This is a genomic window from Nocardia sp. MH4 (assembly GCF_019266065.1).
Taxonomy (GTDB): Bacteria; Actinomycetota; Actinomycetes; order Mycobacteriales; family Mycobacteriaceae; genus Nocardia; species Nocardia canadensis.
Window position 1 is genome coordinate 1 of sequence record NZ_LPNR01000103.1, and the last position, 56601, is coordinate 56601.

Below are 56601 nucleotides of genomic sequence, written 5' to 3' on the forward strand. Positions count from 1 at the left end.
TCAACTCGTCCGGATATTTCTTCGGTGCTGCCACTGATCGACTCCTTCCGGTCCTATCGGACCACGGGTTGGAGCTCTCCGTGAAAACGGGGGAACCTCACATTGTGTTCCGCGATTGAACGGGGCGAGGTGCGGCCAGATATCGACATGGATTTCGTCCTCGATGCGTTGGCCGCACCGCTCTACTACCGCGTGCTGTTCGGTCACCGGCCCCTCAGTGACCAGGTGGCCGAACAGTCCGTCGACAGCGTGCTGGCCTCGATCCGCTGCTGAGCACCTAGTGGGCGTGGCGGAGCTTGCCTGGCGGACCGTTCTCATGGCACCTACGAAGCTTGCCGTGAGTACGACGGTGTCGTGGCGAGGAAGGGCGCCGAGACTTCGGCCGAGGACCGGCCGCGGCGGTTGTGCCATGATCACCGGTCCGGCCGGGGCCCGGGGATGTCATTGCTCCCGGTGCCGACGGGGTGGGCCGGATGCAGGACGTAGCCGGCGTATCGGTAGTCGGCTCCGTATTCGCGGCGCAGGGCGATCTCTTCTCGCTGGGTGGAGATGGCCTCGGCCATGCCCGGTCGGGTCGGGTCGGCGGTGTCGAGGCGTTCGCTCAGCAGCGTGTAGTACTCGTCCCACCAGTCGCTTTCGGGTAGCGGATAGTGGGCGCTCACCCGATACCCGGCGGACTGTGCCGCGGCCCTGTTTTCCTCGGTTGTTCGCAGCGGGTAAGAGCCCGCCCAGAAGGTTTTCGTCGGTGGCGCTGGAGTGGCGGTCGACCACTCGATCTCGGTAACGACCAGAACCCCGTTGGGGGCCAGTAGCCGACGCCATGCCTGCAGGGCAGTGCCGAAACCGATGTTGTAGACCGCGCCTTCTGCCCAGATGATGTCGAAGCTGTGGTCGGGGAACGGGAGCCGGTCCATCGAGCAGTTGACGGTTGAGATTCGTTCGCTCAGGTCTTGCTCGGCCGCGGTGCCTGCGAGCTCGTCGAGAAACGGCTGATGCAGATCCACGGCGACAACATGCGCATCGGCTTCGGCGGCGAGTAGCAGCGCGGCCCGCCCTGGCCCGCAACCAACGTCGAGCACCCGCGGGCGGGGCCGGCCGTGGTTTGCCAGCGAAGCAGGTGGCGGGTGGTCTCGTCGGATCCGGGACCTTGCCGGGGCAGGTTGTGGTGCAGCGCGAAAATGGCGTCGATGACGGGTTGGGATGGGGGATGTGTCATGCGGGAATCTCTCGGAGGCAGGGGACGCGCCCTGGGCTGGCGGCTGCCCGTACGTCTGCAGGCCAACCCAGGGCAACGAGATGGGCGGAGCGGAGTGTCTCTGCTCGGGTTAGATGCCGAAGGGTGCTGCGTAGCGGACGGTGCCGCTGGGCAGCTGTTCGGAGTCGAAGCCCAGTGCCATCAATGCCTCGTCGGGGACATCGATACTGATCCGGATGCCGTACTCCGAGGCGCGGGTGAACCCGAACCGCGGGTAGTAGGTCGGATGCCCGAGAACGACCACGAAGTGCTCGCCCGCCTGCTCAGCGGCCTCGAGCGCGGCACGGATCGCGGCGGATCCTGCCCCGGTCTTCTGGTATTCGGGCAGAACAGCGCACGGTCCCAGGCATAGCGCCGGGGTGTCATCGACGTGACAGCGCGTCAGCAGTGCGTAGCCGACGGGCTGGCCGTCGGGGCTTGCGCTGAGGATGGAAAGGCCGTCGATCCACGCCGGGTCGGAGCGCAGAGCGTCGACGAGGTCGGCCTCCTCGGCGGTGTCGAACGCGGCGAGGTTGATCTCGCGGATCACGGGGATATCGCCGTCGGTCTCGGCGCGAGTGATCCAGTTGGTGTGGGTGCGCAAAACAGTTTTCTCCGTTTCGGGGGGTGAGTTACTCGACGAGCAGTGCTGCAGATCTGCGGGCTGAAGTGCCAGCCGCGGCCAGACGGCGCAGCCGGGCGGTCCCCGGATGCGTGCTGCCACAATCGGCGTCAGCGTTCGCGCTGGCGGTCGCGGAATCGATAGGTCGCGCGCAGATCCCGCGTGATCGCCTTCTTGGTTCTAGTGCGCTTGCTCGACTCGCGGGCGCTGCCGCGGGCCGCGGCCCGTTCGCTTTCGCGTAGCAGCTTGCGGTACCGGTCGAGCCTGTCCACATCCAACATGCCGGCGACTACGGCTTCTTGTACGGCGCAGCTTGGTTCACTGCGATGTTCGCAATCGCCGAAGGCACAGTCGCGGGCGTAGGCCTCGATTTCGGCGAAGACCCGCTCCACGCCGTCCGTGGCATCCTGCAAACCGATACCCCGCAGGCCCGGAGTGTCGATGAGCACCCCGCCGCCGGGTAACGGCAGCAACTCGCGATGCACGGTGGTGTGCCGGCCTTTGCCGTCGCCAGCCCGAACTGCGTTGGTGCCCATGTGTTCTCGACCGAGCAGGGCGTTTGCCAGGGTGGACTTTCCCGCACCCGAGGGGCCGAGCAGGACCGTGGTCCCCGTGACCGCCTCCGACAGTAGGGCCAGACCCGTACCTGTCGTGGCGCTGGTGGTGACGATGTCCACGCCGGGTGCCAGCGAGGTGAGAGCGAGCAAGGCTGCGTCGGGCTCGTTGGTGCGGTCGGCTTTGGTGAGAACGACGACCGGTTGCGCGCCGCTGTCCCAGGCCAGCGCCAGTAGCCGCTCGACCCGCCCCGCGTTCAGCGGTACTGCGAGCGAGACAGCGATGGCGACGGTGTCGACGTTGGCCGCCAAGACCTGCTGGTGGGATGTTCGATCCGCCGAGGCCCGGGTGATCGCGCTGCGCCGCGGCAGCAGTGCCACCAGTTCCGGCTCCGGCTCCATGCGCAGCGCCGCCCAGTCGCCTGTGCACACGGCGTGGGCGGGGTCGAGGGAGGTCACGGCCGTGCTGACCGCGCGGACGGGACCCGATGCGGTCAATGTGTCACAGCGGCCGCGGTCGACCCGCACGATGCGAGCCGGAACCAGACCATCGACGGCATGGGCTGCGAACAGCGCGGCGAACGAGTCGTCCCAACCGAGCGCGGATAAATCGAATGAGGACAGAGAAGAGGAATACATAGTGAGACCCTTGGAAAAAGGGAGCTCCGGCTCGAACGCCGAATCCATCGCGGCTACGAGCCGCACGGCTCGCGCTATCAGCGATGGAAATCGGTCAGACCGGAACCCGGGACGTGAGGATGGTCCGGGCGCTGCACAGGGCAGCGGTCATCACCGCGATCATCAACTCACCTCCCAATCTCTCGCACCACGTCGAACTCGGACGCATCACACTAACATCAGACCGGCAATACACGCAATTGATTGTGCGACCATTCTCCTCCACGCCACCCAATCGAGCAGCCGGCGATTGCAGGAGCGTATTCACGTGCCAGAACTGGGCTAAATCCTTGCTGCAGCGAGGATTTGCGGCAGCCGGGGCATTGCCCCGGTGAAGCTGCGACTCGGCTGGCGCCGGTGATGCCAAGACCGCGAAGTCGGTTTCGGGCTGCACGTGCGTGCTTCACGTGGCACGCACCGGCGAGAATCGGCTACTCGCCTGGCGTTTCGGGGTGTAACAGATGCTGCGGGCCTGGGCCGCTCTCGGCGAGACCGTCACTCGGGTCCAGGACGTAGCAGCGGCGCAGTGACAGGCAGCCGCAGCCGATGCAGTCGGTGAGTTCGCGTTGCACCTGCTCGATTTCGCGGCGGCGCGATTCGCGGTGGTCGTGCCCCCGCCTGGAGATGCGATTCCAGTCGCGCTTGCTGGGCATGTGGTCCTCGGGCAGGCTCTCGAACACCTATGCGGTGAGCGCGGCGATCGCCGGCACGCTGATCCGGATCGGCGAGGACTCGATGGTCGATTCGGCGCGCTGGATGGCCCTGGGCATCGCGGTACTCACCGCGGTGGGCGTGGCGACCGCCGTCGTGGCGACGCGAAAGCGAAGTTGACCGGGCCAGTCCCGTCGTGTCGTCAGAGGCTTGGAGCTGCGTTGGTTGAAGACCGTCGCGGCGACGGTGACACCGAGCCCGATCATGGTGAGCCCACCGATCCCACCGACCACCGAAAGCCTGTGCGGTGAGCGCACGAACCAGTCCCGGGCAGTGGCCGCGAGCAGCCCCCACACCATGTCAGAGGCAACAGCAATGATACCGAAGACCAAGCCCAACAGCAGCATCTGCACCGCGACTTGACCCTGACCGCGGTCGACGAACTGCGGCGACACGGCGGCGAAGAACACGATGGTCTTGGGATTGGTCACGCCGACCGCGAACCCTTCCCGAAACGTCCGCAGACCACCCTGCGCGCCACCGATTCCGGTGACCGCCGCGTGCAGCGACTTACGCTCCCGCCATGCCTTGACGCCGAGAAACACCAGGTAAGCGGCGCCCGCCAGCTGGAGCGCCGTGAAGATGAGAACCGAGCGCTCCACGACCGTCCCGACCCCGAATGCCACAACCAGCACACAGGCGCCGAGCGTGTTCCCCGCAACCGTGGTCAACGCGCCGCGGCGTCCATGCGCCAGTGCCCGCCCGACCATGAATAGCACGCAGGGACCGGGAATCACGATCAGCAAGAACGACATGGCCGTGAAGGCGAGTAAATGGTCAGCAGACACCATGAAGCTCATGTATGGACGGGAGAGCCCGCCTTTCCAGCCGTCTCCCCGTCAAGGCCCTGGCCGCCGACGGCCGGGATCAAAGAGTTGCGTCGACTGGCGTCATGTGCCGTCTCTGTGTGCGTATCGGCACCGTGACGGCCAGGATGACCGACTCGATCGGCGATGATGAGGCCCGTGAACGGATCGCCGCATTCGTGATAAGCGCGCCGCCGACCAAATGACGCTGCGATCCCCAGACCGACTGCATGATTGGAGAGGCCATGACCGTCGAATTCCCGCATCTCGACCTGTCTGCCGACGAGGTACTGACCACGACCAGGTCAGTGCGCAAACGGCTCGACCTGGAACGGCCGGTGCCGCTGGAGGTGATCACCGACGCTTTGGAGGTGGCGCTGCAGGCGCCGTCGGGCAGCAACATGCAGGGCTGGCATTGGATCGTGCTGACCGATCCCGAGCCCAAGAAGATCGTCGCGGAGTACTACCGCAAGTCCTACACCGCCTACGCCGCGGCGGGTGCGGCAGCACGGGCAGCGAAGCCGCCAAAGGATCTCGAGACCGCGGAGAAGGTGGCCTCGAGTGCGACGTATCTGGCGGAGGTGATGGAGCAGGTGCCGGTGCTGGTCATCGGTGCGATCCACGTGCCGGGTGGGCAGCTGCCGGAGGGTAACCAGGCCGGTCTGTGGGGCTCGCTGCTTCCCGCTGCCTGGAGCCTCGCGCTCGCGCTGCGCGAACGGGGCCTCGGATCAGCGTGGACGTCACTGCATCTGGAGTACGAACGGGAGGTTGCCGAGGCACTGGGAATTCCCGGGAGTGTCCGGCAGGGCGTGCTGTTGCCTGTCGCGTACACGAAGGGCACCGATTTCAAGCTCGCCAAACGCGCCCCGCTCGAGACCGTACTCCACGTCAACAAGTGGTAATGCGTCTCGACAGGCCGATTCGCGACCGTATCGACCAGGGCTGGCGATCGAGAGGTTCTACGTACGTTTCTGCCTGCCTGTGTAGTGCGTCCCAGCTCGTCTGACGTGCCGGTGGGCTTGCGAGTAGACGGTGTAATAGCAACCCCCGCCGGGCGGCGACCGGCATGTGAGCCGGGAGCCGCCCGCGGCATTGCGTTGCACGATCTGCACTACACGGGGCCTGCAGGCGATGACCATGCTGACTGTCGACACCGATCCTTCGCGCGAGCGAACTACCCGAGCCCTTTGTGCCGCTTCCGCGGCCACGAGAACCGACCAGGTCGGCTTTCACGGAGGGAGCACATCAGTGCGATCGTGATGGTCGAGGTCGCCATGCGGCGATCCTCGGCTCGGCCATTGCATGTCCGCAATTCTTCCGGCGCACATCATGTCCCGCGTGTGGTTGCCGAATTCGCCCGCAGTTCCAGGGGTGCGAGAATTGAGCGATGGATGACTACACCACTCACAAGGAGCGCGCCGAGGCGCTGCTCGGTGGCCTTGCCGCCGGCGACGCGGTGAGCGGCGCGGAGCGGCGGAACGTGATCGCTCAGGCACAGGCGCATGCTGCCCTCGCGCAGGCGGAAGCCCAGTGGGCGACCGCGGAGGCCATGCGCGCGCTCGGGACGTTGCTGGCGCGAAGCGCGGTCTGACCGACGCGGGCCGCACGCCAGGCTGGCGGGCCGAGGCGGTCTCGTGCCCGTCGGGCCGGCGGTTGTTGTACGGTCGGCTGCGGGATCAGCTCGTCGGCCACGCAGTTTCGTCGATCGCGAGCCACGGTGCGCCGGCGACGCGGGGCGGGGTCATATCGGCGATCGCCTTGGTGCGATGGTGAAGGTGGGATTGGTCGGTATAGCCTGCCTCGACCGCGGCATCTGCGGGCGAGCGACCTGCCGCCAGCAGGTGGGCGGCATGGTCGAAGCGGACGAGTTCGGACATCCGCTTGGGCGAGACTCCGATCCGGTTCCGGAAGTGGGACCAGAGTCGCTGGCGGGTCCAGCCGGTCTCGGTGGCGATTGTCTCGATGCGCAGCTGCCCTCTGCTCCGGACCGTCTGGTCCCAGGCGTAGACGAATTCGGGTGCTACCGCGAATTCGCCGGGCGCCCGGCTTCGAAGGAAGGCGCGTGTGAGGGCGAAACGGTCGTCCCACGACGGTGTCGAACGGAGCCGCTCGGTCAAGATGGTGGCGCTGCTGCCCCACAGTTGCGGCAACGATGTCACGGTACCGCCGATCATCTCGGTGTCTCGGAGAATCGCTGCGGCGGCGACGGGGGACAGGCGGATCTGCAAGACTTCGCCCGCCCCCGCGCTGGTCATTCGTAAGGCGCCGGCACGGAGTCCGATGACCGCGCTCCCCGCGACCGAACCTCCGGGGCTGGTGTAGGCGACTCCGTGCTCGGTGAGATCCAGCAGGATCGTGACCGAGGGATGCGGGATCATCGTGAGGTCCACGGGGCCGATGTCGTAGTAACGGAAACCCGCCATCCGGACTCCTGGAGTCGGGCGACCGGCCGGGACAGCGACCTCGACCCGGCTCCAGTCCAGTAGGCCAGTTGCGCTCATGCATCCCAGGCTAGCCGGATCGGGACAACGTGACATTCGTACAAGACGGTGCGACGAGCCCGCGACGAAGCTGTCGGCATGAACGAATCGAGCCCCACCCGGACACGCAATGAAACGACAGTCCACGGGTTGCACATTGTCATCGACGGAGACCCGGCGGCACCGCCCTTGTTGCTCATCCACGGTTCGGGCGCAACCGGTTCGACGTGGTCGCCGGTGGTGCCAATGCTCACCACGGCGTATCGGGTGATCACGATCGACCTTCCGGGATGCGGCCGATCGGAGCCGGCGTCCACGTATGCCGTTCCACAGCAGGCGGATCGGACGGCGGCAGTGTTGGACGAACTCGGGTTCCGGAATCTGAAGGTGGTCGGTCACTCCAGCGGGGGATACGTCGCTACCGCCCTCGTGGAGCGTCGCCCGGACCTGGTCGGCGAGCTGGTCCTGGTCAGCACAGGGCCGAGCCTCACAGCGCTCTTGCCCGAGCCGGCGATCATCAAGGCGCTCGCCTCGCCACCTTTCGGCCCGCTCGTGTGGGCGATTCGTACCGATTCGATGATCCGCCGCGGACTGGCAGCGACTGCGGCGGCCCCGATCACGGTGCCCGACACAGCTGTAGCCGATCTGCGAAGGACGACCTATCGAACGTTCCGCGCGATTCTCGCCGCCAACATGGACTACATCGCCGCGGGGACTGTGCCCGAGCGCCTCATCGCCACCCGGAAGCCCCTCCTCGTGATCTTCGGGGATTCCGACCCCCGGTGGGACCCGGCCTCGGCACACCAGTACGAGGCGGTGCCGGGTGCCGAGCTCCGATACCTTCGCGGAGTCGGGCATATGGCGATGCTCGAGGACAGCGATGCCCTCGCCCGCGCGATACTCGACTACACACTCTAGAGGACCTAAGGGTTTCCCGTATGTCCGGAATAGTCGCGTCGGTGTGCTCGTTTGCGTTAGTGGGTGTGGGCGAGCTTGGCCAGAGTGTCCGTCGCCGCGTAGGCGGTAGTCCCGCAGGATCTTCCAGGTCTTCATCCGGGCGAAGACGTGTTCGACACGGGCACGGACTCTGCGGTGGGACTTGTTGTCGGCCTGTTTCCACTCCGACAGCTCGGCACCGGGTGCCCGGCGGTGCGCAATGATCAGCCCGGTGCCCTGGTAACCGCCGTCGGCGATCACCACCACGTTGCGGCACGCTCCCACGGCCTACCCGCAACGGCCGATCAGCGCCGTCACACCGCAACCGGGTGATCAGACGAGCGAACCCGCGTGGCCGCAGCCCGGAGGACAACTCCACCATCACCGGATCAGCCGCCGATCACCATCGTTGGCACGATACCTGCTGCTGCTCAACGGCTTACGGGACAACCCTTAGGCATGCGGTTACGTGGATATACCGTTGTTTCGCCACTCTGCATTGATAGCTTCGGAGGATGGTCAGATCCTCGCGTGCCCTTCTCTGGCAGCCCGCAGCCTTCCCGCTTTCGGCACAGCAGGTCAAGGACGCGTACGCCCGCGTCAGGGCATCACTCATCGATGACGCACTGTTCATCCAGGACGCAGCCCAGTATGGCGTCACGGTCGACGAGCTCGACCAGCGAATGCAGCAGCCGCCCGCCCGGCTGGACAGCGGAACGTCGTGGGACTGGCTCGACGGTCCGGAGCACTATCGATGGGCTGTGTTGCGGGTTCTGGTAGAGGCGTATCCGTCAGCCGACCGGCACGAACTCGCAGGACCTGTCCTGGTGCAGGGGAACGCGGTCCATGTTGTCGCAGGCGACGTTCAGGTCGATGGGGACCTCGTACTGGAGGAAGGGGCAGTGCTGTTCGTCCTGGGCGGACTGTCGGTGAGTGGGGCGCTGGTGTGCAGGCCGTGCTACTCCGTGGTCGCCGCGAGGGAGATCGAGTGTGCCGATGGTGCCACCGGAGGCGAGGTCTTGGCGCTGGGCGGCATCCGGTGTCCGGGCACCTTCTTTTTCGGTCACAACGATTACTCCGCACGTGCAGCGTCGTACGACGGCGACGTCCTCGTCGACTTCGAGCGCTACAACGCGTTCGGCCGTGTCGCCGTCCGGGAACGGGTAACCGACTGGGACTTCCCAGCCGCGGCCCGCGTCCTGGGGCTCCCCGACGACGAGGACGATTTGCTGGACGCGTACGCAGAAAAGCTGCTGAGCGGACAAAGTACGGCATAGCTGGATGCGCACGGATCGGCAGCCACCAACCGCGGTCATCTGGGAGAAGGAGTTCCTGAGCGACCAGCGAAGGGGTATAGACGATGATCTGTCCGAGATGCGTGGCGCCGATTCCCCAAACGTTCGGTGAAAGACTGCCCAGGAGCGGGGCGAGGTAGAGTCCGCCGAATATGGTTCCTTCCAGCAGAGCGCCGGATGATCGAAACGCCAGTGCGTCCGGGTCGTCCATCGAATTCCGGACGATCTCGGCCACGGTGTTGTGCTCGAGCCGCAGGAAGATTCGCGGGAGCTTCGACCACCGGTAGGCGATGTCTGAGACTCGAATGTCGTGGACCGAGTGACTCGGGAACAACGGCTCGTGGGTGCCGTCCGGACGTACATCTGCAACGGAACCTGAATCTTCCCCTGTGCATCGTCTCGCCGGGATCGACCTGTGTCGGTTTTCCAGGGACGCGCGGCGGGGCAAGCCGGTGGCTGTCGGATCAGTTGCCTGGCGGCGCGATGACGAAGCCGACGATGGCATCCAGACCCGGCTGGTATCCCTCGGTGGTGTCGACCGTCATCTGCGCGACGTCCAAATTCACCGCGACGAAAGAGTCGGCGGTGCGGGTTCCGGTGGCGATCTCGGCGAGGATGTCGGCGTCGTTGTGTGCGCGTCGGTGAACATCGCGGTTGGCGCGATGGGCGATGCGGTCGCGACGGACATGCTGTGGCGAGGTGCAGTGGATGATGCGGACCTGCGCGAGCGCTGTAAGCGGTATGAGGTTGGGGCGCCAGAGTTTGTCCTGGAATGCCGCTTCGGCGACGACGGTGACGCCTGCGCGAGCGAGTACGGTGAGGGTGTCGAAGAAGGCGTGCAGGGCGGGGATGTCGAGGTCTCCGTAACCTGTGTCGCGCGGACCGGTGGCGGCGACCATGCCCTGCTTGATCTCGTCGCGGATGATCGCCGGAACGCCGATCTTGTCGGCCAGGGCGTGGGCGAGCGTGGATTTCCCCGATCCCGGGGGACCGGAGACGACGGCGAGCGTGGGCGCCCCAGGTGACATGGCCATGGTGCACTCTCGCATGTCAGGCCTTGGCAGCGGTCTGTCGTCCCCCGTGGTCGGCTTGGTGAGTCGGAAGCCGATGAACCGGGCGAGAAGTGGGTTCCGTACTGGGCGGGGTGAGTGCAGGCCATCTCGGCGCGATCGGCAGTGTCGGAATGATCGCCGCAGCGGTGGCCGACAATCCGGCTTTGTTGTTCGTCGCGTTGTTCGTCTACGGCGCGGGCACAGCCACCAATTCGCAGGCCCGGTATGCCGGAGCGGATCTGGCCGCCGCGCACCATGGTCGGGCGGTGTCGACGGTGCTGGTCGCGACCATCTTGGTGCTCTCCTGTATACATGCTCGCCCACGGTCACGGCACAGCGGCTGCGGGCATGGTGATCGCGGTCCATGTCGGTGCGATGTATCCGCCCTCGCCGCTGACCGGGTGGCTCGTTGACCGTTTTGGTCGGCTGCTGGTCGCGGGCGCGTCCGGGATCGCGTTGCTCGCCGCCGGGTTGCTGGCCGCGCTCGCGCCCTCGGATTCGGTGGTGTTGCCGGCGGCGGCGTTGGCCGGGGGTCGAAACCCCTGATTTGGTCAGGAGTTTCGGACGAGTGTCAGGACGGTGATTGCGCGGTATCGGCGAACAGTTCGAGCAGGGTGCTCCAGCCGCCGCCGCGTTCGACGATGGTGTCCTGGATGGCTTTGCCGTCGACGAGCCGGTCGAGGTGGCGGTGTTCGAGGGTGACGGTGGTCTGCTCCGGCCCGTCGGCGGTGAAGCGGACCTCGATCTCGCTGGCCCGCGCAGGGTCGGGGTCGTATTCCCAGCGGCCGTTGATCTGCCAGGTCACCACGAGCCGGTGCGGTGGCTCCCACGCCAGTACCCGGCCCCAGTCGCATTCGGTGCCGTCGACACCGCGTTCGTACCAGCGTCCGCCCTCGCCGGGTTCGAGGATCGCGTCGGCCATCTCGGACGTGCCGATGTGATAGGCCGCAGGCCACCAGCGGCCGAAGGATTCGGTGAAGAACGCGAACGCGCGTTCCGGTGTCATCGCGACGGTGGCTGTGCCTTCCAGGACGTTCAGTTGTCCGGTGCTGGTCATGGTCGATTCTCCTGTTCGGGGTCGGTCGCCGTCTGCTCGGCGGCCTTCTGAAAAGCGGTCAACGCCTCGTCCCAGATGTTCTGGAAATAGGCCTGGATCGCGGCGAGGCCTGCGGGATTGATGCGGTAGATGCGCTTGGTGCCCTCCGGCGTCGCCACGACGAGACCGCCTTCCTTCAGGACACGCAGATGCTGCGACACCGCTTGGCGGGTGACCGGTAGCGACTCGGCCAGTTCGCCCACCGACGACGGTCGCCGGGCGAGTCGTTCGAAGATCGCCTTGCGGGTCGGATCGCCGAGAATCGCGAGATCCACATCTTTGAAAGCCTTCACTTGCGTAAGTGTGCGCTTTCAAAAGTGGACGCGCAAGACCTGGGATACGGCGCTGCCCTCGGTCGCCTGATGGCGCGAACGAGGGCAGCGGTACCGGTAGGTGTCAGGAGGGTTGTCGATGGGCCGGGGGATGGGTTTCATACATGCGGACCCCGACGATCAGCGCGGTGGCGGCGCTGATGGCGGCGGCGGCCCAGACGGCGGCGTGCAGGCCGAGCAGGTCGGCGACGATGCCGCCCAGGATCGCGCCGACCGCGTAGCCGAGGTCGCGCCAGACCCGGTACACCCCGACCGCGCGCCCCCGCCACAGCGGATGCGCGACATCGCCGATCACCGCCAGCAGTGTCGGGTAGACCATCGCGGTTCCGGCGCCGAGCAAGACGGCGCCGAGAGCCCATCCTGTGAACCCGTCGCTGGTGGCGATGATCGCCAGCGCGGCGGCTTGCAGGGTCATGCCGCCGGTGATGAGGTGCTTGCGGCCCCACCGGTCCGACAGCGCTCCGGTGAGGAGTTGTCCGGCGCCCCACACCCCGGGGTAGAGAGCGAACAACAGCCCGATCTGGCCCACGGACAAGTCCGCGGTGGCGAACAGTAGTGGGAACAGTCCCCACGACAACCCGAAGTTGAGATTGTTGACCAGTCCGGCGTGGCTGGCCGAGGACAGCGCGGGTTCGGTTACGCTGGTCGCGATCGCGATCTGGCGGTCGGTCAGGTCGGCGTGGAGGTGGTCGTGCAGGCCGTCGGCTCGCGGAGTGTGCGCGGCGGCTTCCAGGCGGGCGTAGTCGCGGGTTTCGCGGATGAAGAAGCCCGAGATGGCCAGGGCCAGTGCGGTGTAGGCCAGGCCGAGCAGGAACGGGGCAGGGCGTAACCCGAAGTGTTCGGCGAGATATCCGGCGAGCAGGGAGCTGATCGCGACCGCACCGTATCCGGCGGCTTCGTTGAGGCCCATCGCCAGTCCGCGCCGGCTCGGGCCGACGAGGTCGATCTTCATGACGACGGTGGTGGACCAGGTGAGGCCCTGGTTGATGCCGAGGAGCACGTTCGCGGCCACGACCCACCCCCAGCTGGGGGCGGTGATGAGCATCAGCGGCACCGGGATCGCGAACAGCCAGCCGATCAGCAGAACGGGTTTGCGGCCGTAGCGGTCGGAGAAGGTGCCCGCGAAGTAGTTCGCGATCGCTTTGGTGATCCCGAACGCGGCGACGTAGGTGAAGATGAATGTGTAACCGGTGAGCCCGAATTCGGACTCCGCCAGCAGCGGCAGCACGGTCTGCTGCTGGCCGACCATGCCACCGACGAGCGCGTTGACCGCGACCAGCAGCGTGAACTGGGCGGCGTTCTCCCGCAGGCCGAGAACAGGGGTCCGCACGCTCGGGCGCAGGCTCATGCTCCGGCCGCCAGATCCTGGCCGAGTGCGGCGGCGTAGTCGGCGGGTGAGCCTTCCAGGATGCGGATGTCGGTGCGGCCACTGCGTTCCAGGATGCTGGCTGCGGTCATGGCCCGTTCGCCGTGCCCACACATCACCGCCAGCGGCCCGGCCGGAACATCGACCAGATGGGCAGCGAGAGTGCCGAGTTCGAGGTTTCGGGCGGCGGGCACGTGGCCGGCGAGGTACTCGCCGCGCTGGCGGATATCGAGCACGGTCGGAGCGGGGTGTGCGGCGAGCTGGTCGGCGCTGACCAGCTGCGCCTTCTCGACCGGACCGCTCCAGGCGCTCATCCCGTCGGCGAGTTCACCCGCAAGGGTGTCGAATCCGACTTTGGCTGCCTCCCAAGCGATGTCGATGCTGTCCTGCGCGCGGTCGCGGACGATGATCACGGGCCGGTCGGGGTCGGCGAGCCAGCCCAGCCAGGTCGCGAACACCGGCCGCAGGGTGATCGACAGTGCTCCCGGGATGTGGCCTGCGGCGAAATCGGCGGCCGGGCGGGCGTCGACGATCTGCGCGCCGTCGGCGATCAGTTCGCTGACCTGGTCGCTGGTCAGCGGGGTCAGGGTGGGGGAGTCGGTGAGGACGGCGGGGCCTTGGTGGTTGATTTCGCCGAGGCGCAGGAAGTAGTCGGGGAAGGTTCCGAGCGAGGTGAGCAGGGCCTCGACGAAGGCGTCCTCGCCGTCGACCTGCAACAGCGGATTGGTCGCGCGCTCGTGGCCGATGGTGGTGGTGCGGTCGGTGCCGGTGGCTGCCGAGCAGAACGAGCCTGCGCCGTGGGTGGGCCAGACCTGGGTGTCGTCGGGCAGTTCCATCAATCGCTGCAGCGAGTGGTACTGCGCTCGGGCGAGGGGGACGGTTTGCTCAGGGCTGACCAGGTCGGTGCGCCCGGCGGTGCCGACCATCAGCGAGCCACCGGTGAACACACCCTGCAACTGTTGATCCGCATCGCGCAGCAGGTAGGACAGGTGCTCGGGCGAGTGCCCCGGTGTCGCGAGCGCTTCGAGGACGAACGCGCCGACGGCGACGGTCTCGCCGTCGGCGAGCGCGGTCACGGCGAACCCGCGAGCCCCGACTTCCGGGGCGATGACGATGGCACCCTCGGTCTCGGCGAGTTCCCGTACGCCGGAGATGAAGTCCGCGTGCAGATGGGTCTCCACGGCATAGGCGATTTGCAGGCCGTGACGGCGAGCTTCGGCCCGCACCCGCCGCACGTCGCGTTCCGGGTCGATGACCAGAGCGCGCCCGTCGCCGAGGTCGAGCAGATAGGTCGAGTTGCCCAGTCCTTCATCGATGACAGGGATCAGGGTGAAGTCGGTGGGCATCGCGTACTCCTCGGTCGCTGCTCGTCTCCGTGCTGATATTCCAATCAACCATGGAATATAGTAGAGACTATTCCATGGTTTCATGGAAGACAACTCTCCGTGGCAATCGGTACGCCCGCGATGCAGGCACGTACCATATTCCACAGATGATTGGAGGAACCGTGAGTGTTGATCGCACCGCCGCGAAGGCGGCGCTGTACGAGTCGTTCGCTGCCAGCGGTAAGGCTCTGGGCAGCGGCAAACGACTCGAGCTGCTCGATCTGCTGGCCCAGGGGGAGCGCAGTGTCGAATCGCTCGCCGCCGCTGCCGGGCTGAACCTCACGACCGCGTCGGCGCACTTGCAGACTCTCAAGCAGGCCGGATTCGTCGCGACCCGCCGTGAAGGGGTGCGCATCCACTACCGCCTCGCCGGTGAGGACGTGGCGCAACTGTTCGCGTTGCTGCGCAAGGTCGCCGAAGCTCACCAGCCTGCTGTGGCGCCGGCCCGCGAGAGCTACCTAGGTCCCGCGGACAGCCCGGAGATGACCCGCGAGGAACTGCTGGCCCGCGCCGAATCCGGAGACATCATCGTCCTGGACGTGCGCCCCGCGCCGGAATATCAGGCAGGCCACATCCCCGCTGCGGTCAACATCCCCGTCGACCAGCTGGCCGACCGCATCGCCGAGCTCCCCGGCGACACCGACATCGTCGTCTACTGCCGCGGCGAGTACTGCGTACTGGCCCACGATGCCGTGCGCCTGCTCACCGACCATGGTCGCCGAGCGATCCGCCTCCACGACGGAATGCTCGAATGGCGCCTGGCCGAACTCCCCCTCGCCTTCGCATCCGCCTGACGGGCGCACGGCCCGGCATCGACACGGGCCCGCAGCGGCGTCGCGTCCTGCGCAGTCGAAGGGCTGCGCGAAACAACCTCGGGGCGCCCAATCCGGCGGCGATCGCGGCTAGCGGGACCACGACATCGACCCACGGGTCGCGAATCGGACGATAGCGAGCGACGCCGTCGCGCATTTCGATGAAGCCCAACGGCCGCACGTCCATCCCGCCGCCTTCAGCGACCTTGTCGGCACCGGATTCGCGCCCGAGACCTCCGCCGAAGCCGAACCCTGCCCGCGCGACCGGTATCACCGTGACCGCGTCGACGGTGACCGGGGCACCGAAAACCGTTGCCGCCTGCGCGTTTTCTCCCAGTCTGTCGAGCATTCGTTCCAGCAGTTGGACCGACATTTCGGCAGCGCCAGATACTCCGGGCGAGGCTTCGGGCATCACGGGGCCGGTCACGACGGACGCCGATCGCGCAACACGGCGGTGCCGAGGACGTGTTCGGCCGCCGGGAACGGAAAACTGTTGTCGGGGAACCGGACTCGCTCGCATTCGGTGACAGTGAAGCGTGCGTCGGCGAGGGCGCGCAGGGTGTCGCGGCCGGTGTGGCAGCCGCCGTTGAGCGGGGGCCAGATCGTGGCATCGAGGACGTGCTGCGCTCGCCGCATCCGCGCCGACTCGGATCGGACGTGCTCGAAGAACCGCAGCGTCCCGCCCGGCTCGAGGACTCGGGCGATCTCGCTCAGGGCGGCCGACTGGTCGGGCACCGAACACAGCACCAGACTGGTCATGCAGCGACCCGTGTGAAGGCCGTGCGGCTGGTTCTCGATCACCGTGAGGACTACGCCACCGAGCGGGCGGCGATCAAGGCCGTGTCGTCCCGGTGGGGGATGACCGCGGAGACGCCGCGGAAGTGGTTCCGCCAAACCGAGGTCGATGAGGGTTAGTCCGACGGCGTTTCGACGAACCCGACGAGCATGGTCATCGCAAACCCGAATCGCTCTATGGCGCGGAGAAGATATGGGGCGGCCATCTGCGACGCGAGGGCATCCCGGTCGCCCGGAGCGGGGCGGAGCGGTTGATCCGTGTCGACGGATGGCGGGGTGTGTCGCGGCGCAGGGCAATTCGCACTACCGAGGCCGAACCGGGCGGGACGCGGGCGGCGGATCTGGTGGACCGGAATTTCCGGGTTCCGGCTCCGAATCTGCTGGTCGTCGCCGATTTCACCTACGTGCGATTGGTCAGCGGCGGGTTCTTCTACACCGCGTTCGTCGCCGACGCCTACGCCGGGCAGATCGCGGGCTGGAAATGCTCGCCCAGCAAACAGGCCGCGTTCGTGGAGTCGGCGATCCGGCAATCTGCCGCGCGGCGGGTGCGTCAGGGACGGCCGTGGACCGGGTCCACGATTCACCACAGCGACGCCGGATCTCAACACGCGTCAGTGAAAGGCATTGAGACACTGATGCGTTCGGGCATCCTCCCGTCGATCGGCTCGGTTGGGGACGCCTTCGACAATGCGCTCGCCGAGACCACGATCGGGCTCTGCAAGACCGAGGCGGTGCGTGGTGATTACTCATCGAGCCGTTCGAGAGCCAGACGCACGGCCTTCTCGCGAACCTCGGGTGGGTACACGCTTCGACATGAGACGAAACCATCTTCCTCAAAGACGGAAGCGGTCCCAAATCGGTTCAGTTCTTCTCATACCCGAAGATTTGACGTGGTTTTGGTCAAACTCCACAGAAACTCGACAATGTCGATTCTGGTCGGGCTCCAGTGGGTCGTCGCCCGTGCCGGCAAGGTCGCCGTTCGGGTGTGGTGGGGCGATCGATCTGGCGTCCCCGATGGCGCTGCTGCTGATCACAGTCCTAGTCGGATGCGATTACACAGCTCAGCGTTATCGGCGGGCGGCGGTTTCGAATTGTTCGAGGGCTTCGAACGCCTCGCAGCCATAGACGACTGCGGGGCCGCCGCCCATCATGATCGCCACGCCGATGGTTTCGACGACCTCGGCGTGGGTGGCGCCCGCGGCGATGGCGTCGTGGACGTGGTAGGCGATGCAGCCGTCGCAGTGCACGGCGATGCCGATGGACAGGGCCATCAATTCCTTTGTCGCACCGGTGAGCGCTCCCGCACCGATTGCGGCAGCGTGTAGTCCGCCGAAAGACCGCATGGTCGAGGGGATTTCGCGACCGAGTTGGTTCATGACCGCGCGCAGGTGGTCGTTGATCTCCGGATAGTCCTTGCTTGTCATCTCGGCTCCCTTCCACGTGGTGCGTGGCGTGTCTCGTCGTCGATGGGGTGATCGTATGGCCCTGTCCAGGTGCGGCGACACGGCCGAAGCGCCCCTGGACTGGTGACGTCGGACCCTGGCCGGTCTGCACGGCCGTGCGACAAGCTCGGGGCATGCAAAACGCCGATACTACGACGTCGTCGGCCGCGCCGACGATCTACACCGTCACTGCCGCCTCGATTGCCGGGGCCGGGCCCGCTCAGGTGCACGCCGGCCAGGAAACTATCGATCTGGACACCAGCTGGGGAAAGGCGCCGTCAGGGCTGCCGGGTCCGGCGCACCTGCTGGCTGCGGCACTGGCGGCTTGCCTCTTGAAGAACCTGGCGCGTGCGGAGGATCTGCTGTCGTTCAGCTACCAACGCGCCGAGGTACAAGTGACCGCCCGTCGTCAGGACGTCCCGCCGAAGTTCACCGAGTTCACCTACCAGCTGCGACTGGTCACCGACGAGCCCCAACGACGTCTGGACCTGTTGCAGCGCAATCTGGCCGGGTACGGCACCGTGTACAACACCCTCGCGGCTACCTGCGAGGTCCACGGCTCCGTTGTCGCCGTACCGAGCGGCTCCTGACACCGTCGGAATCGGTCAATCCAGCACGGTGGCAGTACGAAGCAGCCGGACAGCAGACCTGGCCGGGGTCCCGGCGTTCATCGGCGTCGCCGAATCAGGCACAAAGTCGCGATCGCATGAGCCGGGCAATCCCACCTTCGGCATTACGACGCAGGTATCGCGCGACGACCAGCGCGGCCGCGGCTGGTGACTCGCCCAGGTCGGTCGTGTTCGCAGTCGGACATACTCGCCCTCGGCCGGATGGCGTGGGCGATGCCCTCGTGGACGTCATCCGTACCGCGAGCCGTGGCTACATCGGCTCCATCGGCGGGAAGACGCCCCATTCGTGCATCAGCATCATCATGGCGTGCAGGATCTGATGGATCTGGTATCCGAGCATCGCGTGTTTCCTCCTCCGGTCGCGCGGAGTGCGCGACTCACCGTTCGACTGTGCGCGTCCAGGGAACAAAGCGAACAGGGTCGGAAGACCCTCCTGGATCGCCACAGGTCACGCCCTCGTTAGCCCCGTCATCGACGCGGCGGTGACCATGACATGCCGTCGCCCGGCTGACGAGGACACGAACGACGAATGGCCCCCCGACGTGAGTCGTGTGCCCCTGTCGCCCGCCCGGCGGTGCACGCATGCTGGCAGCAGCGGAAGGGGAATCGACTATGAGCGTTGTCGCGCATCCGGGGCCGGTTGTCGTCGGCGTCGACGGTTCGGAACAAGCAGGTTGGGCATTGCGCTGGGCCGCCGAATACGCTGCCCACCATCGAGTCTCACTGGTGCTCGTCTGCGCTGTCGATGTCCCGGTCGATTCCGGTCCGGGTCTGGGTGGTCCGCACTTCGATCTCGAGGCACTACGCCGCGACGGTGAGAAGATCGTCGCGTCGGCGGCGGCCGAGGCAGTGGTGGTGACGGCGCCGATCGCCGAGGTCACGATCACCTCGGAAGTCGTCCTCGGCTCAGCGCGTGCCGCGCTCCGCCACCGCAGCGAATCTGCGCGCCTGCTCGTCGTCGGTAGCCGCGGCCTCGGCGCGTTCCGCCGGACGCTGCTCGGCTCGATCAGCTCGTCGATCGCCGGACACGCCGGGTGCGCGGTAGCGGTGATTCCCGAATCGGCGGTCCCACGGGACGGCCCGGTGGTGGTCGGAGTCGACGGGACGGCCCGCAGCATGGCGGCGCTCGCCATCGCCTTCGACGAAGCCGCCCGTCGTGGGGTCGTGCTGCGGGCGGTGCACGCTTGGTCTGAATTCGGCCGCTCGCAGTCGCCCGCCGCGTTGCGGGCCACTGCCGCGGCGAGGCTCGCCGAGAGCCTCGCCGGCTTCGCTGAGAACTATCCCGACGTGGAGGTCGATCGCATCGTCGTCGAGGATCGACCCGCCAACGCGATTCTCGCCGCAGCCTCCCGCGCTCAACTGGCGGTCGTCGGCAGTCACGGCCGCGCCAGGCTGTCCGACGCCGTTCTCGGCTCGGTGGCCCACGCGGTTCTGCACGGCATCGAGTGCCCGTTGATCATCGCGCGGCCACGCGCGTCGGTCATCCACTGATGCCTGACATGAGACAACGAACGGCACCCGAGGCAGGGTCGGCGGTCCCCGTCGACCGCCGAGGACGGGTGGTCGAATCGGAAGACAGTGTTCAACAGCGCGGAACGATTACCAGCCCTGCGGATGCGCGGAGGAAACCCGATGAGATTCGATGACGTGGTCGCAACCGTGAAAGAAGCGATGTCGGTCGAACGTGTGTACGCCCCGCCGGTGGAGCATGACGGAACGACGGTGATCGGTGTCGCCGCGATCTCCGGAGGTGCCGGTGGCGGCGGGTCAGACCCGGATCCTTGATCTTCGTGCCGCGACCGATTGGTTGCACGCGACGAACCGGTCCCGCTCGGTGAGCTCATGGTGCGGCTCCGGGGTGCCGTAGACCGGGCGCGTTCGGCACGACTCCTGTCCTCGGATGCCGCGCCGGCGAGTATCACCGTCACGAATCTCGGCAGCGACGAGAATCCGCATCGATGAATGCGACTATCCGCGTCTGGCGACCATCCACACGTGCGTCGAATTTCTCGCGACTCGGGCCTGAAGCCGGCGAGGCGTGGCATCGCCTGGGACGACATCGTCACTGGCTTCGGCGCAGCTCGATCCGGACCATGTTCTCCAATCCGTCCAGCGCCGCATCGGACGACGTCGGGTGCGAGCACGACAGATTTGGAAAGTCGACGCAGTAAGCGATGAATGCGCGTCGGGGGTGTGACCAGCACACATCCCAGCTGATGCGAAGCAGTTGGCGCTCGATGTTCTCGGCGGGGGTAATGGTGTCCATGGGTCGATTCTTTCGGAGTGTGGTGTTCGACACATGGTCGAAAAGGCTTTGAGATTAATGCCTTTCGTCATCGTTCGGCCCACGCGGAAGACCGTCACGTGGCCGAATCCACGTACTCGACTCGATCGACCTCTACCTCGACTCGCGGGCGGGGTGGTTCGCACGCTCGCGTGGTCACCCCACCGAAATACCACAGTTCGGTCAGTCACCTCAGAATTGGAACGGCTGCCGCAGTACCTACCTCGGTGTGCACTCGGGCGTGGCGACGTCGAGGGGCTTCTCCGAGAAGGCGGGGGAACTTCAGCACCGAGCAGTTCTATGATTGCGTTCCAAATCAGGTTCGAGTACTTCGATAGTTCGACCCGGTCGGCTCCTCGATCTACGGTGCGTTGGGTCTGCCATTCGGAGAACCGCGGGGCGAACCACAGCAGTCGGACGAAGTCGGGGTGAAGCCGTTCTCGTTCGGGTATCTCGATCGTCTGGAGGAGCTCCAGGTACGCGTCACCCAGCTCGGGGACGAATCTGCCGTCGCGGAGGTTGCCGAGGTATCCGCGTTCTGGGTCCCAGGCTGTGTCGAGTGCTTCCAGGACTGTGGGGGAGTCGTGTTTCATTGCCAGAATCCCATGATCGCTTCGGGTGACTGCGTGCACCACCGTCGAGCCGGGGCGCGGGACGGCCGGGTCAGCAGGCTCCTTGCAGGCCGGGAAGTCGGTGCGCCAGCAGGAATTCCATCATTCTGCGTTGCAGGGCCAGACCGCTGGTCGATTGCATCAGTAGTCCGCCGCCGATGTGATCCGGTCCGATCGGTGTGACGAATTGGGCCAGCTCGCAGCCCTGGCTCGAGTAGTGCTCGATAGTCGCGGGCACCGGATCGGCGGTGGTGGTGACGGCGGTAGGGGTGTCCGCGAGGGTGCGGATGCCCGCCCGCCGGTCGGCGCCGAGCCACTGCAGGATGTTCGCGCGTCCGATCGGGTAGAGGCTGGTCTGGTCGGCCAGATCCTGGAGGAAGAAGGCGGGCACCGGGCGGGCGCGCGGGCCCATGGCCTCGATAATGCCGGCGCCGGTGATGTCGGTGTATGGCGGCTGCGGGTTGATCCCGTACGGCCCTGCGGCCATCGGTGCGATCGCGGCGTACAGGTCCGGGTAGGTGGCGGCCATGACCGTGCTCATGCCGCCGCCCGCAGAGTAGCCGCCGACATAGACCCGGTCGCGATCGAGCCCGAACTCCTCGATCAGGGTGGTGGTGATGCCCGCGACAATCGACGGCTCACCGGTCTCGCGCTGCTGGTTGGCCGGATCGAACCAGTTCCAGCAGTGGCGCTCGTTGGCTGCTCGGGTCTGGATCGGGTACGCGAGAACGAAGCCCAATTCGTCGGCGACCCGCGTCAGCGCGAACCCGTTGCCGGCCAGCTGCGCCTCCGGATCGGTACAGCCGTGCAGGTAGATCATGAGGGGCTTGCCCGCAAGATCACCGGGCGGGACGTGTAGGTAGTAGTCGCGGGTGCCCGCTGCATTGGTGTAGCTGCGCTGGGTGACCTCGGACGCGTGTGCCTCCGGGCCGCTCAGCGCGCCCAGACCCGATACCAGCACCGCCAGGGCGACCGGGGCAGCGAGACGGCCCGGTGAGATGACGTGCCCGCCGATCCGCCGCAGCGCGGCGCGGATGGATTCGAGGGCCGGCTTTCGCGAGGAGTCCGTCCGCAGACTTGTGTCGATCGACTTCATAGATTCCCTTCCCTGGTTCGCCCTACAGTGCCGCACCTGTCGCGGCTGATCCAGCGTTCCAAGATCGGCGAGCGTTCGTGAGCCCATTGTCTTGTCCGCGGACCACGGCGTCCAGGTACGGGCGCGAGGCCCCGGCTGGGATCCGCAGGCTCTCTTCACGTTTTAGCGTGAACCGTCACGGGCCGGGGGCGGCTTCTTCCTAGTGGAAGATGGTCGTCATCATGCCGAAGCGTTATCCCCCGACGTTCGTGAGAAGGCCGTGCGCCTGGTTTTGGAGCGTCTGGATGAGTTCGAGTCCCTGTATGCCGCCGCCAGGGCGACCGGCCCGCTGGTCGATGTGTACTACGAGACGTTGCGGGTGTCGGTGAAAAAGGCCATGGCCGAGGGATCGCGGCCGGGCAAGAATTCCGCGGGCGGACTGGCCGCGGCTGAACGTGAAGAGCTGGCCAAACTCCGCAAAGAAGCGCGAGAGCTCAAGCAGGCCAACGAGATTCTGAAGCTGGCATCAGCCATTTTCGCGCGGGAACTCGACCCGCGACACCGTTGATCGTCGGTTTCATCGACGAATACCGCCAGGTCTATGGCGTCGAGTCGATCTGTAGTGCGCTCTCAGTGCACGGAATCCAGTTCGCGCCAAGGACTTACCGCAAAGCCGCCGCCGGCCCGCCTCGGCCCGCTATATCGCCGACGCGCACGTGGAGAACGCTCTGCGTGATTTGGCGGGTAGTTCAGAGCAAATGTATGGGCGCCGCAAGATGACATGCTATCTACGCCGCCGCGGCCACCAGGTCGCCTTCTGCTACTACTCTCAACAATCGCCACGCCGACCGGCGCTGGTCTAAATCAGAAGCCGGTCCTTTACCCGTGACAGTTCATGGGCCATGATCGCCCGACGGTGACGCCGCATGTCAAGCTCTCACGCGCTGAAAACCCCTCCGCCGGTTCGGGAAAAGTGGCCGACAGTCCAATGCGAGATTGCCGGTTTCCGATCGGTTTTCCGAACACCAGCGTCTGCGAGTCCTCGCGCGGGCGCCCCGGACGCGGCCGGGGCGTTACTGGAAATCATCCGATCAGGGGCGGGTCAGCGACGGTATTCGTGGGGCCTTCCGGCATTGCAGATCTGCTTGTCATTCAGCGCCTTCGAACGCTGCTCCTGCGAGGACACTATCTAGATGTGGATCGTTGCCTGCCCTTCGAGCTCAGCCACTGTTCGTTCCAGAACATCGCGCGCAAGCGTTGTCTCGCCGATATCCTCCGGCTGTCGGGCCAGCCTCGCTTCTTCCAGCTTCTCGGTCAGGTAGCGATGCCCCAGGTAACTTTCGAGTATCCGCACTTTGGCGTCTTCCCGGTCGACCCCGTCTTCTTGCCCCGTCGATGTTCGGAATACGGTCGTTTCCGAACGGCTCCTCGTGTCAATGTTCGAAGTCGCTTTCAGCAGAGCTCGAAGTCCTGTTCAGCTGCTCCGGCCCCGTTGAGACTCGCTTTGCGATCTAGCCAGCCGACCTGATGTTTCCCTCCCGTAGGGGCTGTCGGCCCGACGAGGTCGTATTGATCGGCCGGTTGTCTACCTGTCGTCCGGCGATGTCGAGGAACCCCTGGGAGCGCCGCGGCTTGCTCATAACTCCACTGCGGTGACGCCGCCGCGGCTGTAGAGATAGGCGGTTTTGTCGATGACGACGGGGCTACTGGTGGCGCGCAGGCCGATCGTGTTCCAGCGGGTGCTTCCTGTCGTCGCGTCCAGGGCGTACAGCTCGGAACCCCAGACCGCGTAGATCGTGCCGTTGGCGACCGCCGGTGCGCCGATGATCTGCTGCGGTTCCCTCGTCCAGAGGGTACGGCGGGTGCGGATGTCGTGGGCCGAGAGCGGCGCGGGGGCAGGGCCGCCTCCGCCGTAGTTGTTTCGACCGCCGCCGATATAGACGTTGTCGCCGACGGCGGCTCCGAAAGCCGCAGCGGATCTCGACGACCACAGCTGCTGTCCGGTGACCAGATCGAACACCCGCAGGTTCGGTGCGATGGGTGATTGAACTACAACCGTAGCGCCGACGACACCGACTTGCGCCAACGCGTCGTGGCCCACTTCGATGCGCCCCTTCGGAACGCCGGTGGCGGCGTCCAGGAGCGCGAATGCCGTGCCGTCTACGACCGCGACGGTGTCACCGTCGGCGCCGAAAAACCCGAAAGTTGTTCCGCGTTGGGCGTAGCGCCAACGTTGGTGGCCCGTTCGGGCGTCCAAGGCAATCACGGCGCTTTCGCGCCCGACGGCCTCCTCGGCGTAGACGTAGGCGGGCTGGTGCGTCGTAGCCATGGCGAAACTCGCGCTACCGGCGCCCTGCCAGAGCAGGGCGCCGGTAGCGGCATCGAATCCCGCCACGAGCTTGCTGCCGCCGACGATCACGGTGTCGCCGCTGAGCATCGGGCCGCTCTTGATGTCGAGCGCACCGAGCGGTGCCTGCCAGACGCTGCGGCCGGTGGACGCTTCCAGAGCGGATAGCGTGTTGGAGTTCGCGACGAACAACCGCCCGCCGTGCGCTGCGGGTGGGATTGCCGCGAGATCGCCATAGGAGTTCGGTCCGCTTTTCCAGCGCACTCTTCCGGGCACGGCCTCGATCGCGACCGCATCCGCTGCGGGATCGTCCCACAGCCGGGTCGCTGCGAACGCGCCGGCGCCTGCCAATCCCAGACCCGCCACGACTCCGGCCGCGAGCACAGTTCGTCGCTGCGTTGCCACGACGCGCGGGGCCGGGGTGGGGAGGGACGTCACCACGGCGGCCGGTGCCGGGGTGTTCGGTCGTGGTACTGCCGCGACGCCGCCCGGTGCAGAAGTGGTCGACGGTGTGGTGGCGAGCTGCCCGACTATCTGTCCGGTCGTGAGTCGGGCATCCGGGTGGACGGTGAGACAGCCGAGGAGCACCGTCCGCAGCTTGGATTCGGGGATGCCGGTGAGGTCGGGCAGCTGGGTGGTCATGCGATGCAGCAGGTTCGCGCCGCCGCTGTCACCGAAGGGCGTTCGGCCGGTGAGCGCGTAGACCAGCACACCGCCGAGGGAGAAGATGTCGGACGCGGGGCCGCTTGAGTCGTCGGTGAACTGTTCGGGTGCGCTGAAAGCCGAGGGTGGCGGTGCGGGTGACCCGACGCCGATGATCCGGGGTCCGGCGTCCGCCGGTATCACCGAGTCGGGGGTGAGCCCACCGTGGGTCAGGCCGCCGGCGCGTAGGGCCGACAGGGCGTGCGCGAGGTCGACTGTGAGGGCCTCGACCATCGGTGACGGTAGCGGGCCGCGTGCGGCAACCAGTTCGCGCAAGGTGGGGCCAGGGACGTACTCGGTCGTTATCCACGGCCTTTCGGCATCGGCATCGGCGTCGAGCACGGCGGGTATGTGAGCGCCGCGCAGGGTACGGGCAGCGGTGAAGGTACGGGCGAGTTCACCGCGGTCCATACGGTCGGGGTGAACGGTGCGGACGACGACCAAGCCGGCGTTCTCGTCACGACCCAGGTAGCTGTCGCCGAGGCCGGTGGATTCCAGGCGGCCGATGAGCGTGAATCGTCCGATCGCCGTGGGATCGCTGTCGCGCAGCGGCAGGGTGGGCGGTTCGGCCGGTGCAGCGGGCTCGGGCAGCGGTGCCGGGCAGGGCGCCACCGCGATGGTTGCGGCAGCGGTCCGTGGCTGGTGGGGTGCGGTGGTGGTACCTATCGGCGCTGTCCGCGGGTTCCCGGACAAGTCCGATTCCGGCTGGTTCGTGGCGCGAATCTCTTGCCCGCGCTGCACCCGAAGCATGATCGCGCCCAGCAGCACTGCTGCGCATGCCAGCACGCCGATCGCGATCGTCTCCACCACGATCAGGCCCGACCCGCCCAGCGGTGCGACGCCGAAAGCGATCGAGTCGTCGGTGGACTCTGTCCGTATCACGGGCAGCCGCAGCACCATCGCTACAAACGTGAGGAGCCAGCTGAGCAGCATCGCCGACCACCACGCGTTGACCAGCCCGTTACCGGGCCCCCGCTGTTTCTTGTTCGGGGAGCGCGGGTCAGCGGCCCGAACGACATCGATCATGATCGTGCGCGGGAACCACAGGTTGACGATCGGGCACACCCAAGCCCCGATCACCCACCCGATCGAGAGCCGATGCCGCCGCGCGAACAGCCTTTCGGCATTGCGGCGGGCCCGCCACAACCAGGACAGAAATACGACCGCACCCGCGAACTGCAGGACCAGCGTGAGATTTCGCAGCCAGGCTCGAGACTGCCATTCCAGTTCCGAGCCCCGTGGCCACTGACCCGTCGCCGCCATCTGATCCCACGTGCGTTCGAAGTCCGCGAGAGCGACTCCGTCGACGATCACGCTGATCAGACTCGAAATCAGCGTCGCGGTGATCAGTGAGATCGCCGCGACGGCAAGGGCTCCGAGCGGCCGAGCGCTCCCGCGATCGTGGGCGACCGACTGCCCCATCGACATGATCTGATTCCTCCGTCCGAGCACGACGCCGCGTTCTCCGGCGTCGGTGTGGTGTGTCGAGGCCGGCGCTCAGCTCGCCGAGAACGACGCCGACCCCGACAGCCCGTTCGGGTTCGGTGGTGGTGACCGCTATTTGGCGGGGGTGTAGATCTGGTTGATCACGCCGGTGCTGAACGCCTCGGCCGAGGCGAGTTTCAGCTCGACGCTGTCGTCGAGCTTGTCGAACCAGCGCGCGCCCTTGCCCAGGACGATGGGGTGGACGAACAGCTGCAGCTGGTCGAGCAGGCCTGCGCGCAGCAGGGACTGGACCAGGGTGAGGCTTCCGGTGATGGCGATGTCGCCGCCGTCGGTGGTCTTGAGTTCGCTGATCCCGGTGAGGACGTCGCCGCCGATGATCTCGGTGTTGTTCCAGGTGGCTTCGGTGAGCGTGGTGGTGGCGACGTACTTCTTCTGGTTGTTCATGAAGCCGGCGAACTCGTCGTCGCTGGTGGGCCAGTGGGCGGCGAACTCCTCGTACTGCACCCGGCCCAGCAGCATGGCATCGGAGGTACCCATACCGGCGCCGATGGCGGCGCCCATCTCGTCGTTGAAGTAGGGGAAGTGCCAGGTGTCAGGGGCTTCGGCGACGCCGTCGGCGGAGACGAAGAGGCTGGAAATGATCTTGCGCATCGGATTCTCCATCAGTGGTGGTCGTTCTCGGCCGATCGGTCGAGAGAGTGTGGGTGAACAGTGGTGCTGGGTGGTGAAGGTCAGTGCAGCGACGTCGCGACCGAACGCAGCCCGATCACGACGGCCGCGGCGACAACGAGGTGCATCAGCGCCAGGCAGACCGAGCTGGTGGTGGAGTCGAAATCGGTCACCAGCGGGCCGATCCCGGTCGCCAGGGCCGCCACCGCGCCGATGACCGAGGCGACGGTCAGGATGCGGCGCCAACGCAGCGCCAGCACCGTCGCCAGCCCGAGTCCGACCAGCAGCGGCAGCACGGTCTCGGCTGCGACCCACATCAGTGTCGCGGTGGCGGTGGTCCCGTTGCCGAGGTAGCTGAATTCCGCACCGGCGGCCGAACCGGCCAGCCACAGCGCCAGATTCGCGCCCAGCGCTGCGGCGGTGGTGGCGGCGATGACGAGCGCGGGGTGGTGGTGGTGGTGCGCTGCGGGGTCGAGGGTGGGAGCGACGGGGGTAGTGGTGGTCATGAGCAGGTCCTCGGCTCGATTCAGGGTGTGTACTGTACCGTACAGTTCTGGGTGAACTGAACAGTACGGTACACTGGTGTCGGTGTCAACAGATCCGAGAATCCGACATACCGGAGGCCTCATGCCCCAGACCGAAACTGCACCCGACCTCGTCGGGAACACCGCGGCCGAGCAGGCGCGCCGCCGGATCATGGAGGCGGCCATGGAGGTGTTCCTGCGCGACGGCTACCTCGGCGCGAAGACCGACGAGATCGCCAAAGTCGCGGGTTCGTCGAAGCAGACGATCTACAAACACTTCGGCAGCAAGGACAAGCTGTTCGAGCAGATCGTGTTCGACCGCCTCGGCGGGATCGACCAGGTGTTCCGGGAAGCCATCGGCGAGCTCGCCTCCGCCGACGACGTGGAGACCACCCTGCGCATGGTGGCGCACCGGTTCGTCCACCTGCTCACCCGGCCCGCGCAGCTACGGGTGCGTCGGCTCGTCATCGCCGAGGCCGGCCGCTTCCCGCAGCTGGGTCGGGCCTACTTCGAAGCCGGCCCCGAACGCGTCCACGCCATGCTGGCCTCCTGCTTCGCGCAACTGACCGAACGCGGCCTGCTGCGCACCGGCGAGCCCGAGCTGGCCGCGAATCATTTCACCTGGCTGGTGGTCTCGGTCCCGGTCAACAAGGTCATGTTCTGCGGTGACGACACCCGATTCACCGATGCCGAACTCGACCACTATGCCGACGCCGGAGTCGAAGTCTTCCTCGCCGCCTACCGGGCACCGACGCCGCAGGCACCCTGACCTCCTTCGTCCGCCGGAGCTGCGGATCACGATGCCGACGGGGAGGTGAGCAGGCACTTCGCCGGGTCGATGTTCCAGGGATTGGTGCAATCACTGATCTCGGGCGCTTCTGGTGTTGCCGGAGCCGGGAGCAAGTCTGCCGCGGCCATGCGGCTGACGCTCGTACCGGCATGCTTGGCTGAACGTGAATGTTGTTGAGGAAAGGGAAATCGAACATGCTCGGCACAACGTCGCCGCCACGCTCGGCGTGATGCTGATCGGCACCGTGGTTCGGTCGCGATCTTCGCCCCGATCCAGCAAGGCACAAAGCTGCCCCTCGCACCCCAGCGTTAGCGCCACGTCCACTGCCCCTTCGATCACCAGTGTCTCCTAGTCGTCTAGGGCTGACGACATTGAGATCAATAGGCCCCTCTCCAGGCAGGTCGCAGCGGCTTTCAGCCCACTCGCGGTCCTTGCCGCCTCGGCGATCCTCGACTCCGCCGAGCTGCCTGCAGGATTCCCGACCACGCAGTAGTCGGCCTGAGCGTGCACTGAAACGGCCCGAGTTCACCTCGGCTCGTTGATCCCTCTCGACGCAACCCATCAACCGGCCAGGGTGAGCACATCGGGCATGTGATTGTGTGTCGCGACATTCGGCGAGGACTTCGGCCGCCCGCGCACTCGCCGCGCTCGGGCGGCCACGATGCCGAATTGGTAATGGCGAACAGTCCCCTCGCCGCCGCAGCATAGGATGCGGTGTCGCGTGTACACGCCGGGTGGACGGCGTAGGCATGGAGGCACCACTTTCGGAAGGCAGCCAATGGGACCACTTCTCCTGCCCTGCTGACACCACGGCTCGCGCCGTGCGTGGCGCATAACCCTACTGCCCCAGCATTTTTCGGCCTTCGCGTGTCCTCGTCGGCAGCGATGGCCGCATCCGGCCTCCGTCACGAGGAGAGATCGCCATGTCCACCGAATCCCAGCACGTCGGCGCCCTGGGCCGCGAACTGATCGACACCCACCACTGGCTGCGGGGCGAACTGCGCCGCATCGCCCGCGCACTGGAGCAGTATCCGGACACCGAACCGATCGGCCCGCTGCGAGACTTGCGTACGCACTGCCTGGCCTTCTGCCAGGCCCTCACCGACCACCATACGAGCGAGGATCGGACGGCGTTTCCCCTTCTGGCCCAGCGTTTCCCCGATCTGGCACCGGTACTGGCCGAACTCGCCGCCGACCACCATCTGGTCGCAGACATCCTGACCCGGATGACCGCCGCGCTCGCCGAGCTCAGCGTCGAGAGACTCGACACGGTGCGTGGGGAGATCGCTGGGCTGTCGGCGATTCTGGAGTCCCATTTCCAGTGGGAGGAACGTCGGATCGTAGCGGCCCTGGACACCCTGCCGAGTCGCGAGTACACCGCAGCGGAGCTGTTCAGCCGCAGGCGATGACGTCATGACCGGTGCGCAGCCCGCGCCTCTGACTCTCCGCGGACGCGCTGACGTGCGCTTCCGACGGCGGCGCTCCTACTCGTTCAAGAAGTCTCCGAGCGTCTGGAACCCGGTTCGAACGACCTCGCCGATTATCTCGGTGCCACGGGAAATCATCTCTGCCCGAAATTCCTCGGCCTGGGCCATGGCTTCCTGGTGATACGGCTCCAGCATCGTGGCGAAAACGCCGGCCTGTGCGGGTTCCTGGACGACACCGGCGACGGCAGGGGATTGTTCGGCCGGTGGTCGCTGGACCGGTGGTGTTCGCGACGGTTCTATCGACCATACCTGTTGTTCCGCGGAGTTCACGAGGGCCACCGTTCCCTCGGCGTACAGGACGAGCCAGCTGACCGCCACGCCATTGGTGCCGGTAGCCCACACGGGACGGCCGCGCGCGTCGTAGCCGACGAAATTCCCGTCCCCCTGCAGGGTTGCCCGAACCGCACCGCAGCCGGCGTTTCGCACCCATCCGGTGGCGTTGTCGGCTTCGCTGGAGCGCAGTTCCAGGGCGCCGTCGGAACGAAAGGTCAGCGTGTAGTTTCCGTTGCTGAGGTAGTCGCCGCAGCGCAAGCTGGCGTCGCGCGGCAAGTAGTGCCCGACGAGATGGAACTCGCTGACGAGCCGACCATGTGCCGAAGACCAGAGAACCGAGTTCTCCGATCTGAGTTCGGCGGTGCCCGAGCTGTTGATCTCCAGTGCGTCGATTCGATATCCGACCGTATATGTCTGCCACACGTCGCCGCCGCTCGATGACAGCCTGAGATTTCCGCTGTCGTCGAGGAGCACGATATCCGCTCCGGTGCCGGCGGTTTCGGTGTTCCAGGAGATGGAGCTGCCGTGGTGCAGGGTCAGGTTTCCGTCCGGTCCGAACGTGAGTGTGGTGGTGCCGTTCTTCAGATACCGGCCATGCGTCAACCCGTCACCAACAGGCAGGAACGAGTAGCCGAGATCGTACGGGGTGAATCCCCGAATGTCGTCGCTGATCGCCGTTCCGATATCGCTGGTGGGCACGAGGCGTCCGTCCCGGTGCAGCGACAGCCGCGTCGCGGCGCTGCCCGCGGTTTCGGAGAGATCGAAGAACATGTCGTCGGCCGTGTCCAGGGATGCGCTGCCGTTGAAGTTCATGCTGAGACGTTCGAATCCGTATTCGCCGGTGAAGGATTCACGCAAGAATTGCGTACCCATCCGCCACACCAGGTTCCCGTTCTCGTGCAGGGTGACCGTGCAGACTCCTTTTCGGAGCTGCTCACCGATCTGCATCGACTCGCCTCTGTCCAGTTTCCGCCCGATATCGATCGGTGCTGTCGATCCTGTTCCGGTGCGCAGGGACCACAGTTGCCTGCCGGTGCGCGACAGGATGACGAGCTCGCCGTCATCGCGGAAAGTCAACCGGTCGATGTCGCGGCTGCCGGGGCCGAAGCTCCAGTTCTCTCCTTCCTCACCGTGCGCCGTGAATCGTCCGTTGAACTGGAGGGTTGCTCGTGTCGCAGGGACGATGTCTGGAGGGGAGACCCACAGCGCATCGATCCCCTTCCGCAGAACCAGAACCCCGTCCCGGGCGAGGGCGAACTCGAACCCCCCTCGCGTGATGGATTCGCCACGCGTCAGGCTCTCGCCGACGCGTAGTTCCGCGCCGACAGTGCGAAAGCGCCCCGAGTGCTGGGCAGTGATGACCTCGCCCCGCGCGTCGTACATGGCGATGTCCCCGTCGCCTTCGAGTTTCACATAGCTGACCGGCGCTCTCGACGGGACCTCCCACAGCACGGTTCCGGCGGCATCGTAGGCGACGAGCCCACCGGCGGTCATCTCGATGATCTGTGTGACGAGACCATCTTCGCGCTGCGCCATCGCGGTCACCTCGCGTGCGGATTCCGAGAGCGACAAGACTCCGTTCGACTGTAGAGTCAAGCGGAATCGCCCATTGCTCAGGAATTGGCCGTGGCCGATCGTGTCGCCGACATGCAGAGTGTCACCCACCTGTTCCCCCCTCGTTCTCCGCAGGTGTGGGAAGCATACGTGCGATGTGCAGTGGTGGCCCAGTACACACCTATCGAAAAGCGATGCCGACTCCGTCCCGGTTCTGGCTACGCTCCCCGAGATCGACCTCGTGCAGATCCGCCTCCGGCCCGAAGACGAGTGGCCGTTCGGCCCGCAACTCGGCTGAGGGCAGTGTCGTACTCCTTTTCGATACGGTGGACGATCGTGCTCACCGGTTCGACGGCTCGGATGGTTTGTAGACCTTGACCGGCGGCCCAGACGTCCTTCCACCTCTTGAGCGAGGCGGTGCCCGCGGTGTAGTTCTTCTCGACGGTCGGCGGTTCGAGATCGTCAGGGTCCAGGCCGCACGCGATCAGGCTCGGCTTGAGCCACGAGGCCGGGGTTCCGGTGATCGCGGCGCTGACGACGAGGTCGTCCGGTCCGTGGTCGACGACCATCTGTTTGTACGCCGCTGGGGCTGTGCTTTCGGCGGCAGCCAGGAATCTGGTACCCAGGTACACCAGGTCGGCGCCCGCGGTGATCGCACCGGCGACGCCGTACCCGTCGCTGATGCCGCCGCCGATGATGACCATCCCCTCGAAGAACTCACGCACGGCGGAGGTGAAGGCGAACGGGGAGAGGTGACCGGTGTGGCCCCCGGCGCCGGCCGAGACACAGGCCATGCCGTCGGCGCCGGCCTCCGCGGCCTTCCTCGCGAGCTTCATGTTGACCACGTCGGCGATGACGACACCGCCGTAGCTCTTGACGACATCCATGACGGGCCGGGGCGAGCCGAGGGCGGTGATGACGATCTGTGGTTTGTACTCGGCGATGAGTCGAAGGTCCTCGGCCAATCGTGCGTTGCTGCTGTGGGTGATGAGGTTCGCCGCCCAGGGTCCGGTGGGTCGCGACGCGTCGTCGTCGCGCAGGCTGTCGGTGATCGTCCCCATCCACGTGTCGAGATCTTCGACGGTTCGGCAGTTCTGGGTCGGAAAAGAACCGACGATGCCCGATCGGCACGCCGCGACCACGAGGTCCGGGCCGGAGACCAGGAACATCGGTGCGGCGACCACGGGGAGGCGTAGAGAGTCGAGAAGGGTGTTCATCATGGTGTCCTGCTCAGGAGTGGGGTGTCAGCGGTTCAGTGGGTGAATGGGGAAGAGGCGCCCTGCGTGCGGCGCTCGAGCATGCGTGCCGCGTTCGTGCGGTCCACCTTCCCCAGGTGTGTCAGGGGGATTGCCTCGACCCGGTGGACCGATTTGGGGCGTTTGAAGTCCGGCAGGCGGTCTCGGCACTCGGCGAGGAGGCTGTCGTCGTCGAGGGCGGCACCGGAGTGGACCGTGTAGGCGGCGGCGATGCGCTGTCCCCACACGGAATCCGGTAGTCCCACCACGACCACGTCGTTCACGCCGGCGATGCCGGAGATGACCTCTTCGACCTCGCGGGGGTACACGTTGTAGCCGCCGGTGATGATCATGTCCTTGCTTCGGCCGGTCAGATGGATACAGCCGGTGGCCGTCCGCAGGCCGAGGTCGCCCGAGTACAGGACGCCGTCCGCGTGGTTCTTGCCGAGATCCGTTCGCGCACCCGCATTGTGGTATCCGGGACTGACCGCCGCGCCGCTGACCACGAGCTCGCCGATCTCACCGTCGGGAACGGGGCGGTCGCCATCCCTGAATTCGATCTCGATTCCTGGGCAGGGCCGCCCGACCGAGCTGAGAAGGCGGGGATCGTCGGTCATCCCGCGGTGGTGGTCGGCGGCATCGAGCACGGTCAGCGGGGGGATCGCCTCGACCATTCCGTAGTACTGGACGAGATTCGGCGTGATCCGCTGGTACGCCTGGCGGATGTGCTCGACCGGCATCGGCGCTCCGGCGTACGCCAGCATGCGCAACCTCCGCATCGGTGTGAGCCGGGCGTCGTCGAAGTCGAGCATCCGCGCGATGACGGTGGGCACGAGCGCGGTGTGTGTCGCGGCGTGGCGTTCGACAGCGTCGATCACGTCCGCGGGACGAGCGTGATCGAGAATGACCTGGCGCGCGCCTGCCTCGAGAAGCGGGAGAACGAACAGTCCGCTCGTGTGGATGATCGGCCCGGCGTGGACGAAGACCGGGCGCTCGGCACCGTCCAGGGTGCCCGCCAGGACGTGCTCACGCATCGCGCGAAGCGACGCGAGTCGGTTGGCGTGCGATCGCTGCGCGCCCTTCGGTACTCCGGTCGTCCCGGAGGAATAGTGGAGGGCGCACAGCGACCGGGGGTCCAGGTCGGGCAGTGCGAAACTCTCCGGTGCCCGGGCGAGGACGTCGTCGAGTGATGGAAGGTCATCTCCCGCGCCGGCCGCGATCACGATCTCGGTTGGCGACCGCAGGGCGAATTCCCGCGCACCGGCGACCGCTGGATCGAAGATCAGCGCCGCGGGTGCGCAGTCCGCCATGATGCGCACCCAATCCCGCTCGCCCACCCGTGGATTGAGCGCCACGCGGACATAGCCCCCGATGGTCAACGCGAGGTCGATCTCGACGGCGGCCGTCGAGTTGGGCAACAGCACGAGGACGGTGCGCCCTGGCTCGACCCCGATCTGCGCGAGGCCTGCCGCGAGGCGGTGGACACGGTCGGACAGTTCCCTGAACGTGAGCGAGGTCGTGCCGTCTTCCACGGCGACGTCGGGACCGAAGCGCGCGGCTGCGACGCGCACCACACTGGCGATAGACATGTGAGCCCTACTCCTCCATTTCGCTACACTTATTGAAGTAGACATCAGTCGGCCCGGTTTACGCAACAACAGTTCGGCGCCGGCAGGAGAGGAGCGCGGCATGACCCGATTTGCGACTTCGGCAGGGGAAGGGCGGACACCGTGGGTGATCGACGCGGTTCGAACGCCGTTCGGTTCCGCTCGGGGTGCGCTGTCGTCCATCCGCGCGGACGATCTCGCGGCGCTGCCGATCGCGGGCTTGGTCGCCCGACACCCCGGGCTCGATCCTGCCCGCATCGATGACGTCGTCTGGGGAAACGCCAACGGCGCAGGTGAGGACAATCGCAATATCGCTCGCATGGCGCTGCTGCTCGCGGGCTTGCCCCACACGATCCCTGGTGTCTCGGTCAATCGACTGTGCGGATCCGGCGCCGAAGCGGTGCTGGCCGCGACCCGGCGGGTCGCGGTCGGTGACGCGGATATCGTGCTCGCGGGAGGCTCGGAGAGTATGAGCAGGGCACCCTATGTCCTGCCTCCGGTCGACTCGGCCTTCCCGCGCGCGCTCGACCTGGTGTCCACCACCGTCGGATGGCGCATGACGAACCCCCGATTTCCCGCACCGTGGGTCGAATCCCTGGGCCGCTCCGCCGAACTGGTGGCTGCACGTCAGGGCGTCGGTCGCGGTGAGCAGGACGAGTGGGCGCTGCGATCCCACGAACTCGCGACCCGCGGGTGGGCCGACGGTGTGCACGACGGATTCGTGGTTGGGCAAGCGGGCCTCGAACGTGACGAGCCGATCCGTGCGGCCGATCGTGCCGCGCTCGCCGCGCTGAAGCCGGCGTTCTCCCCGAACGGCAGCGTCACGGCGGGGAACTCGTCGCCGGTCAGTGACGGTGCGGTCGCCGCGCTGGTGGCGAGCGGAGCCGTCGCCGAGGAACTCGGTGTCGAGCCGCTCGGGCGGGTTCTGGCGTCGGCCGTCGTGGGGATCGAGCCGGAACTGTTCGCGCTGGCCCCGGTCGCGGCGATCGGGAAGGCGCTGGAGCGGGCGGGGCGAAAGCCCGCGGACGTCCGTGTCCTCGAATTGAACGAGGCGTTCGCGGCGGTGGTTCTGTCGTGTCTGCGTGAGCTACCCGGCATTTCGGCAGATCGGGTCAACCCCTTCGGTGGGGCGATCGCGATGGGACATCCGCTCGGTGCGTCCGCCGCTCGCGTGGTCATCGACTGCCTGCGGCACCTGCGACGGCTCGGGGGTGGAATCGGCGTCGCCTCGGCCTGCATCGGGGTGGGGCAGGGCATCGCTATTGTGTTGGAGGCCTGACGCGATCGGTGCGACGGGCGCCGGTTCGGGAAGGCGGGTGGCTGTGGTCGACGAGGCTGGGGCTGCGATGGCGCCGAGCCCGGTGGCGCAGACGATCGACCTCCTGGGCGACCGTCTGACCGTCGCAGTGCTTCGCGACGCGTTCGTCGACCACGTGCGGCGATTCAGTCAGTGGATCGACCGGACCGGGGCACCGCCCGCGGTGCTGTCGTCGCGCCTGAACGCGCTGGTCGAGGCGGGGCTGATGGTGCGGCGCCCACAGCCGGGAGGCCACGAGCGGCACGACTACATGCTCACCGACCTGGGTCTCGCGACGTGGGAGTTCCTGGTCAGTGTGTGGTCGTGGCAACGCGAATGGTCCGCCGAGGGGCTGCTCCAGCCCGAAATGGTCCATGTGGACTGCGGGCATCGAGGCCCGCCGGAATTGGTGTGCGGGCACTGCGGGGAGACCGTCAAGCCGCGAGACGCGAGGCTCGAGCTGGACCGTGACTCTCTGGTCATGGTGGCGCGTGGCAGTCGTCGGCGGTCGACCCGGAACTCGCCGGCCCTGAGCCGGGCCGATCTCCAGTTCACCGAGGTGATGGAGGCGATCGGGGATCGGTGGAGCGCGCTGGTCACCGGCCTCGCCCTGTCGGGTGTCCGGCGCTTCGGTGAGTTCCAGTCGATCCTGAAGATCTCACCCACGACCCTCACCGAACGCTTGACCCGTCTCTCCGACGTGCAGATACTCGCCCGCGGTGACGGCGGCCGCGAGTACGTGCTGACGCCCCGGGGGCGGGCGCTGTTCCCGATCTTCGCCTTTCTTCTCGCCTGGACACCGACGGCGCACCCGGGTGTACCGGCCGAGCAGCTGGGGCCGAGGCTGCGCCACGACGGCTGTGGCAACCCACTGCGGCCCGCCCTGCGCTGCCGTGGCTGCGATGTGAATCTGCAACGCACGACCGTCATCTTCGAAGCCTGACAGCGCGGTCCGGCCGCCCTGCCTGCCGCGGTTGGCGCGCGATCGGCGCAGCGCCGCCTTGCCGAGAAGTCGACCGTTGACAAACTTTGTGCGACTTGCTTCACTTCAATAATAGTAGTGACCGGCGCGTGGGACGCCGCGGCTCATCTCTCCGCAGCGGACCCGCCGATGTCGCCCAGTCGCACCCCCGTCGACAGGAACGAGCCTTCATGTTCTTCGAAACACATCGCGATCTACTGCAGGCCGCAGTAGATGCCAACCAGACACGCTCCGCGTGGACCGGATACACCGCCATCGCCCCGCCCGAATGCGGGCAGGCGGAAGACATCGTCGGTTCCTACGATGGAGCAACCCTGTGCCTTTCGGTGCAGACACCCAGCCGGATCACGGCCGACGAGGTGTCGCCCTATACCGGCAAGGCTCTGAACGTCACCTACAGCGCCCCTTCGGCGGAGGAAGCGCTCGGCGGCGCTGCGCGAGCGGCGGTGGCCCTCCGCGACGCCGACGTAGAGCTGCGAGTCGGGGTATGTCTCGAAGCTCTGCACCGAATTCATCTGCGGGGTCGGGAATTCGCCGCGATCACGTCCCACACCACCGGGCAGAGTCTCGCTATGGCCTGCAGCGGGAGCGGGACCAACGCGTTGGACCGCGGACTGGAAGCCGTCGCGATGGCGTGGGCGGCCATGAGCCGCGTGCCCCCGGAAGTGACCTGGCAGCAGACGTTCGGCACGTCGGAGGTGACGTTGCGCAAGCGGTTCCGTGCACGCCCGCTCGGTACGGCACTGGTCATCGCCTGCGCATCGTTCCCGGCCTGGAACGCCTACCCGGCGATCCTCGCCAACCTCGCCACCGGCAATCCGGTCCTGGTCAAACCACACCCGCGCTCGGTGCTGGCAACGGCAGTGGCCGTGAGCGTCATCCGTGAGGTCCTCGCCGAGGCCGGGCTGCCCACCGACGCGATCCAACTCGTCGTCGACACCGTCGATGATCCCGTCGCCGCCCGGCTGGCCACAGATCCCGCGACGCGCATCGTCGACTTCACCGGCAGCCAGTCCTTCGGGACATGGCTCGAGCGCAACGTCGACAACACTCTGGTGTTCACCGAGACCGCGGGCGTCAACACCGTCATCCTCGACTCGGTCCGGGACCTGCCCGCCGCCATGCGCACTCTGGCCGGAGGCCTGTCGCTGTTCAGCGGGCAGATGTGCACCACGCCGCAGAACATCTACATCCCCGACGCGGGAGTCCGCACGGACCACGGCCCCGTCTCCCGCGACGACGTGGTCGCCGCCCTCCGCTCGGCGATGGACGACCTCGCGGGCGCGCCGCGCCGCGCCGCCGCCGTCTGCGGTGCGCTGCAGTCGGAAGCGACCCGGCAGGCGCTCGACGCCCTCACCGACCGGGCGGCGGCGGACGGCACCCTGGTGCGTCGTCCCTCGGCCTACGTCCATCCCGAGTACCCGCAGGCGCGGGCGGTGACCCCGCTGCTGGTCCGCGTCGATCCACGGCGTGGCGACCCGCTGCCCGACGGCGAGCAATTCGGACCCGTGGCGTTCGTCATCGACTGCGCCGACCGGGAATCCGCCGTCGAGCACGCGACCGCGAGCGTCCGTCGGCACGGCGCGATCAGCTCGTACCTGTACTGCACCGATGACGCGGCCGTCGACGCCATCGCCGACGCCTACGCGGATGCGGGCGCGTCGCTGTCGGCGAATCTGGTCTCCTCGATGCCGATGCAGTACGCGGCCGCCTACAGCGACTATCACGTCACCGGTCTCAATCCGGCGGGCAATGCGACGCTGACCGACGAGTCCTTCGTGGCCGGCCGATTCCGTATGGTCCAGGATCGCCGCCAGGTGCGGGGGTGAAGTCCGTGTCCCAGTTCTCCGACGGCGTCTACATCTACGACGCCGTTCGCACTCCCAAGGCCCGGGTCCGCCGACACGGCGGTACCCTCGCCGACGTCCCCGCCTACGACCTTCTGGCCCAGTTGTTCTCGGCCGTTCAGGAGCGTGGCTTGTCGCCGGACGTGGTGGACGACGTCGTGATCGGGACGAGCACCGCGGTCGGAGACCAGGGCGGCAATGTCGCCCGCGCCGCCGTGCTCTGGGCAGGCTGGCCCGACGCCGTGAACGCCGGCGTGGTGTCGAGACTGTGCTGCTCGGGAATCGACGCGATCGAGACAGCGTCCGCCAAGATCGCCGCGGGCATCGCGGACGTCGTGGTGACCGGTGGTGTCGAATCGATGTCGCGCGTGCCGATGATGTCCGACCGGCCCGCCTTCGCGGAAGACGCCGACCTCGGCGAACGGACCGGATTCGTGACGATCGGCGTCTCGGCGGATCTTACCGCCGCGCAGTACGGATTCACCCGAGCCGAACTCGACGAGTGCGCCGTCACCTCGCACCGCCGTGCCCTCGCCGCACCCCGGTCCGGTTCGATCGTGCCGGTGCGTTCCGACACCGGAACGATCCTCACCGCGGACGAGGGACCCCGCGACGACATCAGCCTGGCCGGTCTCGCGGACTTGGCGCCGCTGTTCGGCCGGGATCCGCTCTGGGAGCGAGTGGCGGAGCGGCTACCCGGTGCGCCGCGGCCCGCCGTCGGGCTGCACACCGCGGCGACGGCTCCGCAACTCTGCGATGGCGCGGCTGCTGCCGTGCTCGGCACCGCAGCCGCGGCGACCCGCATCGGGTCCGAACCCGTGGCGGAGGTGGTCGGCGTCGCGCAGGCAGCGGTGCGCTCTCCGCTGTTGACCGCCTCGGTGGTGGCAGCGCGACGTGCCCTCGGCAACGCCGGGATCTCCGCCGACCGACTCGATGTCGTCGAAGCGAACGAATCCTTCGCGGCCTCGGTGCTCGTCATGATGCGGGAGCTGAAGCTCGACCCGGACAGGGTCAACCCCAACGGCGGATCGATGGCGACCGGCCATCCGCTCGGCGCCGCCGGCGGCGCACTGCTGGTCAACGCACTCGATCAGCTGCGTCGCGTCGACGGCGAGTACGCGTTGATCACCATTCCGGCGGCGCTGGGACTCGGCGGCGCCGCAGTTGTCCGGCGACTCGGATGAGCGCCCGCCCCCGTCGAGCGTCCAAGGAAGTGGACCCCATGAACGTCATTGCGGACAACCTGTCCTCCAACCGCTTACGCGCGTGTCATCCGGAAGACCGGGTCGAGGACCATCTCGCTCGCGGGTGGTGGCGCCGGGACACCGTGCTCGACCTCCTCGACGGACACGTCCGGGACCGGCCCGGCGCACCTGCGGTCACCGACCCCGGGAATCTGCCGGAACTCGCCGGCCTCACTCCGCAGTCCCTGACCTGGGCCGAGTTCGCCGCGAAGGTCGATGACATCGCCGCGAAACTCCATGCGAGCCACGTGCGCCCGGGAGATGTGGTCGCGGTGCTGCTCCCGAACTCGGTTGCCCTCACCGCCACGTACTTCGCGTTGTGGCGACTCGGGGCGATCGCGGCACCGATGCCGGCGTCCTACCGGCGACACGAGCTGAGCCGAATCGTGGCGGCTTCCGAAGCGGTCGGCGTCGTGACCACGACCAGCCTGCATGACCGCAGGCCCCATGAGGAGGCACTGTCCCTGGCCGCCGAGCTGGCCTGCCTGCGGCACGTTTTCACCTTCGGACCAGCCGCCGACGGTGTGGGTGTGCCGCTGGACCGCGACCCGGCCACCGCGGACGAGGTCGACGCGGCGCGGTGTGCGCAGCGGAGGCTCACACGGACCGTGAACGACTGCCTCACCATCTGCTGGACCAGCGGTACGGAGGCCGCGCCGAAGGGCGTTCCCCGGTGTCACGCCGATTGGCTGGCCATCGGGCACGCCGTGCAGGACGGTTTGCAGGCACAGCCCGATTCCGTCATCGTCGGGCCCTTTCCGATGGTCAACATGGCGGGGTTCGCGACATCGCTGCTGCCATGGCTGCTCAGCGGCGGGCACCTGGTCCAGCACCACCCGCTCGATCTTGCGGTGTACCTCGATCAGATCCAGCGGCACCGAGCCACCCACACGAGTATGCCGCCGGCGATTCTCAGCATGCTGTTGCAGAATTCGAGCCTACGCACCACGTTCGACCTGTCGTCGCTGCGCACGGTCGGCTCGGGCGGCGCACCGCTTCCCCCCGGCGTCGTCCGCGACTGGCAGAACGATCTCGGCATCGAGGTGATCAACTTCTTCGGCTCCAACGAGGGCGTCTGCCTGCTCGGCGCGCCGTCGGACACGCCGGATCCGACGGTGCGCGCCCAGTATCTCCCGAACTACAGCGCGACCGGCAAGACGTGGGTCACGGCGGTGGCTGAGCGGACGTCGGTCCGGCTCGTCGACCTAGCGACGGGCGAGGTGGTCACGGAGGTCAGCGGTCGCGGCGAGCTGCGGCTGAAGGGGCCGACCGTCTTCGCCGGCTACCTCGCCGGTACGGCGGCGAGCAGCCCGTTCGACGACGACGGATACCTCTGCAGCGGCGATGTATTCGAGCTGTGCGGCGAGTCCGGCGAGTACCTGAAGTTCGTCGACCGCAGTAAGGAGATCATCATCCGGGGCGGGATGAATATCGCGCCGGCGGAGATCGAAGGCCTGCTCCTCGAGCACCCAGCGGTCGCCGATGTCGCGATCGTCGGCTACGACGATGTAGTTCTCGGCGAGAAGTGTTGCGCGGTGGTCGTTCCCGCCTCGGAGCAGGAGGTCGTACTCGACGACCTCGTCGCCTTCCTGCGCGCCAAGGACGTCGCATCCTTCAAGCTGCCGGAGAAACTCGTCACGGTCGACGAACTGCCCCGCAACCCGATCGGCAAGCTGCAACGCCGCACATTGCGTAGCGAGATCGCTCGAGAAGGCTGAACCATGAGTGAGAAGGCATCCCCGGTGGCAGCGTCGCGACCGACCCCGACCGGCGTGGATCGGCCCCTCGCCGAGGAACTGACGGACATGCTCACGGGCCGCTTGCCGGGCACGATCGGCATGCGGATCCTCGCGGCCACTGCGGAGCAGGTCGTCGGCGAACTGCCCGTTCAGGAACGGGTGCTCGCCCCCAACGGATACCTCCATGCGGCGAGCGTGGTCGCGTTGGCGGACACCGCCTGCGGGATCGGGACCCGGTTGGCGCTGCCTGCCGACGCCACCGGTTTCACCACGGTGGAACTCAAGACGAACTACCTGGGCACGGCGCGGTTGGGGGTTGTCACCGCGACCGCGGTCCGCATGCACGGCGGCCGACGAACACAGATCTGGGACGCGACCGTTCGCGACGACCAAGGCAGCACGATCGCCCTGTTCCGCTGCACTCAGTTGATATTCCACCCCTGAAGAGCCCGCGAACCGGGGCATAGGCCATTCGACGAAAGGAAACACTCGATGACGAACACGAAGCCATCGGCGAGCGAGGCCCCGATTGCCGTCGCGCGCCCCGCGGACAGCACCGCGGAAAACCCTTACCTCCTCGGCGTTTTCGCGCCGGTGCAGGAGGAATTGACGCTCGACGATCTGCCGGTGATCGGCGAGATTCCCCACGATCTCAACGGTGTCTACCTGCGCAACGGTCCGAACCGGCAGTTCGCGGCCCCGGGCCGGTACCACATGTTCGACGGCGACGGCATGATCCACGCCGCTCACTTCGACAACGGCAAGGTCCGCTATCGCAACCGATACGTCCGCACCCGCGCGTTCACGGAGGAATCCGCGGCCGGTCGCGCGCTGTGGACCGGACTGATGGAGAACCCCGCGAACAACCCGTGGGGCAACGGCCACGGACTGGGGATCAAGGACGCCGCCAACACCGACGTCATCTTCCACCGCGGTCAGGTTCTCGCCACCTGGTACCTGTGCGGCACCCCGTATGGGATCGACCCCCTGTCGTTGGAAACGCTCGGCGCCCAGGACTTCCTGGGGACCTTCGCCGGTGACATGATGGCCCATCCGAAGGTCGACGAGTCGACCGGTGAGCTCATCTGGTTCGACTACGGTCCCGACCAGAACTTCCTGCGCTACGGCATCATCGGGCCGAGCGGACAACAGACGCATCTGACCGAGATCGACCTGCCGGCGCCGCGGCTGCCGCACGACATCGCGATCACACAGAACTACTCGATCCTCATGGACCTGCCGCTGGTCCAGGATCAGGATGCCCGGCGGGCGGGCAAGTACCGCATCTTCTACGACCGGGCACTGCCCTCGCGCTTCGCGGTCATCCCGCGGCACGGCACCGGCGCACAGGTGCGGTGGTTCGAGGCGAAGCCGTGCTACATCTACCACGTCGTCAACTCCTGGGAGCAGGGCGACGAGATCATCATGGACGTCTGCCGGGTCAAGAATCCGCAACACCAGACGACTTTCGATCATCCACTGGCGAGCATGCTCGCCTATATGCGTCTCGATGCGCAGCTCTACCGATACCGGTTCGACCTGCGGACAGGGACGACGACCGAAACCCCGCTCGACGACGCGAACCTCGAGTTCCCGAGCGTGGATTCGCGGATCGTGGGGCAGTCGCATCGTTACTCCTACAGCATGAGCCTCGGACACGAGCCGATGTTGCTCTTCGACGGCCTGGTGCGCTTCGACTCCCTGACCGGAACCAAGGAGGAGCACAAGTTCGGCGCGGGGCGCTGGGGTGCCGAAGCACCGTTCGCGCCGCGCGACGGATCGACCGGTGAGACCGACGGCTACCTGGTCTGCTTCGTGAACGACGAGGCCGAGAATCGCGGCGAGATCGACATCTTCGACGCTCAGGATGTCGCCGCGGGTCCGATTGCGCGAGTGCTGCTACCGCAGCGCGTGCCGTCCGGTTTCCATGCATGCTGGATCCGCAGCGATCAACTTGCCGAACCCCAAGCGGGCTGAGCCGCCGAGACGCGGAGCGGCCTTGCGCCGTGGGTGATCCCGCGATCCGCCACGGCGCCAGGCAGCCCCGTCGGCTCGGAGGAGTTCAATCGAGGTGTGGAAGGCCTCGTCGATCGACGTGCGCGGATCGCGGCTCCACCATCACGGTGGTCGGCTCCAGTTCACCACCGCACTCGCTGCACGAGAACCGTGGTGTGAATCCGTCGCCACACGCGACGTGTGTGAACGCGATCGCGTTCCCTTCGGGGGCGGGGAACCACCGTTGGCCCCAAGCGATCATGGCCACCACGACGGGGAAAAAGGCGCGTCCCTTGTCGGTCAAGTGATAGGTCGTCCGGTCGACACGTTCGGTGCTGGGCGTTTCGCTCAGCACACCGAGCTCGGTAAAAGTGCGCAGCCGCTCCGCCACGATCGTCGGAGACGCCCGCATCCGTTCGGCGAACTCGCTGTAGCGCCGGGCGCCGAGAAGCGCCGAACCCAGCATCGCGGCGGACCATCTGTTGCCGATGAGATCCATCGTCTGTGGAAGCACGTGGGGCATCCGGACGGCGCCACTCGATCGCCGTCGGTTCGAGGCCGCGGGGACGCTGCGCGTCCAACCGCCGCTCGGGCCCATCTCGGCGACGACGTCACGGGCGTCGGCGGGGGACCCGCACGATGCGCACTCCAGTCGCGGTGTGAAGTGCCGGTCGCACGTGGTGTGGCGCATGAGGGGGAGTACGCCGTGATCGGGCGCCCACCGTAATTCCCATGACCACACCGAGAGCAGAATCGACCACAGCTCCTGACCGCAGGCGGTCCGCCGATACTCGTACCGGGCGGGCTTGTCCTGGTAGGGGGTCCGCTCGAGCAGCCCCGCATCGGTGAGCACCGCCAGTCGCGAGGACAGCACGGCGTGCGAGATTCCACCCGCGCCCATCCAATCGCGGTACCGCTTGGCCCCTTGGAAGGAGTGGCGCAGGATCCACAGGTTCCACTCGTCTCCCAGGAGTCCCAGGGCCACAGCGATGGAGTTGTCCCCGCCCGGGGTGAGCATGCGCCCGGCGGTCGGAGTCCTGGGCTCCGCGTCGGGTGCATGCTCATCGGACATCCCCAGAACTATAGCCCGGGGCGATCGAGTCCTATCGCCTCCGTCGGGTCGTCGTTCGTTCGCCACCGCGGCAGGGCCGAACCCGGTGCCCAGGTGGAATGCGTGCCGCTGGAGACACGCTCCGGCAGGCGAATCCGCGCCACCGGCCCGTCCGCGACACGAGCGGCGTCGAAAACCAGACACTCCGACAGGTCCTCGTCGACGTTCGAGACGATCGTGACCAGATAGCCGTCGTCCTCTTCGGTGCCGCCGACGCGCGGCGCCATCGCTGTCTCGCTGCCGAACACGCCGTCGCCGAACACGAAGCGCTCTTCCTGTCCGGTGACGGTGTCGTGCTTGACCAGGCCGTCGAACAGGAACCAGCCGGGGCGGCCGGTGGCGGCGTAGGTGTAGCGGTGCGAGCGACCGGCATGCCGGGGATTGATCATCCCGAACTCGGTGACGCTGTCCGAGAGTCGTTCCTCGCGAACCTCTCCCGTGCGCAGGTTCAACCGCCACCGATGCAGGTGGGTTCCCATCCGGTCGAGGGCCAGGAATCGGAACATCCGCTGGTAGATCCCGCCGTCTCCGGTGTCCTCGGGCTCCGGGTGCTCCTGGTGGAAGCCCTCGAGGACGATCTCGTCACCGGTCTCGTAGGCGTTGGTCCAGTGCAGCACGTACGTGGAGGAGGCCTCGAACCAGCGGATCTGATCGCTGGTTCCCCGACGCGGAATCACGCCGAGTCGCAGCGGGATGTCGGGGTGGAAGCGTGAGACGTAGCGGCCGGCCTCGAGCGCCTCGGGCAGCCAGAACAGCGGACAGTCGTTGAGGATCGCGTAGTTGTCGGTGAACGCCATGTCGTGGGGCAGGCGCGACCCGGGCAGTTCGATGTCCACGTAGTGGGCGAGGCGGTCCTGCGCATCGACGACGCCGTAGTGCATATAGGGGGCGTCGGTGCTGTAGTTGAAGAACAGCAGTTCGCCGGTTCGCTCGTCGACCTTCGGGTGCGCCGATACGCCGAGGCTTGTCGGGAACTGTCCGTTCCACGTAGCCTTGCCCACCGTCTCGAGTGTCGTCGGGTCGAGAGTGTAGAGGTCACCGCACTGCCAGAAGCTGGTGAGTGCCTTACCGTTGTGCACGATGACGTCGGTGCTGGACGCATCCTTCATCCGGCCGCGCGCCCCCCAGCCGTCCTGGCGGACGGATCGTTCGGGATTCTCGGCGATGCCGGCCCACAGCGGCCCCCCGGCCTCCTGCTCGGCCAGGAAGCCGTCGGTCTTGACGAAGCGGTTGCGGTAGAACGCCTTGCCGTCCCGGAAGCCGACCGCGTGGATCATGCCGTCGCCGTCGAACGGGTGGTAGCGGCCCTGGAGGGCCGGGTGCACCGGGTTCTCGGTGTTACGCAGGTAGACGCCGTCGAGGTCGGCCGGCAGTTCGCCGACGATCTCGAGATCGTCGGCACTGCGCTCGACGGTCTGTGGGCGCCACGCGCCGGTGCGATACGGGTGGTCGTCGTCTGCGGGCAGCGTCGTCAGGGCGCGCCCGAGTACCTCGATCTCCATGTTCCTCTCCTGATTCCGATCAGTGCCCGACGACGAAACTGGCTGTCGTCGAGGTGCTTCCGCCGAAGTTCAACATCGCGGCCCGGCGCGCGCCGTCGACCTGGTACGCGTCCGCTCGGCCCGTCACCTGGCGGTGGCAGTCCAGCAGCATCCGCACACCGGTTGCGCCGACCGGGTGCCCGACGCCGAGGAGGCCGCCACTGGGATTCACCGGGATCCGGCCACCGATCTCGAGGTCGCCCGCTTCCACGGCGCGCCAGCTCTCCCCGGGCGGTGTGATCCCGAAGTGGTCGACGGCGAGGTACTCGCTCATGGTGAAGCAGTCGTGCGTCTCGATGAGGTCGAGGTCGTCTACGCCGGCGATCCCGGCGCGGGCGAACGCGTCGCCGATCGTGTCGCGCACGTGCGGGAAGACGAACGTGTCCTCGGCGCTGCGCGAGAGCTTCTCCGCGAGGGACAGCCCTACGGTCCGGTGCCCCCAGCCGAGGATGCTCGACTGCCGTGCCGCGTCCCGCCGCACGGCCGGGTGGTCGGAGCGGACCAGGACGACGCCGGCGGCGCCGTCGGTGAGCGGCCCGCAGTCCGCCTTGCGCAGGCGGCCCTCGACGGGCGGATTGGCCATCGGGTCGGCGCTGAACGACGCCGCGGTCCGGTCCCAATCCCGGGTCTGTGCCAGGGGGTTGCGGCCGGCGTTGCGCGCGTTCAGTTCCGCGATGGCCCACAGGTGTTCGTCGGCGAGCCCGTAGCGTCGGTCGTACTCGTCGGCGATCTTGTCGAACATATACGGCCACATGAACTTTGCGTCCGTGCCCTCGCGGCCCGCCCAGGCCGCGGTGCCCATGTGCCGGGCGCCGAGGTCGCCCGGCACGGTCTTCTCGAGTTCGGCTCCGACCACCAGGGCGCAGTCGTAGCGGCCGGACTCGATGTCGGCCATGGCGGCGAGCACCGCGAGCGATCCCGATGCGCAGGCACCCTCATGCCGGGTGGCGGGCACACCCCACAGGTCCGGGACCACCGAGGGTGGCATCGCACCCAGGTGCCCCTGACCGGTGAACAGCTGGCCGAAGGCGTTGCCGACGTGGACGACGCCGATGTCGCCGACATCCAGCCCGGAGTCGGCGAGGGTGCCCTCGACGACCTCGCGCATCAGGTCGGACACATCGAGGCCTTCCCGGGTGAGGTTTCGTGCGAAATCTGTTTGGTAGCCGCCGATTATTCGAATCGTGTCAGTACGCATGTACGCCGCTCTCTGCTGAAGGTCTTGCGGTTCCGTGATGGTCAGACTACAACTAACAGAGTGATGCAAGCCACTCAACTGTCGAGAAGGCGGGGGACGCCATGACGCGGGCATTGGTCTACGACGCGGTCCGGCTGCCCCGCGGGCGGGTGCGCCGCAGCGGCGGCACCCTCGCGCAGATTCCGCCGCACGCGCTGTTCGCCCAGCTCCTCACCGCACTCGAGCAGCGCGGTCTGGCCGCCGCGGGCGTCGACGAGATCGTGTTGGGGATCAGCACGGTCACCGGGGAGCAAGGGGGAAACCTGGCCAGGGCAGCGGCTCTCTCCGCCGGGTGGCCCGACGCCGTGGGCGGCATGGTGGTGTCCCGGCTCTGCTGTTCGGGCATCGAAGCGATCGGCACCGCCGCCGCGAAAGTGACTGCGGGACAAGTCGATGTCGTGGTCGCCGGTGGTGTCGAATCGATGTCGCGGGTACCGATGCTCTCCGACACACCCGCGATCGCCACCGACCACGAGCTGGGCGAGCGCACTGGATTCGTGACCATCGGGGTCTCCGCCGACGCGACGGCCGTCGCGCACGGGTTCACCCGCATCGAGCTGGACGAGTTCGCGGCGCGGTCGCATCGGCGAGCGGCCGCCGCGCCGCCGTCGGATGCGGTGGTGGCGGTGAAATGCTCGGGCGAGGTGATCCTCGCGGTCGACGAGGGCGCCCGCCCGGACGCCACCGCCCAGCAGTTCGCGGCGCTCCCGGCCCTCTTCGACGACGACCTGGCGTGGGAACGCGTGCGCCGACGGCTCCCGGAGCTGACCCGGCCCCGGAGTGGCCTGCACTCGATCGCGACGGCCCCGCAGCTCGCCGACGGCGCGTCCGCTGCCGTGATCGCCGGTCCCGACGCGGCGAACGGCCGGCTGCGCGGGCGGGCACCGGTCGCCGAGATCGTCGCCGTCACGCACCGGTCGGTCCGCTCGCCGCTGCTGAGCGCACCGGTCGACGCGGCGCGAGACGCACTGCGCCGTGCGGGGATCGGGGCCGGCGACCTCGACATCGTCGAGGCCAACGAGTCCTTCGCCGTCAGCCCGCTGCTGCTGATCCGCGAACTCGGCCTCGACCCCGACCGGGTCAACCCCACGGGCGGCGCCCACGCCGTCGGCCACCCGCTGGGCGCTACCGGCGGCAACCTCCTCGTCTCGGCCCTCGACGGGCTCCGCCGCGTCGACGGCGAACACGCCCTGGTCACGATTCCAGCCGCGCTGGGCCTCGGCTCCGCGCTGATCCTGCGCCGGTTGAGCTGAGTCCCTTCCTCGCTTCGTCCCCTCTCGACACCCGTCCGTCTCCAGGAGATAGCCATGTCCGAACCGTTCACCGCGCCCGGGAATTCCGACCCGAATCAGCGCCGGGTTGTGCTCTGCCACCCGGAAGAGAAGATCCGTGACTACGTTGCCAAGGGGTGGTGGCGGGAGACCACCCTGCTGGACGCCTTCGACGGCTGGGTCCACGCCCGACCCGACCACGACGCCGTGTCCGATCCGGCGAACCTGACGGACCTGGCGGGCATCGAGGCCGAGACACTCACGTGGAAGGCGATGGCCGACCGCGTCGAACGACTCGCGGCCAGGTACCACGAGAGCGGGATCCGGCAGGGCGACGTGGTCGTGGTCCAGGTGCCCAACTCGGTGGCACTGGTCGCGACGTACCTCGCGCTGTGGCGCCTGGGCGCGGTCGTCAGCCCCGTACCGGTCGCGTACCGGCAGCACGAGTTGTCGAACATCTGCCGTGCCACCGAGGCCAGGGCGGTCGTGACGGTGTCACGCCTGCTCGGACGCGACATGACCGCCGAGGCGCTCGCGCTCGCCGAACCGGCTGACGGGATCGAGAGCGTGTTCGTGTTCGGTCCCGATCCGGACCCACGCGCGGTGTCGATGGACTCGTCGGCGTCGTCTGCCGCCACCGAGCAAGCGCGGCGTTACGTCGACGGCCTGGTCCGCACGATCGGCGACCGGATCACGATTTGCTGGACCAGCGGGACCGAGGCCGCTCCCAAAGGTGTCCCGCGCTGTCACGCCGACTGGTTCGCGAGCGCGCAGGCGGCTCAGGACGGGCTCGAGACCGACGAGTCGTCGGTCATCCTCAACCCGTTTCCCATGGTGAACATGGCGGGATTCGCGGCGGCGTTCCTGCCCTGGCTGGTCGGCGGCGGGCACCTGGTCCAGCACCAGCCGCTGGACCTCGCGGTGTTCCTGGCGCAGATCGCCCGCCACCGCGTCACACACACCTCGATGCCGCCGGCGATCCTGGCGATGCTGCTCCAGCAGGACGCGCTCCGGGAATCGGTGGACCTGTCGTCGCTGCAGCGGGTCGGCTCGGGCGGCGCACCGTTGCCGCCCAGTGTGGTTCGTCGGTGGCAGGACGAATTCGGAATCGAGGTCCTCAACTTCTTCGGCTCCAACGAGGGGGTGTGCCTGCTCGGCGCGCCCGCCGACATCCCGGATCCGGCCGTCCGCGCCCTGCACCTGCCGAACTACGGTGCCCCGGACCGGGAATGGGCGACGCGCGTCGCGAAGATGACGTCGGTACGTCTGGTCGACCCGGTGACCGGCGCCGACGTCCACGCTGTCGGTGAGCGGGGCGAGTTGCGTCTGAAAGGACCCAGCGTCTTCGGCGGCTACCTCGAGGGCACCGCGGCGTCCAGCCCGTTCGACGACCAGGGCTATTTGTGCAGCGGGGATGTGTTCGAACTCGGCGGCGAGCGCGGCGAATACCTGATCTTCGTCGACCGGATCAAGGAGATCATCATCCGCGGCGGTATGAACATTGCGCCCGCCGAGATCGAGGGCCTGCTGATGGAGCATCCCGGGGTGGGCGATGTCGCGGTGATCGGCTACCCCGACGACGTGTTCGGGGAGAAGTGTTGTGCCGTGGTAGTTCCGGCTCCGGGAGCCTCGGTCGAACTCGCCGACCTCGTGAACCATCTACGGGATCGGCAGGTCGCGTCCTTCAAGCTGCCCGAACGGCTCGAAATCGTCGATACCATTCCTCGTAACCCGGTCGGCAAGATCATGCGCCGGACCATCCGTGACGCTCTGACACCCTCCGTCTAGATTCTGTCGGTCGGCTCACCCGATCGAATTCGAGTGCTCGGGCACGTGCTCGTACAGGTCCGAAGGGCGACCGAACCGAACCCACAACGATCGACGCTCCAGCACCGGCGTCGGTCCTCTGCCAGGTGACGACGAACGGCACCCGGGTCGGGGTCGGTGGTCCCTGGTGGCCGTCGCCCGACGGGTGGTCGAATCGAAAGGTCCGTTCGACAGCAAGGCGCGGACACCGATCGGACCGACCCGTGCGGTTCGGCGTGGCGTCGAATGTCGACATACAGACCGCGTAGGCGAGGAGAGCCCTGTGAGAATCGATGAAGTAGTCGAAAGCGTCAAGGAATCGATGTCGGTCGAGCGTGTGTACGCGCCGCCGATCGAACGTGACGGAACAACGGTGATCGGCGTCGCCACGATCTCCGGCGGTGCCGGCGGAGGCGGCGGGTCGGGCCCGGATGGCGAGAAGGGCTCCGGCGCCGGCTTCGGGATCGGGGCAAAGCCGGTCGGTGCCTTCGTCATCCGAGACGGCCGGGTGCGGTGGCAGCCGACGGTCGATGCGAATCGGTTGATCGTCGTTGCCGGGATAGTAGCCCTGGCCGCGCTCGCCGTCGGCGCGCGCTACGCGAACAGACGATAACCGAGGTCCGAACTCACCATCAGCGTCGTCGAACGTGACGCCGCCGAACAACTGGTCCGGCGCGGTGCCGTGTTTCGGTATCGAGATTCGAGGAGGTCGTGATGGAAGCTCCCGATAGCCCCTATCCGGTGCGATTGCGGGGGGATTTGGACGAGCCGCTGTCGCGGTGGCTGTGGCTGGTCAAATGGGTCCTGGTGATTCCACATGTCGTCGTCTTGTTCTTTCTGTGGGTCGCGTTCTTCTTGCTCACAGTGGTGGCCGGGGTCGCGATTCTCTTCACCGGCCGGTACCCGAGAGCGATCTTCGACTTCAATGTCGGGGTCGTCCGGTGGTCGTGGCGGGTCCAGTTCTATTCCTGTGCGGCGCTGGGAACTGATCGGTATCCGCCGTTCACGCTGCGCTCGACCGACTATCCGGCCGACTTCCAGGTCACGTATCCGGAGCGCCTGTCCCGGACGTCGGTGTTGTTCAAATGGTGGCTGCTGGCGATCCCGCACTACGCGATCGCGTTGGCGATGACCGGCGGCAGCGTCGGATTCGGTGGTGAAACCGGTGCCACCACTATCCCGCTGCTCGGGGTCCTGGTCGTGATCGCGGCGGTGATCCTGCTGTTCACCGCGCAGTATCCGCGTCGGCTTTTCGACTTCGTGCTCGGTATCAACCGATGGCTGTACCGGGTCGTCGCGTACGCGGGGCTGATGCGAGACGAGTATCCACCGTTCCGGCTCGACCAAGGCCCACGCGAGCCAGGCACTCCGGATCCCCTCGTGTAGCCGACGGTGCGATCCGCGCCGCCGGACGGGAACAGCGTCGCAGCGGTGATTCGGGTCAGCCGTACACCTGCGAGGCATGGGCGTCCGCCCCGGATGACGACGGCGTCGATCCTGCTGTGCGGTTCGACGGCAGCCCACAGCGTTACCGGGGCGCCGGAGCCGGGCCCGGGCCGACGTAGCCGGCAGGGAGATCGTGGCAGAGCTGTTGTCCACAGCCAACGCCGAGCGTCGGTCGATCTGCTGCCGAGAAGGCGGACGTCGACCTCGATCCGCGCGGGATAGCGAATAGTGCCACAGGTCGCCGGCCCAGGGGACGGTCGGCCCTAGGGCCGGTTCACCCCATTTTGATGGGATCGAGGAGTCCGAGAATGCAGCACAGGAGTTGAGCACTGTGCGTCGCCCCGGGCGCCAGGACGTGTTCGATCGCGGGAACGACGGCACGGTCACAGCGAGCGAGGAGCTCGGGCAATGAGCGACGACAAGGAAATCGGCGAGGAGGAATGTCATGCATGCGAAACCAGGCGACTGGCTCGTCATCGAGGGACATACCGTCGGCGGCGCCGTCCGGCGGGGCCTGATCGAGGAAGTCCGCTCGGCAGACGGGTCTCCACCCTATCTGGTGCACTGGACCGATGATGGTCATCGAGCGCTGACCTTTCCCGGGCCGGACGCCTATGTACTCACCGGGGCCGAGCTACGGGCGCGGGAGGAGGTCGCGACAGCGAGGTTCTCCTCGATGCAGCATCAGCCCGGTCATCCGGTCTGAGCGGCGTGCGACGTCAACTCCCGAACGTGCTCGAGGCGCAACCGCGGTTGCCCTGCGTCGACAGGATGCGGCTGTCCGGCTCAGCCGCGTGGCGACGCGTGCCGACCGGGTGCTGGTCACCGCGTCGAAGCCGCTTCGGCTCTTGGCCGATCAGCCGTCCTCGGTCGGGTTCCCCGGGGAATCAACCGCCGATCGGACCCTTCTCGGTGTTCCGGTACAGGTGCGTGGCGAGCGCCGTGCAAGACATCCGGTCACATCACAAACCTGTCGGATAGGTTTCCGGTGTTCTCTGCGCGCTCCAGATGCTGGTGGGTTCGAGCGGCTGCAGCGCGGTCGTGCGATCGATGTGGATCAGGGCGTCGAACTGGTCGGCGGCACGAGTGTGGAAGTAGTGACTCTGTCTCTCGGTGCCCGGCCGGTAGACGACGCCGATCGCTCGTTGCAGCCGTGGCTGACCCAGTGTGTCCGCGGCGGCGTCGCCGGTGTCCAGACGAACCAGGAATTCACCGATGCCGGCATCGTGCAGCAGAGTTTCCATGCTGGACGGTAGTGCCGGGCGAACGGTTTCGTGGACCGCGGTCCCGCCCCACTCCTGTGCCGCGGTGACGGATCCGTAGTACGTGCTCGAGCCGATCGCTCGGCAGTGCGCGCCGTGACGTTGCCGCATCAGCTGTCCGAGAGTGATCTGGCCCTCCGCTCCGAACTCGGTGGCCCGAGCGTCGCCGACATGTGAATTATGCGCCCAGACAACAATTCTCGGGGCTCGAGTGACGCCGGTTGGGCGCTGACCGCGGCTCAGGTGCTCGCGCAGTGCGTCGAGAGTGTCGGCCATGTGTCCGTCACGCAGATTCCAGGAAGCGGTGTGATCGCCGAACATCGTGCGGTAGTAGAGCTCGGCGTCACGGACCGACCACGCGTTGCGCAGGGCGTCGAAGAGCTCTTCGGCGGCGTCGGTGCCGGTGCTGAATTCGGCCAGCGACTTGCGTTGCATCTCGACCAATTGCGTGACGGCCTGGTCTTCGCAGGTCTTGCCCGCACCGAATGCCGCACCGTAGCCGTAGGCCTGCCCGTCGCCGGAGTCGGCTTCGCCGAAACAGCCGTATCGGGTCTTGGCGCGCTGAGCGGCTGCACGGTCTGTCCGCTCCAGGTAGCGCACGACCTCGTTCATCGATCGATGCAGGCTGTAGAGGTCCAGGCCATAGAATCCGGTGGTGCGCTCGTCGTTCCGCACCTGTTCGTCGTTGTGGTCACGCAACCAGTCGACGAAATCGCGGACCACGGTATTGCGCCACATCCAGGCCGGAAATCGCTCGAACCCACGGAGCGCTTCTTCCGCGGTGGTGTCGCTGCCACGGGCGTGCACATAGCGGTTGACGCGCGCGGCGTCGGGCCAGTCTCCTTCGATCGCGACCGCGTCGAAGCCTCTGTGCTCGATCAGCCATTTCGTCATTTCGGCACGCGCGGAATAGAACTCGTGTGTCCCGTGGGTGCTTTCGCCGATCAGGACGATGCTCGCGGTGCCGATCAGATCGTCGAAGTGCTCCAGAGGCGGAATCCCGTCGGGCGCGTGGATCGCGCACGCGCGGATCGCCTGCACCGGGTCGGGAGCTGAACTCGGTGATCCGGTGGTCGGTGTGTTCAGCAGGGTGTGCACCTGCTCGTCGGTCACCTGGGTGAAGTCCCAGTAGGAGGCGCCGACAGCGCGGAACGGTGAAGGTATCGTCGCGCAGACCACTTCGTCGACCATCGCGGCGAGTTCACGACATGTCGATTCCGGTGCCGCGGGCACGGCGACGACGATACGAAGCGGTTCCTGGGCTCGGATCGCCTCGATCGCCGCGAACATGCTCGAGCCGGTGGCCAGGCCGTCGTCGACGAGGATGACCGTTCGTCCGGCGACATCGAGGGGGCCACGGCTGCCGCGGTAGGCAGCTTCTCGGCGCGCGAGTTCGGCTGCCTCGTCCTCTGCCACCGCACGTATCTGGTCGGAGGTCAGACGCAGCGCCCGGACGACATCGTCGGCGAGGACGATGCGGCCACCTGTGGCCAGGGCGCCGAAGGCGAACTCCGGGTTGTCGGGTACTCCCAGCTTGCGCACCACGAGAGCGTCCAGCGGCGCGCCCAGGGCGGCGGCCACTTCCCACGCCACCGGGATTCCGCCGCGCGGTAGCCCGAGCACGATCACCTCCTCGTGACCTCGGTAGTGGCCGAGTAGTTCCGCCATGGCCTGGCCGGCCTCACGACGATCACGGAAGATCCGACGAGCGGAATCCTCGCGCAACTTGATGGGGTTCATCGCTGCCTCGATTCGATGGGGAGCACCGTCGACTCGGCGTCAGGGCTTCCTGGCGGAAAGGTAGGTGGTGACGATGACCATGGCGGCGAAGATCGCGGCGATGATCACCGCGGCGACTGTCCAACTCATGACGGCTCCTTCTCGATGGTTTCGAGGTCGCCGGCAGGGGCGGCCGGGCTACCGGTTGTGCGTGGATCCGTCAGGTCGGTCCGATTTCGGCGGATACGCGCTGGATAGCTTGCTTCTGAGTCTCGATGTCGCACCGGTTCGTCGATACAGCACTTCGTCCCCTTGTGGGAGGCCATAGGTCGGCCTCGGGTCCGATGCTGGTCGCAGACGCCGCCGACGAACGCCCGCAGCCGCCGGGGCAGACGGGCGGCGATCCAGCCGCGGCGATCACGGGGGTTGCAGGTTCAGCGGGCCAATATGCCCATGCAGATCCACCCACCCGTCAGCGGGTGGGTGGATCTGACTTCCATCAAGTGTCCGACTAGCGCTCTTTCGGGTGTAGGGGCAGCTTGCCTGTGCGCGGGAGGGATCAGGGGCGGAGCACGTAGCGCCCGCGCGTCCCGCCTTTGGCCATGGCGCGGTGGGCTTCGGCGGCCTCGGTCAAAGGCAAGACCGCGTGAACCCGGGCGGGCAGGCCGCCGCCGGCGGCGCGGGCGAGCAGCTTTTCCAAGCACGGGCCGTCCGAGTGCACCATCAGAATGTTCACCGTGATCCCGCGCTCGGCCGTGGGCGTCAGGTTCGGTCGGACGCCGACGAAGGATCCGCCGTCGCGGACCGGGTTCAAGCTCCATGCCTGCTGCGATGTGGTGTCGACGACGGCGTCCCAGCCGGGTTCGGCTTCGGTACGGAAGTCGGCGCCGAGACCGCGCACGAACGGTTCGTCTTCGGCGCGGGCCAGTCCGGTCACCTGCCAGCCGCGGTCGGGTGCCAGCGCGGCCACGTTCGCGCCGATCGCCCCGGCCGCGCCCGCCACCAGCAATCGGTTGCCCTCGGCGGGTGCATCGCCGAGCAGATCCACGATCTGTGCCGCACTCAATCCACTGAGCGGCACAGTCGATGCCGCGACCAGGTCGAGTTCGTCGGGAACCACGGCGAGATCAGTGGCCGGGACGACGAGTTGTTCCGCGTAGGTGCCGAAGTCGCGGTCGAAACCGAGGACGACGCCGGCCACCCGGGTACCGACGGCCAGTTCCACGCCCGCGCCGGTGGCGACGACGGTGCCGGCGAAGTCCCAGCCGAGGCCGG

The 56601-nt window shown here is 67.2% G+C and carries 51 protein-coding genes, 4 pseudogenes and 1 other annotated feature (1 of these 56 only partly in view); of the genes and pseudogenes, 26 read left to right on the top strand and 29 right to left on the bottom strand.

The genetic code is table 11. The annotated features are described in order from the left end of the window. Window positions 1-102: 102 nt before the first annotated feature. A complete protein-coding gene (locus ATM97_RS16845; RefSeq protein ID WP_255587924.1) occupies window positions 103-273 on the top strand; it encodes a TetR-like C-terminal domain-containing protein in 171 nt (56 codons plus the stop codon). A gap of 140 nt (window positions 274-413) precedes the next feature. Here the strand turns inward: ATM97_RS16845 and ATM97_RS16850 are convergent, their stop codons facing one another. The 5 genes and pseudogenes from ATM97_RS16850 to ATM97_RS16870 all read right to left on the bottom strand — a co-directional run. Continuing rightward, on the bottom strand, window positions 414-1292 hold the full coding sequence (locus tag ATM97_RS16850) for a class I SAM-dependent methyltransferase (protein WP_255587925.1): 879 nt from the start codon (window positions 1290-1292) through the stop codon (window positions 414-416). A gap of 33 nt (window positions 1293-1325) precedes the next feature. Further along, a complete protein-coding gene (locus ATM97_RS16855) occupies window positions 1326-1838 on the bottom strand; it encodes a GNAT family N-acetyltransferase (protein WP_218718978.1) in 513 nt (170 codons plus the stop codon). Window positions 1839-1966: 128 nt separating this feature from the next. After that, window positions 1967-3097, bottom strand: coding sequence for a ribosome small subunit-dependent GTPase A (gene rsgA, locus ATM97_RS16860; RefSeq protein ID WP_308248516.1), 1131 nt, complete (start codon window positions 3095-3097; stop codon window positions 1967-1969). 422 nt (window positions 3098-3519) lie between these two features. Then, window positions 3520-3768 carry a hypothetical protein gene (locus ATM97_RS16865; RefSeq protein ID WP_218718979.1) on the bottom strand — a complete coding sequence of 83 codons (249 nt, stop codon included), beginning with the start codon at window positions 3766-3768 and terminating at the stop codon, window positions 3520-3522. A 204-nt stretch (window positions 3769-3972) separates the two neighbouring features. Next, window positions 3973-4590, bottom strand: a pseudogene (locus ATM97_RS16870) (LysE family translocator); the annotation flags it as partial. A gap of 260 nt (window positions 4591-4850) precedes the next feature. Between ATM97_RS16870 and ATM97_RS16875 the strand changes: the two are divergent. Both ATM97_RS16875 and ATM97_RS16880 read left to right on the top strand, forming a co-directional pair. Then, entirely contained in the window at window positions 4851-5507 is a 657-nt protein-coding gene (locus ATM97_RS16875; protein WP_218718980.1) for a nitroreductase family protein, read from the top strand. A 485-nt stretch (window positions 5508-5992) separates the two neighbouring features. Then, window positions 5993-6196 carry a hypothetical protein gene (locus tag ATM97_RS16880; protein WP_218718981.1) on the top strand — a complete coding sequence of 68 codons (204 nt, stop codon included), beginning with the start codon at window positions 5993-5995 and terminating at the stop codon, window positions 6194-6196. An 85-nt stretch (window positions 6197-6281) separates the two neighbouring features. Here the strand turns inward: ATM97_RS16880 and ATM97_RS16885 are convergent, their stop codons facing one another. Beyond that, the gene (locus tag ATM97_RS16885; protein WP_255587936.1) at window positions 6282-7106 is read right to left on the bottom strand and encodes an AraC family transcriptional regulator; all 825 of its coding nucleotides are present in this window, start codon (window positions 7104-7106) and stop codon (window positions 6282-6284) included. Between the two features lie 78 nt (window positions 7107-7184). On the opposite strand from ATM97_RS16885, the gene ATM97_RS16890 reads away from it, so the two are divergent. Beyond that, a complete protein-coding gene (locus tag ATM97_RS16890) occupies window positions 7185-8003 on the top strand; it encodes an alpha/beta fold hydrolase (RefSeq protein WP_218718982.1) in 819 nt (272 codons plus the stop codon). A 54-nt stretch (window positions 8004-8057) separates the two neighbouring features. Here the strand turns inward: ATM97_RS16890 and ATM97_RS16895 are convergent. Continuing rightward, window positions 8058-8282, bottom strand: a pseudogene (locus ATM97_RS16895) (transposase family protein); the annotation flags it as partial. A gap of 254 nt (window positions 8283-8536) precedes the next feature. Here ATM97_RS16895 and ATM97_RS16900 point away from each other — a divergent pair. Next, window positions 8537-9298 (top strand): hypothetical protein, encoded by a 762-nt coding sequence (locus ATM97_RS16900; RefSeq protein ID WP_218718983.1) that lies wholly within the window; start codon window positions 8537-8539, stop codon window positions 9296-9298. 482 nt (window positions 9299-9780) lie between these two features. Here the strand turns inward: ATM97_RS16900 and ATM97_RS16905 are convergent, their stop codons facing one another. Further along, a complete protein-coding gene (locus tag ATM97_RS16905) occupies window positions 9781-10350 on the bottom strand; it encodes an AAA family ATPase (protein ID WP_255587928.1) in 570 nt (189 codons plus the stop codon). A 330-nt stretch (window positions 10351-10680) separates the two neighbouring features. On the opposite strand from ATM97_RS16905, the gene ATM97_RS16910 reads away from it, so the two are divergent. Further along, window positions 10681-10914 carry a hypothetical protein gene (locus ATM97_RS16910; protein ID WP_218718984.1) on the top strand — a complete coding sequence of 78 codons (234 nt, stop codon included), beginning with the start codon at window positions 10681-10683 and terminating at the stop codon, window positions 10912-10914. 25 nt (window positions 10915-10939) lie between these two features. On the opposite strand, the gene ATM97_RS16915 is transcribed toward ATM97_RS16910, so the two are convergent. The 4 genes from ATM97_RS16915 to ATM97_RS16930 all read right to left on the bottom strand — a co-directional run bounded on the left by ATM97_RS16915 (window position 10940) and on the right by ATM97_RS16930 (window position 14508). Next, window positions 10940-11425, bottom strand: coding sequence for an SRPBCC family protein (locus ATM97_RS16915; protein WP_218718985.1), 486 nt, complete (start codon window positions 11423-11425; stop codon window positions 10940-10942). Beyond that, complete coding sequence (locus tag ATM97_RS16920; RefSeq protein WP_218718986.1) at window positions 11422-11757, bottom strand: helix-turn-helix transcriptional regulator; 336 nt, start codon at window positions 11755-11757, stop codon at window positions 11422-11424. The genes ATM97_RS16915 and ATM97_RS16920 overlap by 4 nt, the downstream gene beginning before the upstream one ends. Window positions 11758-11860: 103 nt before the next feature. Next, window positions 11861-13144, bottom strand: coding sequence for an MFS transporter (locus ATM97_RS16925; protein WP_218718987.1), 1284 nt, complete (start codon window positions 13142-13144; stop codon window positions 11861-11863). After that, the gene (locus ATM97_RS16930; protein WP_218718988.1) at window positions 13141-14508 is read right to left on the bottom strand and encodes a rhodanese-like domain-containing protein; all 1368 of its coding nucleotides are present in this window, start codon (window positions 14506-14508) and stop codon (window positions 13141-13143) included. Before ATM97_RS16930 ends, ATM97_RS16925 begins: the two co-directional genes overlap by 4 nt. A 161-nt stretch (window positions 14509-14669) precedes the next feature. Here ATM97_RS16930 and ATM97_RS16935 point away from each other — a divergent pair, with 161 nt between their 5' ends. Beyond that, window positions 14670-15341, top strand: coding sequence for a metalloregulator ArsR/SmtB family transcription factor (locus ATM97_RS16935; protein ID WP_308248517.1), 672 nt, complete (start codon window positions 14670-14672; stop codon window positions 15339-15341). On the opposite strand, the gene ATM97_RS35020 is transcribed toward ATM97_RS16935, so the two are convergent. Continuing rightward, window positions 15250-15879, bottom strand: a complete 630-nt coding sequence (locus ATM97_RS35020) for a spore germination protein GerW family protein (RefSeq protein WP_374104873.1) — start codon at window positions 15877-15879, stop codon at window positions 15250-15252. The genes ATM97_RS16935 and ATM97_RS35020 overlap by 92 nt on opposite strands. Next, window positions 15783-16118: a class I SAM-dependent methyltransferase gene (locus ATM97_RS16945; protein ID WP_218718991.1), complete on the bottom strand. Its 336-nt coding sequence runs from the start codon at window positions 16116-16118 to the stop codon at window positions 15783-15785. The genes ATM97_RS35020 and ATM97_RS16945 overlap by 97 nt, the downstream gene beginning before the upstream one ends. Here ATM97_RS16945 and ATM97_RS34425 point away from each other — a divergent pair. Then, window positions 16083-16897 (top strand): annotated as a pseudogene (locus tag ATM97_RS34425) (DDE-type integrase/transposase/recombinase); the annotation flags it as partial. The gene ATM97_RS16945 and the pseudogene ATM97_RS34425 overlap by 36 nt on opposite strands. A 324-nt stretch (window positions 16898-17221) precedes the next feature. Here the strand turns inward: ATM97_RS34425 and ATM97_RS16950 are convergent. Then, the gene (locus tag ATM97_RS16950; protein ID WP_218719072.1) at window positions 17222-17578 is read right to left on the bottom strand and encodes a carboxymuconolactone decarboxylase family protein; all 357 of its coding nucleotides are present in this window, start codon (window positions 17576-17578) and stop codon (window positions 17222-17224) included. A 152-nt stretch (window positions 17579-17730) separates the two neighbouring features. Between ATM97_RS16950 and ATM97_RS16955 the strand changes: the two genes are divergently transcribed. The 3 genes from ATM97_RS16955 (at window position 17731) to ATM97_RS16965 (ending at window position 20010) form a co-directional block, all read left to right on the top strand. Continuing rightward, complete coding sequence (locus tag ATM97_RS16955; RefSeq protein ID WP_218718992.1) at window positions 17731-18186, top strand: OsmC family protein; 456 nt, start codon at window positions 17731-17733, stop codon at window positions 18184-18186. A 651-nt stretch (window positions 18187-18837) separates the two neighbouring features. Continuing rightward, window positions 18838-19716 carry a universal stress protein gene (locus tag ATM97_RS16960; RefSeq protein WP_218718993.1) on the top strand — a complete coding sequence of 293 codons (879 nt, stop codon included), beginning with the start codon at window positions 18838-18840 and terminating at the stop codon, window positions 19714-19716. 141 nt (window positions 19717-19857) lie between these two features. Further along, the gene (locus ATM97_RS16965) at window positions 19858-20010 is read left to right on the top strand and encodes a hypothetical protein (RefSeq protein ID WP_218718994.1); all 153 of its coding nucleotides are present in this window, start codon (window positions 19858-19860) and stop codon (window positions 20008-20010) included. A 277-nt stretch (window positions 20011-20287) separates the two neighbouring features. Here the strand turns inward: ATM97_RS16965 and ATM97_RS16970 are convergent, their stop codons facing one another. Both ATM97_RS16970 and ATM97_RS16975 read right to left on the bottom strand, forming a co-directional pair. Beyond that, window positions 20288-20491, bottom strand: a complete 204-nt coding sequence (locus ATM97_RS16970) for a hypothetical protein (protein ID WP_218718995.1) — start codon at window positions 20489-20491, stop codon at window positions 20288-20290. Window positions 20492-21172: 681 nt separating this feature from the next. Then, on the bottom strand, window positions 21173-22216 hold the full coding sequence (locus ATM97_RS16975; RefSeq protein ID WP_218718996.1) for a PHB depolymerase family esterase: 1044 nt from the start codon (window positions 22214-22216) through the stop codon (window positions 21173-21175). Between the two features lie 202 nt (window positions 22217-22418). Between ATM97_RS16975 and ATM97_RS16980 the strand changes: the two genes are divergently transcribed. Beyond that, window positions 22419-22763 (top strand): hypothetical protein, encoded by a 345-nt coding sequence (locus ATM97_RS16980; RefSeq protein WP_218718997.1) that lies wholly within the window; start codon window positions 22419-22421, stop codon window positions 22761-22763. Continuing rightward, window positions 22724-22852, top strand: a sequence feature (AL1L pseudoknot). It overlaps the preceding gene by 40 nt. 532 nt (window positions 22853-23384) lie before the next feature. Here ATM97_RS16980 and ATM97_RS16985 read toward each other — a convergent pair. From ATM97_RS16985 to ATM97_RS17000, 4 genes are all read right to left on the bottom strand, one after another. Beyond that, entirely contained in the window at window positions 23385-23549 is a 165-nt protein-coding gene (locus ATM97_RS16985; RefSeq protein WP_218718998.1) for a hypothetical protein, read from the bottom strand. A gap of 282 nt (window positions 23550-23831) precedes the next feature. Beyond that, window positions 23832-26672 carry a PQQ-binding-like beta-propeller repeat protein gene (locus tag ATM97_RS16990; RefSeq protein ID WP_218718999.1) on the bottom strand — a complete coding sequence of 947 codons (2841 nt, stop codon included), beginning with the start codon at window positions 26670-26672 and terminating at the stop codon, window positions 23832-23834. A 129-nt stretch (window positions 26673-26801) separates the two neighbouring features. Next, the gene (locus tag ATM97_RS16995; RefSeq protein WP_218719000.1) at window positions 26802-27341 is read right to left on the bottom strand and encodes a dihydrofolate reductase family protein; all 540 of its coding nucleotides are present in this window, start codon (window positions 27339-27341) and stop codon (window positions 26802-26804) included. Window positions 27342-27421: 80 nt separating this feature from the next. After that, the gene (locus tag ATM97_RS17000) at window positions 27422-27865 is read right to left on the bottom strand and encodes a DUF6069 family protein (protein ID WP_218719001.1); all 444 of its coding nucleotides are present in this window, start codon (window positions 27863-27865) and stop codon (window positions 27422-27424) included. A gap of 121 nt (window positions 27866-27986) precedes the next feature. Here ATM97_RS17000 and ATM97_RS17005 point away from each other — a divergent pair, with 121 nt between their 5' ends. Together ATM97_RS17005 and ATM97_RS17010 are read left to right on the top strand one after the other, a co-directional pair. Continuing rightward, complete coding sequence (locus ATM97_RS17005) at window positions 27987-28652, top strand: TetR/AcrR family transcriptional regulator (RefSeq protein WP_218719002.1); 666 nt, start codon at window positions 27987-27989, stop codon at window positions 28650-28652. A 944-nt stretch (window positions 28653-29596) separates the two neighbouring features. Next, window positions 29597-30082 (top strand): hemerythrin domain-containing protein, encoded by a 486-nt coding sequence (locus ATM97_RS17010; RefSeq protein ID WP_218719003.1) that lies wholly within the window; start codon window positions 29597-29599, stop codon window positions 30080-30082. Between the two features lie 75 nt (window positions 30083-30157). On the opposite strand, the gene ATM97_RS17015 is transcribed toward ATM97_RS17010, so the two are convergent. The 3 genes from ATM97_RS17015 to ATM97_RS17025 all read right to left on the bottom strand — a co-directional run bounded on the left by ATM97_RS17015 (window position 30158) and on the right by ATM97_RS17025 (window position 35012). After that, entirely contained in the window at window positions 30158-32098 is a 1941-nt protein-coding gene (locus ATM97_RS17015) for a hypothetical protein (protein WP_218719004.1), read from the bottom strand. Between the two features lie 107 nt (window positions 32099-32205). Next, complete coding sequence (locus ATM97_RS17020; protein ID WP_218719005.1) at window positions 32206-33207, bottom strand: nitronate monooxygenase family protein; 1002 nt, start codon at window positions 33205-33207, stop codon at window positions 32206-32208. Window positions 33208-33239: 32 nt separating this feature from the next. Further along, window positions 33240-35012: a class I adenylate-forming enzyme family protein gene (locus ATM97_RS17025; protein WP_218719006.1), complete on the bottom strand. Its 1773-nt coding sequence runs from the start codon at window positions 35010-35012 to the stop codon at window positions 33240-33242. Between ATM97_RS17025 and ATM97_RS17030 the strand changes: the two genes are divergently transcribed. The 7 genes from ATM97_RS17030 (at window position 34957) to ATM97_RS17060 (ending at window position 43915) form a co-directional block, all read left to right on the top strand. Beyond that, a complete protein-coding gene (locus ATM97_RS17030) occupies window positions 34957-36108 on the top strand; it encodes a thiolase family protein (protein WP_308248518.1) in 1152 nt (383 codons plus the stop codon). The two genes, ATM97_RS17025 and ATM97_RS17030, sit on opposite strands and share 56 nt — an antisense overlap. A 43-nt stretch (window positions 36109-36151) precedes the next feature. Continuing rightward, the gene (locus tag ATM97_RS17035; protein ID WP_308248519.1) at window positions 36152-37069 is read left to right on the top strand and encodes a helix-turn-helix domain-containing protein; all 918 of its coding nucleotides are present in this window, start codon (window positions 36152-36154) and stop codon (window positions 37067-37069) included. 365 nt (window positions 37070-37434) lie between these two features. After that, window positions 37435-38937: an aldehyde dehydrogenase family protein gene (locus tag ATM97_RS17040; RefSeq protein ID WP_218719008.1), complete on the top strand. Its 1503-nt coding sequence runs from the start codon at window positions 37435-37437 to the stop codon at window positions 38935-38937. Next, entirely contained in the window at window positions 38934-40139 is a 1206-nt protein-coding gene (locus ATM97_RS17045) for a thiolase family protein (RefSeq protein ID WP_308248520.1), read from the top strand. The genes ATM97_RS17040 and ATM97_RS17045 overlap by 4 nt, the downstream gene beginning before the upstream one ends. Window positions 40140-40177: 38 nt before the next feature. Continuing rightward, window positions 40178-41917, top strand: coding sequence for a class I adenylate-forming enzyme family protein (locus ATM97_RS17050; protein ID WP_218719009.1), 1740 nt, complete (start codon window positions 40178-40180; stop codon window positions 41915-41917). Window positions 41918-41920: 3 nt separating this feature from the next. Continuing rightward, window positions 41921-42382 (top strand): PaaI family thioesterase, encoded by a 462-nt coding sequence (locus tag ATM97_RS17055; RefSeq protein WP_218719010.1) that lies wholly within the window; start codon window positions 41921-41923, stop codon window positions 42380-42382. Window positions 42383-42430: 48 nt separating this feature from the next. Continuing rightward, window positions 42431-43915: a carotenoid oxygenase family protein gene (locus tag ATM97_RS17060; RefSeq protein ID WP_218719011.1), complete on the top strand. Its 1485-nt coding sequence runs from the start codon at window positions 42431-42433 to the stop codon at window positions 43913-43915. Window positions 43916-44000: 85 nt separating this feature from the next. Here ATM97_RS17060 and ATM97_RS17065 read toward each other — a convergent pair whose 3' ends face one another. The 3 genes from ATM97_RS17065 to ATM97_RS17075 are packed head-to-tail and all read right to left on the bottom strand — an operon-like array spanning window position 44001 to window position 47783. Next, on the bottom strand, window positions 44001-45005 hold the full coding sequence (locus ATM97_RS17065) for a helix-turn-helix domain-containing protein (RefSeq protein ID WP_255587931.1): 1005 nt from the start codon (window positions 45003-45005) through the stop codon (window positions 44001-44003). An 8-nt stretch (window positions 45006-45013) separates the two neighbouring features. Continuing rightward, complete coding sequence (locus tag ATM97_RS17070; protein ID WP_218719012.1) at window positions 45014-46546, bottom strand: carotenoid oxygenase family protein; 1533 nt, start codon at window positions 46544-46546, stop codon at window positions 45014-45016. A gap of 19 nt (window positions 46547-46565) precedes the next feature. Beyond that, window positions 46566-47783: an acetyl-CoA acetyltransferase gene (locus ATM97_RS17075; protein WP_218719013.1), complete on the bottom strand. Its 1218-nt coding sequence runs from the start codon at window positions 47781-47783 to the stop codon at window positions 46566-46568. A 101-nt stretch (window positions 47784-47884) separates the two neighbouring features. Between ATM97_RS17075 and ATM97_RS17080 the strand changes: the two genes are divergently transcribed. The 5 genes and pseudogenes from ATM97_RS17080 (at window position 47885) to ATM97_RS17100 (ending at window position 53051) form a co-directional block, all read left to right on the top strand. Beyond that, window positions 47885-49075, top strand: a complete 1191-nt coding sequence (locus tag ATM97_RS17080; RefSeq protein WP_218719014.1) for an acetyl-CoA C-acyltransferase — start codon at window positions 47885-47887, stop codon at window positions 49073-49075. Between the two features lie 54 nt (window positions 49076-49129). Next, a complete protein-coding gene (locus ATM97_RS17085) occupies window positions 49130-50881 on the top strand; it encodes a class I adenylate-forming enzyme family protein (protein ID WP_218719015.1) in 1752 nt (583 codons plus the stop codon). A gap of 301 nt (window positions 50882-51182) precedes the next feature. Continuing rightward, window positions 51183-51512 carry a spore germination protein GerW family protein gene (locus ATM97_RS17090; RefSeq protein ID WP_218719016.1) on the top strand — a complete coding sequence of 110 codons (330 nt, stop codon included), beginning with the start codon at window positions 51183-51185 and terminating at the stop codon, window positions 51510-51512. Window positions 51513-51622: 110 nt separating this feature from the next. Continuing rightward, window positions 51623-52285 (top strand): annotated as a pseudogene (locus ATM97_RS17095) (DUF4389 domain-containing protein); the annotation flags it as partial. Between the two features lie 505 nt (window positions 52286-52790). Further along, entirely contained in the window at window positions 52791-53051 is a 261-nt protein-coding gene (locus ATM97_RS17100) for a DUF1918 domain-containing protein (protein WP_218719018.1), read from the top strand. 256 nt (window positions 53052-53307) lie between these two features. Here ATM97_RS17100 and ATM97_RS17105 read toward each other — a convergent pair whose 3' ends face one another. After that, window positions 53308-55347: an erythromycin esterase family protein gene (locus ATM97_RS17105; protein WP_218719019.1), complete on the bottom strand. Its 2040-nt coding sequence runs from the start codon at window positions 55345-55347 to the stop codon at window positions 53308-53310. 538 nt (window positions 55348-55885) lie between these two features. Then, a protein-coding gene (locus ATM97_RS17110) for an NADP-dependent oxidoreductase (RefSeq protein ID WP_218719020.1) crosses the window boundary here: on the bottom strand, window positions 55886-56601 show its 3' portion. It continues 205 nt past the right edge of the window; only the last 716 of its 921 coding nucleotides appear in the window; the start codon falls outside the window, past its right edge; its stop codon occupies window positions 55886-55888.

What these genes read in the sequence shown, in the direction of transcription:
- ATM97_RS16960 (WP_218718993.1), top strand. Translation starts at nt 18,838, where the DNA reads ATGAGCGTTGTCGCGCATCCGGGGCCGGTTGTCGTCGGCGTCGACGGT.
- ATM97_RS16955 (WP_218718992.1), top strand. Translation starts at nt 17,731, where the DNA reads ATGCAAAACGCCGATACTACGACGTCGTCGGCCGCGCCGACGATCTAC.
- ATM97_RS16890 (WP_218718982.1), top strand. Translation starts at nt 7,185, where the DNA reads ATGAACGAATCGAGCCCCACCCGGACACGCAATGAAACGACAGTCCAC.
- ATM97_RS16930 (WP_218718988.1), bottom strand. Translation starts at nt 14,508, where the DNA reads ATGCCCACCGACTTCACCCTGATCCCTGTCATCGATGAAGGACTGGGC.
- ATM97_RS16975 (WP_218718996.1), bottom strand. Translation starts at nt 22,216, where the DNA reads ATGAAGTCGATCGACACAAGTCTGCGGACGGACTCCTCGCGAAAGCCG.
- ATM97_RS16965 (WP_218718994.1), top strand. Translation starts at nt 19,858, where the DNA reads ATGAGATTCGATGACGTGGTCGCAACCGTGAAAGAAGCGATGTCGGTC.
- ATM97_RS17000 (WP_218719001.1), bottom strand. Translation starts at nt 27,865, where the DNA reads ATGACCACCACTACCCCCGTCGCTCCCACCCTCGACCCCGCAGCGCAC.
- ATM97_RS16905 (WP_255587928.1), bottom strand. Translation starts at nt 10,350, where the DNA reads ATGGCCATGTCACCTGGGGCGCCCACGCTCGCCGTCGTCTCCGGTCCC.
- ATM97_RS16915 (WP_218718985.1), bottom strand. Translation starts at nt 11,425, where the DNA reads ATGACCAGCACCGGACAACTGAACGTCCTGGAAGGCACAGCCACCGTC.
- ATM97_RS16875 (WP_218718980.1), top strand. Translation starts at nt 4,851, where the DNA reads ATGACCGTCGAATTCCCGCATCTCGACCTGTCTGCCGACGAGGTACTG.
- ATM97_RS17005 (WP_218719002.1), top strand. Translation starts at nt 27,987, where the DNA reads ATGCCCCAGACCGAAACTGCACCCGACCTCGTCGGGAACACCGCGGCC.
- ATM97_RS16945 (WP_218718991.1), bottom strand. Translation starts at nt 16,118, where the DNA reads ATGACCAGTCTGGTGCTGTGTTCGGTGCCCGACCAGTCGGCCGCCCTG.
- ATM97_RS35020 (WP_374104873.1), bottom strand. Translation starts at nt 15,879, where the DNA reads ATGCGAGCGAGTCCGGTTCCCCGACAACAGTTTTCCGTTCCCGGCGGC.
- ATM97_RS17080 (WP_218719014.1), top strand. Translation starts at nt 47,885, where the DNA reads ATGACGCGGGCATTGGTCTACGACGCGGTCCGGCTGCCCCGCGGGCGG.
- ATM97_RS17010 (WP_218719003.1), top strand. Translation starts at nt 29,597, where the DNA reads ATGTCCACCGAATCCCAGCACGTCGGCGCCCTGGGCCGCGAACTGATC.
- ATM97_RS17105 (WP_218719019.1), bottom strand. Translation starts at nt 55,347, where the DNA reads ATGAACCCCATCAAGTTGCGCGAGGATTCCGCTCGTCGGATCTTCCGT.
- ATM97_RS17100 (WP_218719018.1), top strand. Translation starts at nt 52,791, where the DNA reads ATGCATGCGAAACCAGGCGACTGGCTCGTCATCGAGGGACATACCGTC.
- rsgA (WP_308248516.1), bottom strand. Translation starts at nt 3,097, where the DNA reads ATGGATTCGGCGTTCGAGCCGGAGCTCCCTTTTTCCAAGGGTCTCACT.
- ATM97_RS17025 (WP_218719006.1), bottom strand. Translation starts at nt 35,012, where the DNA reads ATGGACGACAGCGCACCCCGAGCGGAACCGAACGGCGTTCGAACCGCG.
- ATM97_RS16950 (WP_218719072.1), bottom strand. Translation starts at nt 17,578, where the DNA reads ATGACAAGCAAGGACTATCCGGAGATCAACGACCACCTGCGCGCGGTC.
- ATM97_RS17085 (WP_218719015.1), top strand. Translation starts at nt 49,130, where the DNA reads ATGTCCGAACCGTTCACCGCGCCCGGGAATTCCGACCCGAATCAGCGC.
- ATM97_RS17070 (WP_218719012.1), bottom strand. Translation starts at nt 46,546, where the DNA reads ATGGAGATCGAGGTACTCGGGCGCGCCCTGACGACGCTGCCCGCAGAC.
- ATM97_RS17060 (WP_218719011.1), top strand. Translation starts at nt 42,431, where the DNA reads ATGACGAACACGAAGCCATCGGCGAGCGAGGCCCCGATTGCCGTCGCG.
- ATM97_RS17050 (WP_218719009.1), top strand. Translation starts at nt 40,178, where the DNA reads ATGAACGTCATTGCGGACAACCTGTCCTCCAACCGCTTACGCGCGTGT.
- ATM97_RS16995 (WP_218719000.1), bottom strand. Translation starts at nt 27,341, where the DNA reads ATGCGCAAGATCATTTCCAGCCTCTTCGTCTCCGCCGACGGCGTCGCC.
- ATM97_RS16990 (WP_218718999.1), bottom strand. Translation starts at nt 26,672, where the DNA reads ATGTCGATGGGGCAGTCGGTCGCCCACGATCGCGGGAGCGCTCGGCCG.
- ATM97_RS16925 (WP_218718987.1), bottom strand. Translation starts at nt 13,144, where the DNA reads ATGAGCCTGCGCCCGAGCGTGCGGACCCCTGTTCTCGGCCTGCGGGAG.
- ATM97_RS16970 (WP_218718995.1), bottom strand. Translation starts at nt 20,491, where the DNA reads ATGGACACCATTACCCCCGCCGAGAACATCGAGCGCCAACTGCTTCGC.
- ATM97_RS16880 (WP_218718981.1), top strand. Translation starts at nt 5,993, where the DNA reads ATGGATGACTACACCACTCACAAGGAGCGCGCCGAGGCGCTGCTCGGT.
- ATM97_RS16910 (WP_218718984.1), top strand. Translation starts at nt 10,681, where the DNA reads ATGCTCGCCCACGGTCACGGCACAGCGGCTGCGGGCATGGTGATCGCG.
- ATM97_RS17020 (WP_218719005.1), bottom strand. Translation starts at nt 33,207, where the DNA reads ATGATGAACACCCTTCTCGACTCTCTACGCCTCCCCGTGGTCGCCGCA.
- ATM97_RS16885 (WP_255587936.1), bottom strand. Translation starts at nt 7,106, where the DNA reads ATGAGCGCAACTGGCCTACTGGACTGGAGCCGGGTCGAGGTCGCTGTC.
- ATM97_RS17065 (WP_255587931.1), bottom strand. Translation starts at nt 45,005, where the DNA reads ATGTCCGATGAGCATGCACCCGACGCGGAGCCCAGGACTCCGACCGCC.
- ATM97_RS17055 (WP_218719010.1), top strand. Translation starts at nt 41,921, where the DNA reads ATGAGTGAGAAGGCATCCCCGGTGGCAGCGTCGCGACCGACCCCGACC.
- ATM97_RS17075 (WP_218719013.1), bottom strand. Translation starts at nt 47,783, where the DNA reads ATGCGTACTGACACGATTCGAATAATCGGCGGCTACCAAACAGATTTC.
- ATM97_RS16900 (WP_218718983.1), top strand. Translation starts at nt 8,537, where the DNA reads ATGGTCAGATCCTCGCGTGCCCTTCTCTGGCAGCCCGCAGCCTTCCCG.